At 40.2% G+C, this 57,671-nt stretch carries 51 protein-coding genes (2 of these 51 running past the window's edge); all 51 read right to left on the bottom strand.

Annotated elements, in window-relative coordinates; translation table 11 throughout:
- Positions 1–404: the 5' portion of an outer spore coat protein CotE gene (cotE, locus tag KR50_RS09360; RefSeq protein WP_041057616.1), read on the bottom strand. Its footprint begins 139 nt before the window's first position; only the first 404 of its 543 coding nucleotides appear in the window; it begins with the start codon at positions 402–404; its stop codon lies beyond the left edge, outside the window.
- Positions 405–954: 550 nt separating this feature from the next.
- Complete coding sequence (locus KR50_RS09355; RefSeq protein ID WP_041057613.1) at positions 955–1,305, bottom strand: hypothetical protein; 351 nt, start codon at positions 1,303–1,305, stop codon at positions 955–957.
- 139 nt (positions 1,306–1,444) lie between these two features.
- Entirely contained in the window at positions 1,445–2,965 is a 1,521-nt protein-coding gene (exaC, locus tag KR50_RS09350; protein ID WP_041057610.1) for an acetaldehyde dehydrogenase ExaC, read from the bottom strand.
- 434 nt (positions 2,966–3,399) lie between these two features.
- Positions 3,400–3,831 (bottom strand): RicAFT regulatory complex protein RicA family protein, encoded by a 432-nt coding sequence (locus KR50_RS09345; RefSeq protein WP_041057607.1) that lies wholly within the window; start codon positions 3,829–3,831, stop codon positions 3,400–3,402.
- Positions 3,831–5,375 (bottom strand): tRNA (N6-isopentenyl adenosine(37)-C2)-methylthiotransferase MiaB, encoded by a 1,545-nt coding sequence (miaB, locus tag KR50_RS09340; protein WP_041057605.1) that lies wholly within the window; start codon positions 5,373–5,375, stop codon positions 3,831–3,833. Before miaB ends, KR50_RS09345 begins: the two co-directional genes overlap by 1 nt.
- A gap of 299 nt (positions 5,376–5,674) precedes the next feature.
- A complete protein-coding gene (locus KR50_RS09335) occupies positions 5,675–5,935 on the bottom strand; it encodes a stage V sporulation protein S (protein ID WP_041057602.1) in 261 nt (86 codons plus the stop codon).
- Positions 5,936–6,046: 111 nt separating this feature from the next.
- Positions 6,047–6,841 (bottom strand): TIGR00282 family metallophosphoesterase, encoded by a 795-nt coding sequence (locus tag KR50_RS09330; RefSeq protein ID WP_041057599.1) that lies wholly within the window; start codon positions 6,839–6,841, stop codon positions 6,047–6,049.
- Positions 6,842–6,931: 90 nt separating this feature from the next.
- Complete coding sequence (gene rny / locus KR50_RS09325; RefSeq protein ID WP_041057596.1) at positions 6,932–8,491, bottom strand: ribonuclease Y; 1,560 nt, start codon at positions 8,489–8,491, stop codon at positions 6,932–6,934.
- A 239-nt stretch (positions 8,492–8,730) separates the two neighbouring features.
- On the bottom strand, positions 8,731–9,780 hold the full coding sequence (gene recA, locus KR50_RS09320) for a recombinase RecA (RefSeq protein ID WP_041057593.1): 1,050 nt from the start codon (positions 9,778–9,780) through the stop codon (positions 8,731–8,733).
- Positions 9,781–10,095: 315 nt separating this feature from the next.
- Complete coding sequence (locus KR50_RS09315; protein WP_041057591.1) at positions 10,096–11,352, bottom strand: competence/damage-inducible protein A; 1,257 nt, start codon at positions 11,350–11,352, stop codon at positions 10,096–10,098.
- Between the two features lie 12 nt (positions 11,353–11,364).
- Positions 11,365–11,943 carry a CDP-diacylglycerol--glycerol-3-phosphate 3-phosphatidyltransferase gene (gene pgsA / locus KR50_RS09310; RefSeq protein WP_041057590.1) on the bottom strand — a complete coding sequence of 193 codons (579 nt, stop codon included), beginning with the start codon at positions 11,941–11,943 and terminating at the stop codon, positions 11,365–11,367.
- Positions 11,944–12,046: 103 nt separating this feature from the next.
- Positions 12,047–12,949, bottom strand: a complete 903-nt coding sequence (locus tag KR50_RS09305) for a helix-turn-helix domain-containing protein (protein WP_052476920.1) — start codon at positions 12,947–12,949, stop codon at positions 12,047–12,049.
- A 19-nt stretch (positions 12,950–12,968) separates the two neighbouring features.
- Positions 12,969–13,760 (bottom strand): YmfK family protein, encoded by a 792-nt coding sequence (locus tag KR50_RS09300; protein WP_041057588.1) that lies wholly within the window; start codon positions 13,758–13,760, stop codon positions 12,969–12,971.
- Between the two features lie 318 nt (positions 13,761–14,078).
- On the bottom strand, positions 14,079–14,336 hold the full coding sequence (locus tag KR50_RS09295; protein ID WP_041057585.1) for a DUF3243 domain-containing protein: 258 nt from the start codon (positions 14,334–14,336) through the stop codon (positions 14,079–14,081).
- 107 nt (positions 14,337–14,443) lie between these two features.
- Positions 14,444–15,169, bottom strand: coding sequence for an elongation factor P 5-aminopentanone reductase (gene ymfI, locus KR50_RS09290; protein WP_041057581.1), 726 nt, complete (start codon positions 15,167–15,169; stop codon positions 14,444–14,446).
- The gene (gene yfmH / locus KR50_RS09285) at positions 15,162–16,466 is read right to left on the bottom strand and encodes an EF-P 5-aminopentanol modification-associated protein YfmH (RefSeq protein WP_041057579.1); all 1,305 of its coding nucleotides are present in this window, start codon (positions 16,464–16,466) and stop codon (positions 15,162–15,164) included. The genes ymfI and yfmH overlap by 8 nt, the downstream gene beginning before the upstream one ends.
- Positions 16,467–17,741: an EF-P 5-aminopentanol modification-associated protein YfmF gene (yfmF, locus tag KR50_RS09280; RefSeq protein ID WP_041057576.1), complete on the bottom strand. Its 1,275-nt coding sequence runs from the start codon at positions 17,739–17,741 to the stop codon at positions 16,467–16,469.
- A gap of 318 nt (positions 17,742–18,059) precedes the next feature.
- A complete protein-coding gene (locus KR50_RS09275; protein ID WP_041057574.1) occupies positions 18,060–19,016 on the bottom strand; it encodes an ABC transporter permease in 957 nt (318 codons plus the stop codon).
- Entirely contained in the window at positions 19,016–20,059 is a 1,044-nt protein-coding gene (locus KR50_RS09270) for an ABC transporter permease (protein ID WP_041057572.1), read from the bottom strand. Before KR50_RS09270 ends, KR50_RS09275 begins: the two co-directional genes overlap by 1 nt.
- Positions 20,052–21,587, bottom strand: coding sequence for an ABC transporter ATP-binding protein (locus tag KR50_RS09265; protein ID WP_041057570.1), 1,536 nt, complete (start codon positions 21,585–21,587; stop codon positions 20,052–20,054). The genes KR50_RS09270 and KR50_RS09265 overlap by 8 nt, the downstream gene beginning before the upstream one ends.
- A 214-nt stretch (positions 21,588–21,801) precedes the next feature.
- A complete protein-coding gene (locus KR50_RS09260; RefSeq protein WP_041057569.1) occupies positions 21,802–22,887 on the bottom strand; it encodes a BMP family lipoprotein in 1,086 nt (361 codons plus the stop codon).
- A gap of 53 nt (positions 22,888–22,940) precedes the next feature.
- Complete coding sequence (locus tag KR50_RS09255) at positions 22,941–23,666, bottom strand: GntR family transcriptional regulator (protein ID WP_041057568.1); 726 nt, start codon at positions 23,664–23,666, stop codon at positions 22,941–22,943.
- 517 nt (positions 23,667–24,183) lie between these two features.
- A complete protein-coding gene (locus KR50_RS09250) occupies positions 24,184–26,556 on the bottom strand; it encodes an FtsK/SpoIIIE family DNA translocase (RefSeq protein WP_041057567.1) in 2,373 nt (790 codons plus the stop codon).
- Positions 26,557–26,654: 98 nt separating this feature from the next.
- Positions 26,655–28,322 (bottom strand): ribonuclease J, encoded by a 1,668-nt coding sequence (locus tag KR50_RS09245; protein ID WP_041057565.1) that lies wholly within the window; start codon positions 28,320–28,322, stop codon positions 26,655–26,657.
- Between the two features lie 178 nt (positions 28,323–28,500).
- Positions 28,501–29,394 (bottom strand): 4-hydroxy-tetrahydrodipicolinate synthase, encoded by an 894-nt coding sequence (dapA, locus tag KR50_RS09240; protein ID WP_041057564.1) that lies wholly within the window; start codon positions 29,392–29,394, stop codon positions 28,501–28,503.
- Between the two features lie 5 nt (positions 29,395–29,399).
- Entirely contained in the window at positions 29,400–30,620 is a 1,221-nt protein-coding gene (locus KR50_RS09235) for an aspartate kinase (protein ID WP_041057563.1), read from the bottom strand.
- A 41-nt stretch (positions 30,621–30,661) separates the two neighbouring features.
- A complete protein-coding gene (gene asd, locus KR50_RS09230; protein WP_408606148.1) occupies positions 30,662–31,705 on the bottom strand; it encodes an aspartate-semialdehyde dehydrogenase in 1,044 nt (347 codons plus the stop codon).
- 110 nt (positions 31,706–31,815) lie between these two features.
- A complete protein-coding gene (locus tag KR50_RS09225; RefSeq protein WP_041057559.1) occupies positions 31,816–32,409 on the bottom strand; it encodes a dipicolinate synthase subunit B in 594 nt (197 codons plus the stop codon).
- 24 nt (positions 32,410–32,433) lie between these two features.
- Positions 32,434–33,315, bottom strand: a complete 882-nt coding sequence (dpsA, locus tag KR50_RS09220; protein WP_041057558.1) for a dipicolinate synthase subunit DpsA — start codon at positions 33,313–33,315, stop codon at positions 32,434–32,436.
- Positions 33,316–33,329: 14 nt separating this feature from the next.
- Complete coding sequence (locus tag KR50_RS09215; RefSeq protein WP_052476918.1) at positions 33,330–33,626, bottom strand: YlmC/YmxH family sporulation protein; 297 nt, start codon at positions 33,624–33,626, stop codon at positions 33,330–33,332.
- 90 nt (positions 33,627–33,716) lie between these two features.
- Positions 33,717–34,958 (bottom strand): M16 family metallopeptidase, encoded by a 1,242-nt coding sequence (locus KR50_RS09210; protein ID WP_041057557.1) that lies wholly within the window; start codon positions 34,956–34,958, stop codon positions 33,717–33,719.
- A gap of 186 nt (positions 34,959–35,144) precedes the next feature.
- A complete protein-coding gene (gene pnp / locus KR50_RS09205) occupies positions 35,145–37,265 on the bottom strand; it encodes a polyribonucleotide nucleotidyltransferase (RefSeq protein ID WP_041057556.1) in 2,121 nt (706 codons plus the stop codon).
- A 226-nt stretch (positions 37,266–37,491) separates the two neighbouring features.
- Positions 37,492–37,761, bottom strand: coding sequence for a 30S ribosomal protein S15 (rpsO, locus tag KR50_RS09200; RefSeq protein ID WP_041057555.1), 270 nt, complete (start codon positions 37,759–37,761; stop codon positions 37,492–37,494).
- Between the two features lie 133 nt (positions 37,762–37,894).
- The gene (gene ribF, locus KR50_RS09195; RefSeq protein ID WP_041057554.1) at positions 37,895–38,839 is read right to left on the bottom strand and encodes a bifunctional riboflavin kinase/FAD synthetase; all 945 of its coding nucleotides are present in this window, start codon (positions 38,837–38,839) and stop codon (positions 37,895–37,897) included.
- A 16-nt stretch (positions 38,840–38,855) separates the two neighbouring features.
- Positions 38,856–39,773, bottom strand: a complete 918-nt coding sequence (gene truB, locus KR50_RS09190) for a tRNA pseudouridine(55) synthase TruB (protein ID WP_041057553.1) — start codon at positions 39,771–39,773, stop codon at positions 38,856–38,858.
- Positions 39,774–39,892: 119 nt separating this feature from the next.
- Positions 39,893–40,240 carry a 30S ribosome-binding factor RbfA gene (gene rbfA / locus KR50_RS09185; RefSeq protein ID WP_041057552.1) on the bottom strand — a complete coding sequence of 116 codons (348 nt, stop codon included), beginning with the start codon at positions 40,238–40,240 and terminating at the stop codon, positions 39,893–39,895.
- 37 nt (positions 40,241–40,277) lie between these two features.
- The gene (locus KR50_RS09180; RefSeq protein WP_041057551.1) at positions 40,278–40,556 is read right to left on the bottom strand and encodes a DUF503 domain-containing protein; all 279 of its coding nucleotides are present in this window, start codon (positions 40,554–40,556) and stop codon (positions 40,278–40,280) included.
- Complete coding sequence (infB, locus tag KR50_RS09175) at positions 40,556–42,769, bottom strand: translation initiation factor IF-2 (RefSeq protein WP_041057550.1); 2,214 nt, start codon at positions 42,767–42,769, stop codon at positions 40,556–40,558. The genes KR50_RS09180 and infB overlap by 1 nt, the downstream gene beginning before the upstream one ends.
- A 13-nt stretch (positions 42,770–42,782) precedes the next feature.
- Positions 42,783–43,091: a YlxQ family RNA-binding protein gene (locus KR50_RS09170; protein ID WP_041057549.1), complete on the bottom strand. Its 309-nt coding sequence runs from the start codon at positions 43,089–43,091 to the stop codon at positions 42,783–42,785.
- Positions 43,088–43,366 carry an RNase P modulator RnpM gene (rnpM, locus tag KR50_RS09165; RefSeq protein WP_041057548.1) on the bottom strand — a complete coding sequence of 93 codons (279 nt, stop codon included), beginning with the start codon at positions 43,364–43,366 and terminating at the stop codon, positions 43,088–43,090. The genes KR50_RS09170 and rnpM overlap by 4 nt, the downstream gene beginning before the upstream one ends.
- A 17-nt stretch (positions 43,367–43,383) precedes the next feature.
- Positions 43,384–44,508, bottom strand: a complete 1,125-nt coding sequence (nusA, locus tag KR50_RS09160) for a transcription termination factor NusA (RefSeq protein ID WP_041057547.1) — start codon at positions 44,506–44,508, stop codon at positions 43,384–43,386.
- A 41-nt stretch (positions 44,509–44,549) separates the two neighbouring features.
- A complete protein-coding gene (gene rimP / locus KR50_RS09155) occupies positions 44,550–45,020 on the bottom strand; it encodes a ribosome maturation factor RimP (RefSeq protein WP_041057546.1) in 471 nt (156 codons plus the stop codon).
- 136 nt (positions 45,021–45,156) lie between these two features.
- Positions 45,157–49,473: a PolC-type DNA polymerase III gene (locus tag KR50_RS09150; RefSeq protein WP_041057545.1), complete on the bottom strand. Its 4,317-nt coding sequence runs from the start codon at positions 49,471–49,473 to the stop codon at positions 45,157–45,159.
- 65 nt (positions 49,474–49,538) lie between these two features.
- Entirely contained in the window at positions 49,539–51,254 is a 1,716-nt protein-coding gene (locus KR50_RS09145) for a proline--tRNA ligase (RefSeq protein ID WP_041057544.1), read from the bottom strand.
- A 19-nt stretch (positions 51,255–51,273) separates the two neighbouring features.
- Positions 51,274–52,542, bottom strand: coding sequence for an RIP metalloprotease RseP (gene rseP, locus KR50_RS09140; RefSeq protein ID WP_041057543.1), 1,269 nt, complete (start codon positions 52,540–52,542; stop codon positions 51,274–51,276).
- Between the two features lie 82 nt (positions 52,543–52,624).
- Positions 52,625–53,770, bottom strand: a complete 1,146-nt coding sequence (locus tag KR50_RS09135) for a 1-deoxy-D-xylulose-5-phosphate reductoisomerase (RefSeq protein WP_269746069.1) — start codon at positions 53,768–53,770, stop codon at positions 52,625–52,627.
- 14 nt (positions 53,771–53,784) lie between these two features.
- Complete coding sequence (locus tag KR50_RS09130; RefSeq protein WP_041057542.1) at positions 53,785–54,573, bottom strand: phosphatidate cytidylyltransferase; 789 nt, start codon at positions 54,571–54,573, stop codon at positions 53,785–53,787.
- Complete coding sequence (locus KR50_RS09125; RefSeq protein ID WP_041057541.1) at positions 54,574–55,365, bottom strand: isoprenyl transferase; 792 nt, start codon at positions 55,363–55,365, stop codon at positions 54,574–54,576.
- A 226-nt stretch (positions 55,366–55,591) separates the two neighbouring features.
- Positions 55,592–56,149 carry a ribosome recycling factor gene (frr, locus tag KR50_RS09120; RefSeq protein WP_041057540.1) on the bottom strand — a complete coding sequence of 186 codons (558 nt, stop codon included), beginning with the start codon at positions 56,147–56,149 and terminating at the stop codon, positions 55,592–55,594.
- Positions 56,149–56,874, bottom strand: a complete 726-nt coding sequence (pyrH, locus tag KR50_RS09115; protein ID WP_041057539.1) for a UMP kinase — start codon at positions 56,872–56,874, stop codon at positions 56,149–56,151. Before pyrH ends, frr begins: the two co-directional genes overlap by 1 nt.
- A gap of 86 nt (positions 56,875–56,960) precedes the next feature.
- A protein-coding gene (tsf, locus tag KR50_RS09110) for a translation elongation factor Ts (protein ID WP_041057538.1) crosses the window boundary here: on the bottom strand, positions 56,961–57,671 show its 3' portion. 171 nt of this gene lie beyond the right edge of the window; the window shows 711 of its 882 coding nt (coding positions 172–882); its start codon lies off the right edge, out of view; the stop codon is at positions 56,961–56,963.

Here is a 57,671-nt window from a genome sequence, read left to right as displayed (position 1 = left end):
TCAACGACAATTTCTCGTTCAACTTGTACGATGACCTTACTTCCACAGTCCGAGATAGAGGCTTCGAGGCAATTCGGCTGTTGCAGAACCCGTGCGATAATCTCATTATCATCATAATAATCTGAATCCCGATATTTCAGCTTGATCGTATCCCTGTACGTGACGTTCTCAATGACTACTGATGTTTTGGTGTTATCATGATGCGAATACCAGACGTTAACATCAAAACTGCCGTGGACCTCAACCTTTTTTCCCACTTTTTTTGCTTCATATTTATGGTTGATGATCCAACAGCCTAAAATACTTGTTGGACGATGAGGCGGGTGAATGGTGTGATGAGATTGCGTAAACTTTCGGCCCTTGGCCACGACGGACTTTGTAATAATTTCTCTGTACTCCGACATTCATGCGGCCTCCTTTCATTTCCTTTTATCCTATGCTGAAAGTTCAAGGAATGTGCGAAAACCTATAATTTTTCAAATAAACTTGTTTGTTTTTCGTTTGGACAGTAAGGAAAAGGGGTCTAAAAAAAATACTTAAGAACTCAGTTCTAAATTAGATTGTAGTGTAATTACTCAAGCATACTAACGGATAGCGGTCACTCCTTGTTGTCACAAATAGATGATTTAGTCCATATTTTTATTCTTTACTTGAATTATATGCAAGGGATGGCAAAAGGGATTATTTAATTTAGCGCCACAACTATTCATGTTATAAAAGCACCTCTTAAAGGTAATTCCTATACTTTATAAAGCTTATGTAAAGTAACATACCTGCTGCAATATATATTTTAAACCTTTTGAGTTGGCGTCATACCTGCTATATATAGTAGATAATTATATGTAATAAGTACAAAAGATGAGCAGTATTTGTTGATTACCGGTGACAGCAAAAGAAGTAAAATTATTTCTCTTCAAATAAAAAGAGAAGCAGTGAACTGCTTCTCTCGTGGTTTTATTGATTGTATCCCTTGACTGTTTCTTCATCCAAATGGGCATCTGTTGTACCAAGAATTTGCAATGCTTCATTCGTTTCATCGGATGAAACTTTAAATTCAAGAATATGAGTAAAATTTTCAGATGATTGATTCTTTTCATTTTCATTGTTCCTTGACACCATACCAGCATTAGCTGCATTTCCCCCTGCTGATGAAAGATTAAATGCAGGTACAATGAATAATTTATTATTTCCATCATCAGGAATAGAATCCACTCTCGCCTCGCTGATGCTGATTCTTTGAAGTTTCATCAATGCTGTTTCTGCGTCATTTTCACTTTTAAAGTAAGCCTGTAAATGATTTAACATGTCTTCATCTTCCTTCCAGCTTTTATTTCTTTAACAATACCCTTTACAAGCTTTTTAAAACGCTTACTTATTTGATTTACTTCATAATAATCATTATGTTGCAGGCTTGACTATTTTCAGTTTAATCGATTCATCAGGTTTAAAAAAATCCAAGCTTTTTGGGACTGTAGCTTACAAGCATATTTTTCGTCTGCTGGTAATGATTAAGCATCATCTTATGGTTCTCTCTTCCAATACCGGACATTTTATATCCTCCAAAAGCAGCATGAGCTGGATATTGATGGTAGCAGTTTGTCCAAACGCGGCCCGCCTGTATGCCTCTTCCAAATCGATAGGCAGTATTGATATTACGAGTCCATATGCCCGATCCCAGGCCATAAAGAGTGTCATTGGCTATCTCCATTGCTTCTTCTTCTGTTTTGAATGTAGTAACGGATAAGACAGGTCCAAAAATTTCCTCTTGAAAAACCCTCATTTTGTTATTGCCTTTAAAAATTGTCGGCTGAATATAATATCCTTCCGCATTTTCTCCTTCTTGCTTATTTACTTCTCCTCCTACAAGCACTTCTGCACCTTCATCTTTGCCTATTTGTAGATAAGACTTGATTTTTTCCATCTGTTCAGTAGATGCCTGTGCACCCATCATTGAATTAGGGTCTAGAGGGTTTCCTGTATTGATTTGTTTTACACGTTCGATCACTTTTTCCATAAAACGGTCAAAGATATCTTCGTGGATTAAAGCTCTTGATGGGCACGTGCATACTTCTCCTTGATTCAATGCAAACATCAATAGACCTTCCACTGCTTTATCCACAAATTCATCATCTTCATCCAGGATGTCTTTAAAGAAGATATTTGGAGATTTCCCTCCAAGTTCTAAAGTTACTGGAATTAGATTTTCTGATGCGTATTCCATAATCATTTTCCCAGTTGTCGTTTCTCCCGTAAAAGCAATTTTAGCAATCCGTTTGCTTGAAGCAAGCGGTTTTCCTGCCTCTAAACCAAAACCATTTACAACATTCACTACTCCAGGCGGTAAGAGGTCACCGACTAATTCCATTAGTAAGAGAATTGAAGCAGGTGTTTGTTCAGCTGGTTTTAGCACTACACAGTTTCCCGCAGCCAGTGCCGGTGCCAATTTCCAAACTGCCATTAATATCGGAAAATTCCATGGAATAATTTGCCCTACAACGCCAAGCGGCTCATGAAAATGGTATGCAACGGTATCTTCATCAATTTCTCCTATACTTCCTTCTTGAGCACGAATAACACCTGCAAAGTATCGAAAGTGGTCAACAGCCAACGGGATGTCTGCATTTAATGTTTCACGAACAGCCTTACCGTTTTCCCATGTTTCTGCAACAGCAAGCATCTCAAGGTTTTCTTCCATTCTTTCAGCAATTTTATTTAAGATGATTGAACGTTCCGTTACAGATGTCTTCCCCCAGGATTCTTTAGCCTGATGAGCAGCATCCAACGCTTTTTCAATGTCTTCTTCAGTAGATCTGGCTACCTGAGTAAATGCTTTACCGTTTACTGGTGAAGGATTCTCAAAGTATTCACCTTTAACGGGCGCCACCCACTCTCCTCCTATGTAATTATCATATTTCGGCTTAAATTGAACAATGGATCCTTCCGTGTTTGGGTTTGCATACGTCATTCCGTCAGCTCCTATTCTGATTTAAAGTTTATTTTCTTTTTGTAAACGCTTTCAATTTGAGTTAAAAAAATGTACCCTTATACCTTTTTATCAAACTATCAAATCATTGTCAATTTTCAGAAACTTTAAAGCAGTCTATTATTCTATTTTTTACAAAGTTATTTCTCACTGCTATCTTCTGTAACCCGATGACCACAGTCGGTATTCAACACATTTTTCATCAACAAGCTGAGTTTAAAGGTTCAGGCAGTCGTGATACCTTCCCCAATGACTATTTCCGGTAAGAAAGGATGATGAGTAATTCTCTCTAAATCAAAAAATGGCCTCATGAAAGTGTATGTATCTTCATGGGCCATTTTTATTTATATGATAACAACTTTGTCACAGCTTCTTAATTTTTGAGCTACATTAAAATTTAGCGATCTTCTAAGAGATTATGAACAGCTGCTGCCGCCCTTACGAACCTGTGCACCCGTTTCACCTTTTAAGATATCTCCGCCTGTTTGACGGATAATTTCGTCGGTAACTGAATTGGAGACGGTATTTGCTACTATTTGTAAAAGCTCATTTACTTCAATTTGAGACTGCTTGAATTCTTGTACAATTGGTATTTCATCTATTTCAGTTTCAATTTTTTCAATTTTAGCTTCAATCATTTTTAAGGCTTCGTGCTTGCCATAATGTTGAAAGTTCACTGCTTGTTTTTGAAGACTTTTCAAGCTGGCAATTTTTTCTCTTATTTTTTGATTTTCCTGGATTTGTGCTTCTGCACGTTTGAAGAAATCAACTTCTTCAGTAGCTGTAATCATTTTTGCAAGATCTTTCGCTTTTGCAATAATTTCTTTTTTTGAGTAATGTTGTTCCATTATACATTCACCTCAGCCGGCTTAACCACTTCTACCATTTCACCATTCAGGCTCCAGGTTTTGGCATCCGTTATTTTTACTTTTACTAATTGACCAACAACTTCTTTAGGAGCAACAAAGTTCACAAGTTTACTTGTTCGTGTATACCCTGAAAGCACATCGGGATTTTTTCTGCTTTCCCCTTCAACAAGAACTTCCATAACCTGACCCTCAAGTTTTTTGAGTGCTGCATTGGACATGTCATTTACGAGATTATTTAATCGCTGAAGTCGCTCTTTTTTTACCTCCATTGGAACATTGTCTTCCATTTTAGCAGCGGGTGTGCCATCTCTTGGAGAATAAATATATGTGAAGGCTGTTTCAAAACCAACTTCTTTATACAATGTGAGGGTTTCCTCAAACTGTTCTTCCGTTTCATTTGGAAAGCCTACAATGATATCAGTCGTTAGAACAGCATTGGGAATCGCTTCACGAATTTTGCCCACAAGGTTGATAAAATGCTCCCGGGTGTATTTTCTGGCCATTAGCTTTAAGATCTGGGAAGAACCGTGCTGAACCGGCAAATGAATATGTTCAACCAAATTGCCGCCCTTTGCCAATACTTCGATCAGATAATCATCAAAATCACGAGGGTGGCTTGTTGTAAACCGGATCCTTGGAATATCAATTTTTCTTAGTTCATCCATCAGCTGACCAAGACCATACGTCATATCACCGAAATCTTTTCCGTAAGCATTTACGTTTTGACCGAGCAGTGTAATTTCCTGATACCCCTGTGAGGCCAAATGACGCACTTCCTGAATGATTTCTTCCGGACGTCTGCTGCGCTCTTTCCCGCGAGTGTAAGGTACGATACAGTATGTGCAAAATTTATCACAGCCGTACATAATGTTAACCCAGCCTTTAATGGCCCCTTTGCGTACACGTGGAAGGTTCTCGATCACATCCCCTTCTTTAGACCAGACTTCAACAACCATTTCTTTACTCATATATGCTTCATTTAAGATGTTTGGCAGGCGATGAATATTATGTGTCCCGAAAATGATATCTATATGCTGATGTGTTTTCAAAATTTTATTAACAACTGACTCTTCCTGAGACATACACCCGCACACACCGATGATTAAGTCTGGACGTTCGAGTTTCAGCGGTTTTAAATGTCCAATTTCACCGAAAACCTTATTTTCAGCATTTTCCCTGATGGCACATGTGTTCAGTAAGATTACATCTGCATCAGCAGTTGAATCGGTAAGTTCGTAGCCTAATTGCTCAAAAATACCTGCCATAACTTCTGTATCATGTTCGTTCATCTGACAACCATATGTTCGGATATAAAATTTGCGTCCTTTTCCCATTCCCTGGAATTCAGGATCGATTTTAAAATCTTTATGATAACTTACTTCTTCTTTTCCTCGTTTTTTTGCATCCTTTAATGATGGCGGGCTGTAGACTGTTTGAAAATACTGACTATAGTCTTTTTCTTGCTTGCCCTTGGCAGGTGTCACGGAGGCCTGTTGCCCTGCAAGACGCTGCTCTTCGTTCATGAGAAAATCCCCTTTCTATCAAAACACAAAACATCACTTATTTTTCTTTTAAGCATTTTCTTCTACTAAAGTGATGAAAATGCTGCTAATTACACGTCCCTATAGTATAAAGGGTCTTCTCCTCATATACAATAGAGACGTTGCTATTGTCGAAATTTCGTCTTTTTCTTATCTGTTTTATAACAAAAAAAAAGAGAAAGAAGCTTTTGAGGGCTTCTTTCTCCTTTTAATCGATCACGCATTCTTACTTTACATAAAAAAACCTGTAATGACCTTTCAGGCAGTTAAGCTTTTTTCATTCACCTTGGTTCAACAATTAATTTCATGGCAGTACGGTCTTCCCCATCAATTTTAATGTCTGTAAAAGCAGGAATGCAAATTAAATCTACACCTCCAGGGGCAACAAACCCTCTGGCAATAGCGACTGCTTTAACTGCTTGATTCAGTGCACCTGCTCCAATTGCTTGTACCTCCACCATACCCTGTTCACGCAGCACACCAGCCAGTGCTCCTGCTACAGAGTTTGGATTCGACCGTGATGACACCTTCAGGACGTCCATTGTGTACCTCCTCATTAACATCAACTACCACACCATGGATGTGATGATTTCCATTAACTATATTCACAAAGAGGCATCACTATGCTTTTTGATCAAGTACTTCTGTGATTCTTATACAAAAGGACGATCTTCATTGATCAAGATACGATCTATCGAAAGAGCTTTTCCCGTTTTCCGATCCATATGAATTAAGCAGCCGCTAAGTAGTGTTCGGCCTGTTTTAGGAACTTCAAATCTAGTTGGAAGAGTGGTTAAAAACCGTTTAAGGACCGCTTCCCGTTCCATTCCTAATACGGCATCATAAGGACCTGTCATGCCAACGTCTGATAGATAGGCAGTACCGCCAGGAAGTACGCGATTATCTGCCGTTTGAACATGTGTATGTGTTCCTACCACTGCAGAAACCTTACCATCTAAATACCAGCCCATTGCTTGTTTCTCGCTTGTAGCTTCAGCATGAAAATCTACGAAAATATAAGGAGTGTGACGCCTTGCCTCCTCCACCAGTTTTTTCACAACAGGAAATGGGTCATCTACAGGATTCATAAAGGTACGTCCTAAAAGATTTATTACAGCGATTTCATTGCTGCCTGCTGAAATCATCTGCATGCCTTTACCCGGTGCTCCTTTTGGGTAATTAGCCGGTCTGATTAGATTGCTTGTCTGATCTATGAATTGAAATATCTCGCGATTATCCCACGTATGATTGCCCATGGTAATAGCATCCCCGCCAGCGGCTTCTAATTGCCGGTATATTTTCTCGGTTATTCCTCTTCCCGATGCTGCATTTTCTCCATTTATAACGGTACAATCCGGCTGGTATTTTTCTTTAATTTGCGGTAAATATTCTTCCACCATTTCCCGTCCTGGTGAACCTACCACATCGCCTATAAACAATAATTTCATTTACATTCCTCTTCCTGCCAATTTTTTAAATTTCAACTGTTAGGTTAAACAAATAGAAAGGCAATGTGAGTGATTCACATTGCCTTTAAGCTATTTTGCATATTCTACTGCTCGTGTCTCACGAATTACTGTCACTTTAATATGGCCTGGATAGTTTAACTCTTCTTCGATCCGCTTTCGTATATCTCGAGCGAGTCGATGTGCAGTCAAATCATCAATTTGTTCAGGTTTAACCATAATTCGAATTTCACGCCCAGCCTGAATCGCGAAGGATTTCTCCACCCCATCATAAGACTCTGAAATTTCCTCCAGACGCTCAAGGCGTCTAATATAATTTTCAAGCGTTTCACTTCGGGCTCCTGGCCTTGCAGCAGACAAAGCATCAGCAGCTGCGACAAGTACAGCAATAACAGATGTTGCTTCATGATCTCCGTGATGAGATGCAATACTATTGATCACAACCGGATGTTCTTTGTATTTTGTTGCCAATTCAACACCGATTTCAACATGACTTCCTTCTACCTCATGGTCAATTGCTTTACCAATATCGTGCAGAAGACCGGCACGTCTGGCCAATGTTTCATCTTCTCCAAGTTCGGCCGCTAACAACCCTGATAGATAAGCGACTTCCGTTGAATGTTTTAATACATTTTGACCGTAGCTTGTACGATAACGAAGTCTGCCTAAAATTTTAATTAAATCTGGATGCAAACCATGAGCACCTACATCAAATGTAGTTTGTTCCCCAATTTCCCGGATATGCTCATCCACTTCTCTTCTTGCTTTGTCAACCATTTCCTCAATTCTGGCAGGATGAATTCGTCCGTCCTGTACCAGCTTTTCCAACGCTATTCTTGCTGTTTCCCGTCTAATAGGGTCAAAGCCTGAAAGAATAACTGCTTCTGGTGTGTCATCAATAATTAAATCAATACCCGTTAATGTTTCGAGTGTCCGAATATTTCTTCCTTCTCTCCCGATGATTCGACCTTTCATCTCATCATTCGGCAAATTCACGACAGAAACGGTTGTCTCTGCAACATGATCAGCTGCACAGCGCTGAATGGCTAGTGAAAGAAGTTCCCGGGCCTTTTTCTCTGATTCTTCCTTGGCACGGTTTTCCTGTTCTTTAACCATGATTGCAATGTCTTGAGATAATTCTTTTTCCACCTGATCAAGAATTATGCTCTTCGCCTCTTCGCGGGTTAAGCTCGAGATTCGCTCAAGTTCACGTTCCTGCTTTTGAACCATCTCGTCCACTTTGCTTTCCATCTCTTCAATATGTTGTTGTCGTTCATGCAAGGATTGATCCTTGCGCTCGAGTAATGATTCGCGTTTATTGAGCGAATCGTCTTTACGGTCGAGATTTTCTTCTCGCTGCATTAAACGATTTTCTTGCTTTTGCAATTCGTTTCTTCGCTCACGAAGTTCTGCTTCAATCTCTGAACGAAGCTTATGATTTTCATCTTTCGCTTCAAGCAGTGCTTCTTTTTTTAATGCTTCTGCTTCACGTTTACCATTTTCAATAATTTGTTCTACAGAGCCTTTAGCACCACCGATTTTCGCATCCATCATGAATTTGTGAATCAAATAACCAACAATCACACCGACGATAATGCTAAGCAAAATGGAGATGATAGTAGATTCTTCCATCGTGTTCACCTCCCCTTGCTATTCAAATGTTTCAGATCCTGCCTTTTGTCGGCTAGTATAAAGTACTATACAAGGCCAGGCAATTTACTTATCAATCGAAAAATTTGTAAGATATACAATGTTAATTTTAAGTCTGTGAAAATTCCTTGTCAAGGGGATGAGCCAATTATAAAGTTCTGGTAGAAGATAATTAGTAAAAAAAGACAAAGAGAAAGCTCTCTTTGTCTTTGGTTCCCGCTTTATTCTGAATCTTCGAGCAGGTTAAAATCTTCTTCTTTTTCCGTTGGAGGAGCATTGCGATCTACATCCATCCCGTGATGCTCACGGATTTTCATCATGATTTCCTGGCGCAGTTCAGGGTTCTCTTTAAGAAATTGCTTTGAATTCTCACGGCCCTGTCCAAGTCGGTCTCCATTATATGAATACCAGGAACCGCTTTTTTGAACAATCTCAACATCTGAACCAAGATCGATGATTTCTCCTTCACGGGAAATCCCTTCTCCGTACATGATATCAACTTCAGCAATTCTAAATGGTGGAGCTACTTTATTTTTAACAATCTTAATACGTGTTTTATTGCCGACCATTTCATTTCCCTGCTTCAGTGTTTCCGCTCTCCGTACATCAAGGCGAATCGAAGAATAGAATTTTAAAGCACGTCCTCCAGGTGTAGTCTCAGGGCTGCCAAACATTACCCCTACTTTTTCACGGATTTGGTTAATAAAGATGGCGATTGTATTTGATTTGCTGATCGCACCTGAGAGCTTACGAAGCGCTTGAGACATTAGACGTGCCTGCAAACCGACATGAGAATCTCCCATTTCACCCTCAATTTCAGCTTTTGGCACTAGAGCCGCGACCGAATCAACTACTACGATTTCAACTGCTCCGCTGCGCACAAGTGCTTCTGCAATTTCAAGAGCCTGTTCTCCGGTATCCGGCTGCGATAAAAGCAGCTCATCTATATTAACTCCAAGCTTACTGGCATATACAGGATCAAGCGCATGCTCAGCATCAATGAAAGCAGCCTGTCCGCCTTTAGACTGGACTTCTGCAATCGCATGAAGGGCAACAGTCGTCTTACCTGAACTTTCAGGACCGTAGATCTCAATCACCCTGCCGCGGGGATAGCCGCCTACACCAAGTGCCGCATCTAATGCAATGGATCCGCTGGATATAGTGGATAAATTTCTGTCTGTTTTTTCACCCAGCTTCATTATAGATCCTTTACCGAACTGTTTTTCTATTTGTTTTAAAGCCATATCGAGGGCTGCCTGACGATCACTCACAAAAATTCCTCCTTTTATCTAAGATGTCTTTCACTTTTGAATGACATCTCATAACCTAACTCTACTATACTCTTTTTGTTTCCATATAACAAGCAAAAAGCGAACATTTATTCGCTTTTTTTAGAGAGGAATTTAAAGAGTTTTTAATAATTTTCTAAGAGCTGTTTTCTTTTTTTGCAATGAAATTACACAATACTTTGCTACTTTAAGATTTTTTGAAATTATATTAAATGGCTGCTGGAAAGGAATGAATAAACAGTCCACCAAAGATGCTGAAGTTAACTAACGTTAAAATAAAATTAAAAAACATCATCCTCACTCCACTATCTTGTCAGAATGTTGTTCAAGGAGCTGAATGAGATGAAATAAACCATGTTTCACCGCTTTTAAGCGGATATAATTTCTTTCTCCCTGAAGTTTTATATGAAGTGCTATGGGTGGATTAGATTGAAAAGCGATCCCAATCCAGACAGTCCCCAAAGGTTGTCCTTCCAGAGATTCTGGGCCTGCTGATCCGGTAAAAGAAATACCGATGTCTGAACCCAGTCGATTTTTCACTCCTTCAGCCAACTCGATGGCACACCTTTTACTAACTGCCCCTTCTTCGGCAAGCGTCTTATCGGAAACTCCAGCTAAGTTCATTTTCGCTTCGTTTGTATAGCAAACCAGCCCTCCTTTTAGAACGGAACTCGCTCCCGGCTGACTTCCTATTTGAGAAGCAAACAATCCAGCAGTCAGACTTTCTGCAGAGGCTATTGTCAGCTGTGAAGATGATAAAAGCTCGAATGTTTTCTGCAGCAATGTCTCGTCGTTTTTACCATACATGTATTTTCCAACGATCGAATTGATATCAGCTTCTGTTACATCTAGCATTTTTTGAGCAGTTTTAACTTCTGAATGCTTAGCAGAAATCCTCAATGTAACTTCCCCATCAGAAGCAAGAGGAGCAATCGTAGGGTTTATTTGCTTGTGGATAAGATGTTCTATTCTATCTTCAAGCTCAGCTTCACCTATTCCGAAATATCTTAATACACGGGATATGACGGGCTCTCCTTTTCTAAGCTTTAACAACCTTGGGATAACAGAAGTTTGAAGCATCGGCTTCATTTCACGCGGAGGCCCCGGCAATAAGACAAGAATGGTCCCTTGAGAATTAAGAATCATTCCAGGCGCCATGCCGTGGTGATTGACTAACACATCACTGCCTTCAACTATAAGTGCCTGTTTTTGATTATTTGCCGTCATAGCTTTATTTGCATTTTTAAAATACTGTTCAATAAAGTGAAGGGACTCGTCGTGCATCACAAGCTTCTTCCCCAGGAATTGAGCAACCGTTTCTTTCGTTAAATCATCTTTTGTTGGACCTAGTCCGCCGGTTAAAATAATTAGCTCAGCACGATCTTGCGCTGCTGAAATCTCCGCTAGAAGGCGTGATTGATTGTCCCCGACCACACTATGTCTGTAAACATCTATACCCGCTTCTGCAAGCTTTTGCGATATAAACTGAGCGTTTGTATTTGCAATTTGACCGAGTAGTAATTCTGAGCCCACAGCAATTATTTCAGCATTCATTCCTTCTTCTCCCTACTTTGAATGCCGAAAAGCATCCCAGTTTTTAACGAAGTAGTCAATACCTGACCAAACAGTAAAAATCGCAGCAATATATAAAGAGATTATATCAAATGGTATATTTACAAGTTCAAAAATAATATTATGCAAAAGAAGCAATGAGACGGCAATGATCTGCATCCACATTTTTATCTTCCCTAGCATTGCAGCAGCATGAACCTCGCCGCTTCCTGCAAGTACAAGCCTTAATCCGGTTATTGCAAACTCCCGGCTGATGATGATAATGACAATCCATGAAGGTGCGAGCTGTAATTCCACAAGTATAACTAAAGCAGCGGACACTAACAGCTTGTCTGCCAATGGATCTAAAAACTTTCCAAGATTCGTTACCATATTATATTTGCGGGCATAATAACCGTCAACCCAATCAGTTGATGCTGCGAAGATAAAGATCAACCCTCCGATAAAATGATGAACAGGAATATCAGCGCCTAGCAAATACAAAGTTCCCCACCCAAAATCAACAAGCATAATAATCATGAATAGCGGAATTAATAAAATTCTTGAAATCGTAATTTTATTAGGTATGTTCATATATTTTTCCTCCTAAAACAAAATGATACAATTATTAGCAAAAAAATAGCCATCAATACTGATGACCATTTTCTTTGTTCTTACAATAAAAGTGATTCGATTTCTACTCTTCATCTTCTACTTCAAAAATCATATTTTGAGGATTTACATCAGTGGAGAGTCCGAATTCAACAGGTTCGCCGTTAATCGTTACTTCTGTCCCTGCAGTGCTGCCTATTCTGATGCGAAACCAGTCATATTCAGAAGCATCAAACGACAATTCTCCATCCTGATTCGTCAGCTGCTTGCTTATCAATTCATTACTATTTTCATCTGTAATACCTACCCAGGCTGTAGAAGAGTTAACAGTTACATTAATTTCTTCAGCACCTTTAAGCTGAAAAGTCGTGTCAGAACCAGCTGTGCCAGTGTTCTCTATCGTAAGCTCATCAGAATTCTCTGTGGATTCTTCTGTATCTTCTTCAATTGCTTCCTCTGATTCAGACTCATCATCTGCTTCACCGGAAGTGTCTTCTTCTTCCTCTTCTTCTACTGCAGGAGATACACCTTCCTGCTGCTCCATTCCGACACTTTCTTCTGTACCATTATTTTCAGACTGGTCATTATTTTCAGAAAGTAATGTAACCGCAACGAAATAAACGACTGCTAAAATCCCAATTATAAAAATCACTGTTATAAATGTGGGAAGAAAACTAAACATTCTGGATGAACCTGATGTCCCTTTTCTGGTCTGTGATCTGGATAAATGAGAAGGAATCTGATCCTCATGATTTGAGGGGATATCATTGGCATATTCCTCGAAAAGCTTATCTGGATTCAAACCTACTGCTTCAGCATATTGTTTTATAAATGCCCGAACATAAAAAGAGCCCGGCATCATCGTATAGTTGCCATCCTCAATCCCCTGTAAATATTTTTGTTGAATTTTTGTTAACGATTGCACTTCTTCAAGGCTCAAGCCTTTTTCTTCACGGGCTAGCTTTAATCGATTTCCTAATTCTGTCAATGTTTACACCTACCAATACTTAAAAATCAAAATCGCCAAAGTCTGATCCCCCGAACATATTATTCTTAGGAACCATTTCATATGTAATTTCTTCATCCGGATCATGCCGAAGTTCGATTATATAATCAAAATCATCCAGAGAATACTCTGTGTTTTCTACAAATACATCTGGATGCTCTATCACTTTAATAGCAGGCATCCGCATGATTTCCCGAACTAGCTGCCAATGTTTTTCACTGGCTCGCCTAGTGGAAACGACACCATCTATAATAAACAAATTGTTTTCATTGTACTCTTCCTGAATCAGTTGATTTCGAATCGTCTGTTTCAGTAATGTAGAGGAAACGAAAAGCCATTTTTTATTAGCACATACACTTGCAGCTACAATAGATTCAGTTTTTCCTACTCTGGGCATTCCTCTTATTCCAATTAATTTATGGCCTTCCTGTTTATAAAGTTCAGCCATAAAATCCACAAGTAGACCAAGTTCATCCCGTATAAAACGAAACGTCTTTTTATCGTCTGCATCACGTTGAATATAACGGCCATGTCTGACTGCCAAGCGATCCCGAAGTTTCGGCTCGCGAAGTTTTGTTAATTGAATGGTATCCATTGTACTGATAATGGATTCAAGCCTTGCAATTTGCTCGTCACTTCGAGCTAAAAGAAGCATACCACGTCTTCCTTCATCCACGCCATTGATCGTAATAATATTAATTTCAAGCATACCTAGAAGGGAAGAAATATCACCAAGCAAACCTGGTCTGTTTTTTTGAATTTCGTATTCTAAATACCATTCCTTTTTTTGCACGTGTTCATCCCCTTCTAAAAAACGACCTATTTCGATCATTGCAATATAGTATTAATAATAAAGCATTTTACTGCAATAGAAAAGAGAAACAAAAAGATCTATATAAAAAAGGTTAATAAGGGTATATTACGCAGCTGCAGCTCTACAGCTCATAAACTCTTATTTTTTATTATAAGACGGAGGCGGGTTCAACAGATTTATCAACAAAAAATTCATTATAATCTTTAACTGGAGAAATAGCCGGTCTTATACCACTTAATAATAAAAGAAGAGGCAGGGATAAAAAATATCCCTGCCTCTTTCATTTCAGCTATCGCCTTAGTGTGTTTCGTCGTGGCTGGTTAATCGAACCATTAAATTAGCAATAACGTGTTGCTCCTCTGTATTTGCTACAGACCACAAATCAGCAAGGACACGCTCCTGTTCATTTTTCGGGTCAACGTTTTTCGCTAGGTAGTCACCAATCTGAAATGCAACCTCTGACATCTTATTCTTTTCCATACCGCCCTCTTGAGCATGAACAACCTTGTCGCCCAAAAAAGATTTCCACTGCTGCCAATTTTCAAGAACAGACATAATGTTACCTCCTTTTTTTATCATCTTCAAAATATACGGAGACCTAGTAGGATGTATCTCCATACCTTTCTTAGTATGTTAAAAAAAGCAGTGCTTATACATAATGATTAAGCGTACCAGCCGCCATTAATAGACAGCACCTGAGAAGTGATATAGGAGGAATCCTCGCCAAGCAAAAATAAAACAGCTCCGGCAATTTCTTCAGGATTGCCCATTCTCCCGGCAGGAATATTATCGACGATCGCATTTCTGTCTATATCATCATAGTGATGTGTCATAGAAGTTTCCACGGAGCCTGGTGCTACAGCATTAACTCTAATTTTTGATGGAGCAAGCTCTTTACCCAGCGCTTTGACAAATGAGAGCTGTGCTCCTTTAACAGCTGAATACATTACTTCATTGGAAGCGCCGGTTTGACCCCAGATTGAGGAAACAAAAACAATTGCCCCGTTTCTCACTGAGCGCATGGAAGGAAGAAAAGATCTGATAATGCGTGCTGGCTGAAAAACATGGCTGGACCAAAGTTCATTCATAACATCATCAGGAGTTTCTTCAAGCAGTCCCTCATAAGTAGCTCCTCCTGCATGAACAATCGCATTCACTTCCTCTATCGCATTTATAAGGGAGTCTGTGCTTTCTTGAGAGTGAAGGTCAGCGTATATGGGAATGATGTCCGATGAAAATTCCTCACCCAATTTTTCCTTCAATGAAAAAATTGATTCTTTGTTTTTATTATAGTGAGCATAGACGGACCAGCCTTCTTTAATCAATCTTTCTGTAATGGCCGATCCTATTCCTCCGCTTGCCCCAAGAACCAGTGCTTTTTTACTCAACCGCCTCTTTTTCCTTTGGTAAAATATAAAAACTGGTAATATGTTCTGGCTGGGCGAGATCAGACAGGGCAGCTGCTATATCTTCTTTGGTCAGGGTTTCAAGAGTAGGAACTGCATCAAATAAATCCATTTCATTAAACGTATACCGCGTAAATTGATTTGCAATAAATTCTGGAGAATTTAGAGACCGTAGAAATCCGCCTATGTTCTTCTTTTTCACAGAATTAATTTGTTCATCTGTTATTGAAGAATGCTGTGCTTCTTCAATTAGGATCGATTGCACGGTTTGTGAAAGCTTATCTGGATCTCTGGTGTTTCCTCCTAAAAGTGCAAAGCCATAGCCGAGCTCCTGAGAAAAATCAAATGTAAAACTGTCATCAATAAGCCCTTCTTCATACAATTTTGTATAATGTTTAGACGTTCTGCCAAACAAGACATCTAACGCAGTATTTACTGCCAGTTCCCTGCGCAGAAGATCTTTTCCCTGCAAAGTCACGTTTGAAGCTTTCAGTCCAAGCATACACTTAGGTACCTGAACATCCATATTCAACTGGTGATGTTTTTTTGCAACGCTTGCCGGTTCCTCGTCAAAATGCCTCTGAATAGGAGCCTGATTTTTAAAGTCTCTTCTATTTTGTGAAGCCTTCACCTGATCGATGATTTTTTCCGGGTCAACAGAGCCAACGATAAACAGGACCATGTTTGATGGATGATAAAACGTATCATAGCATTGATACAAATGATCTTTTGTAATGTCAGTTATAGAATCGATTGTTCCTGCAATATCCACCCGTACTGGATGAGTATGATACATATTTTGAATGGTTCCAAAATAGAGGCGCCAGTCCGCATTGTCTTCATACATGGTAATTTCCTGGCCGATAATTCCTTTTTCCTTTTCTACAGTTTCTTCCGTAAAATAAGGAGATTGAACGAAATCGATTAATGTTTCCAAGTTTTCGGAAACTTTTGATGTACTTGAAAACAAGTATGCTGTGCGGGTAAAGGAAGTGAAGGCATTAGCAGAAGCGCCGTTCTCACTGAATTTCTGAAAAACGTCCCCATCTTTTTTTTCAAACATTTTATGTTCAAGGAAATGAGCGATTCCATCAGGAACGTTGATAAACTCTTTTTCTCCAAGAGGAACAAATTGGTCATCGATTGAACCGTATTTAGTTGTAAATGTAGCATATGTTTTACTGAACTCGGGCTTAGGAAGAATATAAACAGAAAGGCCGTTTTCCAATTCCTCGAAAAACAATTCCTCCTGCAGCTGATCAAAATTCTTTTTTTTCATTTAAGCTTCCTCCTTTCCCGTTAAAATATATGTGGTATCCATTTGTACTTTTTGAGAAACGGTTACAATATCTTCTTTCGTTACTTTGTCGACTTTTCCGAACCATTCTTCAATTGTAAACTCATTCCCGGAAACATCTCCCTGGTAAAGAACTTCAACAATTCCTCTGGCTGAATCCAGTGTTTCAAGCATCTGGTTTTTCATAACTGCACGCGTCTGGTCCAGCTCTTTTGAAGAAATATCACCATTTTGTATTGCCTTCAGCTGCTCAAGAATAATGTCTGAGGCCCGGTCAATCTTACCAGGATCCACTCCGGACATAATTAAAATTAGCCCTTTATGACTTTCCATTCTGCTTGCAGCGTAATAGGCCAGACTTTCTTTTTCACGAACATTTATAAAAAGCTTAGAGTGTGGGAAACCGCCTAAAATTCCGTTCATCATCACTAATGGAATATAGTCATTTTCTCCGTATACAGTTCCAGTACGAAACCCCATGTTTAATTTACCTTGTTTTATTGATTGCTTCTCAACTACTTTTTTAGGTTCTTCTTTCTGACTGTACCCTGCTTTTTCATCAGCCAATGCGGCTCTCGGCTCAAAAGATAAATATTTTTCACAAAGCTCAGCAATTTCTTCTTCATTTATATCTCCAACTACATAGAAGTCAACAGCATCCTCATTTATCATCTTTTTATAAGCATGATAAAGCTTTTCAGGTGTAATCGAGTCCACCTCTTCAACTGAACCATGCGGGTGTAATGCAAAAGGCTCTCCTTCACACATTTCTTCAATCAAGCGCTGTGAAGCATATCTCATTTTATCATCTCTTGCAGCTTCTAATCGCTGTTTTAATGATCTTTTCTCCTGTTCAACAATTTTCGAATTAAACGCGTCACCTTCAACTAATGGATTAAACAGCATCTCTGCCAAAACATTGAAAGCTTCTTTTGTTAATGGGGAAGAATCTTTAAGAAAGCGCTCATTTGCAATATCGACCGAAAAACTAATGATATGGGATTCTCCCTTTTTACTTACATCTACTTGAGCATTCGCGCCATAAAGGTTATCGAGATAGGTCCGAAAAGATGCCGTCGTTGGCCATTTCTTTGTTCCGCTTTGAAGTATATAAGGTAATAGAGCTCTCGCTGTAACATCACCTTTTTGTAAGGGTGCTCGAAACTTAATGACTAATTGATTTGTTTTAAATTGCTTTGTTTTTATTGTGTGAATCGAAATGCCTTGCTTTTTTACCGTTTTAGGTTCAATTCTCATAATTTCGCTCCTTCTAGCAGATATCCCTCTCTGCCGCCATATCTTAGTATTTATATTCTATGGTAACACTATACATACTAATGAATGCAAGCTACAAGCCGGAGTATTAAAAAAGTTCTTTATGTTATGAAAAGTTAATCTTAATTAACGTGATAAACGGACTAAATATAGAAGAATGTGACAATATTTTAGACTTTAAAATATAAAAACGAGGCTTGGACAAAAGTGTCCCAGCCTCGTTTCTGCAAGTCTTTTCTATAAAAGGACTTTATCTGTTTATGATCTTTGACTCATCAGTGAAATCATGCATCTACAAGCTTATCTTTTCCCTTTAATATAAGAAGTTCCAATTGCTTTTGGTGCATCAGCACGGCCAATAAAGCCAGCGAGAGCAAGAATTGTCAGAACGTACGGTGCGGATAGAAGAATCCAGTTTGGCACATCTGCAAGCAACGGAAAACTCGAACCAATAATGGCCAGACTTTGAGCAAGACCAAAGAATAATGCCGCTCCCATTGCCCCGATCGGATGCCATTTTCCAAATATAACTGCCGCCAGTGCGATAAAACCCTGACCGGTAATTGTCGATCCGCTGAAATCCTGCGTGATCGTCTGTGCGTAGACTCCACCGCCAAGTCCTCCTAGTACACCTGAAATGACTACAGCGATATAACGCATCTTATATACGTTTATCCCCATCGTATCAGCAGCTAAAGGATGCTCACCGACAGAACGCAAACGCAGCCCAAACGGAGTTTTGAATAAAACAAACCACGCAATAAATGCCACAATAATCGCTAAATAAGATGTTACATAGTTATTAAACAGGATCGGTCCAATAACAGGAATATCATAAAGAAGCGGGATTTTTTGATAGTACAGAGGCTCCGGAATCTTATCGGTCTGTCCTGCACCGTACCATGCTTTAACTAAATAAACCCCAAGTCCCAGTGCTAGAAAGTTTATTGCAACTCCGCTTACAACATGGTCAGCACGAAATGAAATAGAGGCTACTGCATGAATAAGTGAAAACAATCCCCCAATCCCCATTGCAACAAGCAAAGCAACCCACGGGGTCGATGCTCCAAGCGCTGAAGCAAAGGTAATATTAAACACCACTGCGGCGAAAGCACCGATAACCATTAATCCCTCTAATCCAATATTTACTACTCCTGAACGCTCTGAAAACACACCGCCAAGCGCAGTAAATATAAGGGGGGCTGATGCAAACAGCATGGATTTTACCAAGATTTCAATTGCAGACAGGATATCCATTATTGAGCCCCTTTCTTAAAGCGCTGCAGCAAGTAAGCAATAATATAGCTTGAAGCAACGAAGAAAATAATAATTGCTATAACAATTTCCACAAGTTCGGTCGGTACACCAGATTCAAGCGGCATGATTAGAGCTCCCTGTTTTAAAATCCCAAAAAGAGCAGCTGCTAAAACGACACCAATCGCAACATTTCCACCCAGCAGGGCGACGGCGATTCCATCAAAGCCTACACCTGAAAAAGCACCATGAATAAATCCATAACCAAATGTTCCAAGACCTTCCATTGCTCCTCCAAGACCTGCAAAAGCACCGGATATAACCATCGAGAGAACAATGTTTCGATTTACATTCATGCCAGCGTATTCAGAGGCATTTTGATTGAATCCAACAGAACGCAATTCGAAGCCGGTCGATGTTTTTTCCAAAATAATAAAATAAATAATAGCTCCAGCAAGTGCGATAAATATTCCATAATGCATCGTGGAAAATTCAGTAAGCGCTTCAAAAAAAGGTGATTTTAGTGAAGCAGATTCCGGTACACGGTCAGTGGTGTTCTGTTCGTCTGAAATAACATAGCGCACAAGGTAATTAACTAAATGAAGCGCGATGTAGTTCATCATGATTGTGACGATAACTTCATGGACCCGAAGACGAGCTTTTAAAATGCCCGGAATAAATGCCCAGAGAGCTCCTGCGATAGCTCCTGCAGCAATCGCCATTGGAAGATGAATGATTTTTGGGAGATCAAAAGCTAAACCAACCCATACCGAAGCAATCCATCCTACAAGAAGCTGACCTTCTACACCTATATTAAATAGGCCGGTTCTGAAAGCAAAGGCTACAGCTAGTCCAGCAAAAATATATGGAGTAATTTGCCGGATTGTTTCACCGATATAAAAGGTTTCGCCTAATGATCCTTTTAAAAGCGCACCATAACCGTCAATCGGGTTGTATCCTGACACAATCATGACAACAGCGCCTATTAACAGACCTAGTGCCACTGAAATCACTGGAATTAGTATCGTTTGGGCACGATTAAACATCCTTCTTTTCACCTGCTTCCTTTTTCTTAGAGCCCGCCATTAATAAGCCCAACTCCTGTTCAGACGTCTTTTTAGGATCGACGGTCGCAATAATATTCCCCTCATAAATCACGGCAATTTTATCGCTGACATTCATAATTTCTTCGAGTTCAAAAGATAAAAGCAAAACTGCTTTGCCTTTGTCTCTTTGATCAATTAAGCGTTGATGAATAAATTCAATTGCTCCTACATCAAGTCCCCTGGTGGGCTGGGCAGCGATCAGTAAGTCAGGGTCTCTATCAATCTCTCTGCCGATAATTGCTTTTTGCTGATTCCCCCCAGATAAGGCTCTTGCCTGTGTATATTCAGACGGAGTTCTCACATCAAATTCTTTAATTAACTTTTTTGCCTGTTTATTTATTTCTTTATTATTCAGCATACTCATTTTAGAATACGGTCGTTGATAGTAGGTCTGCAGAACCATATTGTCTCCTATCGGAAAATCAAGAACCAAACCATGCTTATGTCTATCTTGAGGAATATGACCTACTCCTGCTTCAGTGATTTTTCTTGTTTTCAGGGCTGAAAGTTTCTTGCCATTGAGCTTAATGGACCCTGAAGAAATTTTCCTTAAGCCAGTGATGGCTTCGATTAATTCAGATTGTCCATTGCCGTCTACACCGGCAATCCCAAGAATTTCACCCGACCGCACTGTTAAGTCAAGGTTTCTGACTGCTGCAACTCCCCTTGAATCCTTTACATTTAACCCCGAAATTTCAAGCACTACGTCTTTTGGAACCGCGGTCGTTTTTTCGGTTGTAAAGAGGACTTCTCTTCCTACCATCAAACTTGCAAGTTGCGTAGGGGTAGCACCCTCGACATCTAATGTATCAATTCCAACACCCTTGCGTATGACCGTCACCCTGTCACAAACAGCAATAATTTCTTTTAGCTTATGGGTAATTAAAATGATTGACTTACCTTCTGCAATTAACGTTTTAAAAATTTGTATCAACTCTTTTATTTCCTGCGGGGTTAATACAGCTGTAGGTTCATCAAAAATAAGAATCTCAGCACCCCTGTAAAGCGTTTTTAAAATTTCCGCTCTTTGCTGCATCCCGACCGAAATATCAGCAATTTTTGCTTTCGGGTCTACACTCAATCCATAGCGGTCAGAGATTTCCTGAACCTCTTTTTCAGCTTTTTTCATATCAATGGAAAGACCTTTTTTGGGTTCAGATCCTAAAACGATATTTTCAGTGACAGTAAAAGTGTCTACCAGCATAAAATGCTGATGCACCATGCCAATCCCTAATTCATTTGCTATATTCGGACTTGTTATATTTACTTTCTGACCTTTCACTCTGATTTCACCTTTTTCAGGTTGATACAGACCAAAAAGCACATTCATTAAAGTAGATTTACCCGCTCCATTTTCCCCAAGCAACGCATGTATTTCCCCTTTTTTTAATTGAAGCGTGATATTATCGTTCGCAACAATTCCCGGGAATTCTTTGCGGATGTTCAGCATTTCAATTACATAATCCATCCGTACCCACTCCTTTTATTATCTTCGTGCTCAGTTGTCAGTTGATCGAGGTCCGACCTCCGCGCAGATGACGCTATAAAAATACTAAATGAAAACAAGAATTTGTTTCCGGTTTTCAGTTAGGATTTTTTACGATCACTCGATTTCGCTCGAAAAAAAAAAGGAATTTCAGGCCAAGAAAAAACCGGCCTTCCATTCCTATATTATTTTCACCTTACTCTAGAGTCGATGGCACTTCAATTTCACCATCAAGAATTTGCTGCTGATAACTTTCGATTTCGTCCAGAATTTCCTGTGAAAGATTATCTTGTGTTTCTGCGATGGAAATCCCATCTTCTTCAATACCGTATTCAATGACTTCTCCACCAGGAAACTCTCCGTCCATAGCCTGTTTCGAAACATCCTGAACGGCAATATCTACTCGCTTAACCATCGAAGTCAGCGTTACATTTAATTCTTCGCCATCAGCTTCTAGTGCTCCTTCAGCTGCTTGGTCACGGTCAACCCCGATTACCCAAACTTGACGGTCAGGATCTTGCTGCTTTAGGTTTTTCGCTTCTGTGAATACACCATTTCCAGTTCCACCTGCAGCATGATAAATTACATCAGCTCCGGAACCGTACATAGCCGCAGCCATTTGCTGACCGCGTGAAGCATTGTTAAAATCACCTGCAAATTGAATATCTATTTCTGCGTCCGGATTTACCGCTTCAACACCAGCTTTAAATCCTGCAGCAAATTTATTAATCAGATCAGATTCTACTCCTCCAACAAATCCGATTTTATCAGATTCTGTTGTAAGCCCGGCTGCAACTCCAACCAGAAAAGATCCTTCATGCTCTTTGAAAGTAATGGAAGCAACGTTGTCGCCTTCAGCTACTGAATCTACTATGGCAAAGTTTGTGTCTGTCTGCTGCGCTGCAACTTGTTCAATGGCTTCAGTTAAAAGGAAACCAATTCCAAAAACTAGATCGAAATCATTTCGGGCTGCAGTATTAATATTCGTTACGTAATCAGCGTCATTATTGGATTGGAAATATTTAAAACCGTCTACTCCCTCTTCAAGACCGTTCTCTTCCCCAAAAGCCTGCATACCTTCCCACGCAGACTGGTTAAACGATTTATCATCAATTCCGCCTGTATCTGTAACCATCGATACAGTGAAATCGCTTTCTTCCTCTGTACCACCTGCATTTGAATCAGTAGAAGTATCTTCACTATCGTCTGACCCGCATGCCCCAAGAATTGTACCCGCTGCAAGAACCATTGATAGTGCCAAACCAAATTTACGCTTTTTCACTTACCCTTACCCCCTAAATGAATTTTCGTGTATTAGTAGGAATGCTGTTAGCATTATACACGCTTGCGAACGACATGAAAGTTGAACCTGTCTGCTCTAAAATAATTTAAAGAAAACAGTATGGGTTCATCCTTATCGTCAAAGTGAAGCTGTTTTAAAACGAGAAGTGCTGTTTCAGGCTCACATTCAAGTACCGGAGAAATTTTTTCATGAAAACCAACCGGCTCTATATGAGTGACAGCGTGTGATATAAAATGATTTCCGTTTTCCTCTAATAGAGAAAACATCGAACCATCTTTATGGGTAAAAGATGCAGGCATCAAAGCTGCTGGCACTTTATCCACACAATACACCACCGGATCTCCATTCGCAGTTCTTACACGTTCAATAACAATCATCTCTTCTTCAGCCGTTTTTGAAAAACGGGATCGATCTTCATCTGTCGGACTTTGATTAGTTGAGCTTAAGAAAATTGTACCTGGTTCCATCCCTGCCATTTTGATCATATCCGTTACGCTATATAATTGCTCAATTCCAGAAGTAAAAAGCGGTTTAGCATTAACGAATGTGCCAACTCCATGGCGGCGTATGATTCTATTCTCTTCTTCAAGAATACGAAGTGCTTCTCTTAAAGTAGCACGGCTTATTCCCAGCTGACGAGAAAGTTCAAATTCAGAAGGAAGACGTTCTTTTTCTTTATACACTCCCTTATCGATGTCTTTTTTCAGACGATCAATCACCTGGAGATAAAGGTGCCTATTATCTGTTTTAATTGTCATAAATGGAACCACCACCAAATTCTTTTCAGACATCAGACATCTGATGTATTTCATTCCTACTAATCGAAAATACTATAACACTTTTCGAAATGAAAAGGAATAGGTTCGTAGATTTTTGTCCTTAAATATTTCGATTTAATTACAGAAATATTAACATTACGTCAATAAAGAGTTGAAATTAAGCATTTAAGCCCTTTCATATTCCATTATATTCAATTTAAGCAGTGTTTTAAATTTACATGATTTTCATAATTCAATCTTGTAATCGTTATCAATAGTATAACCTATTTGTTGATAACCTGTAAATAGGTCAGACATCAAATGTCTGTCCTTAGTTAAATTTCGTAGTTTTATGAGCAATACTAGATCCACCCATCCCTATAATTGTATGAAAATAGTAAAATCATTCATATATAAAAAATAAAAAAAGAGAAACAAACTGATTCACTCAGCTTGTTTCTCCTTTTTATAAGTAATAAGTATATAAGGAACCACATGTTAAACATTCCTTATTCTTTTAAACCGGGCCGCTTTCATCAGCATGCTTTGAAACAAGAACAGTTCGGGGCTTGCTGCCTTCATAAGGGCCTACTATCCCTCTTTCTTCCATGGCATCAATTAACCTCGCTGCTCTTGTATAGCCTACTCGAAACCTTCTTTGAAGCATCGATACCGAAGCAGTTTGCATCTCGACTATGAGTGCAACCGCCTCCTCAAATAATTCATCCTCAACTTGATTGACTGGCGTATCAGGTACATCATCCGGTATCATTTCGTCCTGATACTGGGCTTTTTGCTGCTCTATCACAAAATTCACAACGTCCTCTACTTCTTTATCACTCAAAAAAGCTCCTTGTACACGAACAGGCTTATTGGAGCCAATCGGCATGAATAACATATCACCACGGCCGAGGAGTTTTTCTGCACCGCCAGAATCCAGTATTGTACGTGAATCAATTTGAGAAGAAACAGCAAATGCAATTCTGGATGGAATATTGGCTTTAATAACACCTGTAATAACATCAACAGAAGGCCGCTGGGTTGCAATGATCAAATGGATTCCAGCTGCTCGGGCCATTTGCGCCAGTCTTGTAATGGCATCTTCAACATCGTTAGAAGCAACCATCATTAAATCTGCAAGCTCATCAACAATAACGACAATATAAGGCAGCTGTGGCTGCTTTTCTTCGTTATTGTCATTAAATTTACGTACGTATTCATTATAACCCTCTATGTTTCTTGTTCCTGTATGAGAAAACAGGTCATATCTTCTTTCCATCTCGCTTACCACTTTTTTTAGGGCCTGAGAAGCTTTTTTAGGATCTGTTACAACTGGCGCAAGCAAATGCGGAACGCCATTGTACACATTAAGCTCAACCATTTTGGGGTCAATCATCATCAGCTTAACTTCGTGTGGTTTGGTTCGCATTAAAATGGAAATTATAATTCCATTTATGCATACACTTTTACCGCTTCCTGTTGCACCAGCTACAAGAAGATGCGGCATTTTATTCAGTTCAGCTACAACAGCTTCCCCGGTTATATCCCTGCCAAGTCCAATCAGCAGTTTTGCTGAGTCCTTTTCTTTTCCCTGTGCCTCTAATACCTCTCTCAAAGAAACCATGGCTACTTCAGAGTTGGGTACTTCAATCCCAATTGCAGACTTGCCTGGAATAGGCGCTTCAATCCGAATATCCTTCGCTGCTAGTGCTAAAGCAAGATCGTCACCTAAATTAACAATTTTACTTACTTTAACTCCCACATCAGGGTGTACTTCATATTTCGTAACAGCCGGTCCAAGGTGAACCTGTGTAACCTTTGCTCTTACGCCAAAGCTTTGAAACGTTTTTTCAAGCTTGGAAGCGTTTCGCTGAATGGCTTTATATTCATTGCTTTGGTCTGCATGAGGCGGCACCGCAAGCAAATCCATCTTTGGAAGAATATAATCTTTGTTTTCGATTTCAGCGACGCCTGTCGCAGCTTCCGCTAATTTTGCAATATCTATTTCTTCCTCTGCTTGGTCAGATTTATTGTCAGACTTTTCTTTAGATGGTTCAGGCTGTTCAGAAGGAGCCACTTTTTCAGAAAAACTCGAAATTAATGGTTCAAAGGAATCTTCATCTCGCGGAAGAATCTGTTCTTGATCAGCAGGTTCAACTCTATCCTGTTCTTGCTTGTTTGATGCTTTCCCGCTTCTTCTTGCTATTTGTTCCGCTCTTTTCTGTTCCTTTTTTTGTGATCTTTTTTCAGCCAAATCCGTTTGAAGAGACTGCCACATATCTTTAAACCAGTTTATTAGAAACCCCGCTGCCACTTTAATTACAGCACCGAGAGACCGGTTCGACATCATAATCATGCCGGCAATTAATAACGCTATCGAAGCAATTTTTGCACCCGTTGATGCAAACAGGTAATGGAAGACAGCATAAAGCATCGCTCCTGTCATTCCTGCACCGACATTGGTGGTTTCACTCTTGGTTAGTTCTTCATGTGTTTCTTTAAAGGCACTGAAAGATTGCAGTAAACCTTCTTCAGCCAGCTGATCAAAAAATAATACATGAGCAAAAAGAAAAATACTCGCAAGTACCAATAAAATGCCTGTGGTTACTCTGTGAGTAAAATCAGGGACTGTGCGGTAAATCATTAAATAAAAGGATATAGCAATGATCGAAACAGGCAGCAGCAGCTGAAAGTTGCCCAGCAGATACGTCGCAGCAACTGTTAACAATCTGCCGACAGTTCCAAGTTGAAAAATAGTAATTAATGAGAGCGCAATGAGTCCAATTCCGATTAGTTCATAGGCAAGAGGTGTTGTTTTCTTTTTGGTTTTTCGATCCTTTGTTGCTGTCCGTTTTTGTTTAGCGGACGGTTTCGGCTTTGTTGCTGCCATCTAATCACCTGCTGTCTTAAAATTGAAAAAGAAAGCAGACAATGATGCCTGCCTGCTTTACTTTAGATTTGAAGATTTGTTGCATTCTCTTCAGAGTATTAAACTTCCATAATAATTGGCAAGATCATTGGTCTTCTTTTTGTTTTCGTATATAGAAGATGATTCAAAGAATCCCGAATTTCCTGTTTAATGCTCGACCAGTCGAAAGTGCGATTCTCAACATTTTTAACGACAATATTTCGCACAAGAGTAGTTGATTCATCCATTAGTTTTTCAGATTCACGCACATATACAAATCCGCGTGAAATTACTTCAGGACCGGCTGCTATAGATTTAGTTTTACGGTTTAATGTTACAACTACAAGTAAAACGCCATCTTGTGAAAGAAGCCTGCGATCACGCAGTACAATATTACCTACATCGCCTACTCCTTTTCCATCGATCAGCACGTTTCCAGTTTGAACACGGCCGGACATCTTCATTTTTCCACCGGTGTATTCTACGATGTCACCTTTATCTGCAATAAAAATATTTGACCTTGGAACACTCGTTTCTTCAGCAATTCTTGCATGAGTAATAAGATGTCTGTACTCACCTTGAATCGGCACAAAGTATCTGGGCTTCATTAGGTTAATCATCATTTTTAAATCTTCCTGGCTGCCATGTCCGGATACGTGTACATTTTTACTTGCTGTTAGTACATTAGCTCCTGCTCTTGCCAGCTCATTTACTGAGCGATAAAGGAATACTTCCATGCCCGGAGATGGAGTAAACGTAATTAACACCGTATCACCTTCTTGGATATTTACTACTTCGTGCGTTTGATTTGCCATACTTTGCATCACTTTAAATGGTTCATCGTGGGTTCCGGAAAGTATAATGACGATTTCATCATCATTGTACTCGTTAATTTGATTCGGCTCTATGCGAGTTTCTTCATCATAAGTTAGAAACTCCAGGCGTGATGCGACGTTCACTACCTTTTCAACCGCTTCACCAATTACCGCAACTTTTCTTCCCGCTTTTTTTGCTACATCAAAAACCTGCTGAATACGAATCAAGTTTGAAGCATAGCATGTAACAATAATTCTTCCTTTTGCTTTATTAAAGCTTGAAGAAACATGATTTTCAACGACTGCTTCGGAAATTGTATGACCTGGTCTCTCTGCTTCTGTGCTGTCAGATAAAAGAGCAAAAACTCCCTTTTCTCCAAGCTTGGCCATCTTTCCGATGTTCGAAGCGTACCCGCCCTTTGCAGACTGATCAAATTTAAATTCTCCTGTATGAACGATTGCTCCTTCAGATGTATGTATAGCTATACCAAGAGAATCTGGAATGCTGTGTGTTGTTTGAAAAAATGTAACGTTTACTGTATCAAACTTCATATTGCTTTTTTCATGAACAACAAAGAATTTTACTCTTTCTTTAAAGCCGTATTCTTTTAAGCCGGCTTTTGCAAGTGCCACAGTAAGTTTTGATCCGTAAACTGGGGCTTTTACTTTTTCAAGCAGATAGGGCAGAGACCCGATTGCATCATCGTGACCGTGCGTTAAAAATATTGCTTTTACTCTTTCCTTATTTGACTCCAGATAATTAAAATCCGGAATTACGATGTCGATGCCGTACATCTCTTCTTCAGGGAACATAAGTCCCGAATCGATAATGAATAGGTCATCGTCCACTTCAATTACATACATATTTTTACCGATTTCGCCTACTCCACCAAGTGGAATAATTCTTATCTTCTCATTTATTACTTTAGACAATCCCTTTTCCTCCTATATCTGTTTTTCCCGTTCTTTCAACAGTTGTGTTCATTATACTTCATCTTTATCAAACTGTACACGTTAATTGTCAGTGTTTACGTTCCGCTGTCTTTTTAATCCGTGATATGTATAAAAGAAAAACACCTGAGGGAGAATTCTCCACCCTCAGATGATTTGGCTACTTCAATAATTTAACTTGATGATTAAATGTTTCAACTGCTGCTCTTACCATTTCTTTTTCATCTAATGAAAGCGGGATCAAAGGAAGTCTTAAGCCTCCGCAAGCTATGCCTTTATCATCGAGTGCCACTTTTACTGGCGCTGGATTAGGCTGAGCAAACAGCGCACGGATTAGCGGAAGCAGCTGTTGATGAATAGTAGCTGCTTCTTGCGAACGGCCTTCAGTAAAAGCTTTAATCATTGCCTGCATTTCATTACCAGCAATATGGGAAGCTACTGAGACAACACCATGCCCGCCAATTGCAAGAAGTGGAAGGGTCAAGCCGTCGTCTCCGCTGTAAACTAGAAATTCATTACTCGTATTTGATAAGATATCAGTCATTTGATCTAAGTTACCGCTTGCTTCTTTTACCGCTGTGATGTTATCAATCAAGGACAACTTTATGATTGTCTCAGGTAAAATATTGACAGCAGAGCGACCCGGGATATTGTAAATCATAATCGGAACGTCCACAGCATCTGCTACCGCTGCAAAATGCTGATAAAGTCCTTCCTGGCTCGGTTTACTATAATAAGGTGCAACTAACATGAGAGCATCTACTCCGGCCTGAACAGCTTTTATTGACAAGTCAATAGTCCCTTGAGTGTTATTGCTTCCTGTACCTGCAATTACAGGGACTCTCCCATCTGCAATTGCAACTGTGTATTCAAATAAACTGATTTTTTCATCATTTGACAGAGTAGGCGACTCTCCTGTTGTTCCTCCAACCACTAAGGAATCAGAGCCATTTTCAATAAGATAATTAATTAATGCAGCTGTTCGTTCAAAATCAATGGTCCCATCTTGTCCGAAGGGGGTAACCATTGCGGTTGAAACACGTCCGAAATCCATTTTTTTCACTCCTGTAGGCTTTTAATTGGTGCTTTCTTTGAGCTGGTATTAAATATAAACTGCTCATGTAATTTTTTTTGGGCATGATCTGCATACTTTTCGTCTATAAGCACCCAAAATGTCATGTGACTATCTGCAGTTTGAAGAATTCTGATCTTCTCTTTTACGAGTGTCGAGACAATAGTGGAGGTTATTCCAGGTTTCCCTTTCATTCCTTCACCGATTAAAGCGATTTTCGCAACATGGTCAATGACTTCAGGATAAAATCCCTCATTTTCCAAAAGCGTTTTAACATATTGAACGTTTTGGGATTCAATTGTAAAACGGACTTCATGCGGGTGTATTGAAATTAAATCCACACTGATCTCCTGCTGAGCAACCAGCTGAAAGATCTGGTCATATTCGAGAGAGGAAACCCTGATCTGCGCTAAGTTTTTAATGGCAGAGACAGACTGTATATCCCGGCTTATATGGTGAACGGTTTGTTTTCCAACCCATGTGCCGTTTTCCCCAACCAGCGGACCTACCCACATTGGAACTTTATAGCGTTTTGCCCACTCAACCGCATTCGGATGAATTACTTTAGCACCCTGATAGGCGATATGGCTGGCTTCATCATAAGAAATATACTGAAGAGTTGACGGTTCATCCACAACTGTAGGATCACCGCTCATCACTCCTTCAACATCCGTGTAAATATACACTGCTTCTGCTTTAACACTGCATGCCAAGGCAGAAGCAGTCGTGTCGCTTCCGCCCCTGCCCAGTGTAGAAATTCTGCCGCTTTTTGTTATACCCTGAAATCCCGTTACAACAACCACATCTACTTCCTCAAACGCTTTATAAAAAGGGTCGCCGCTCACGCTATTTATTGTAGCATGTCTGAAATTATCGTTGGTAATAATTTGAGCTTCCCTTCCCGTCATAATCTGTGACGGGATCCCTCTTGATGCCAAATCATGCGAAAACACAGCAGCTGATATGACCTCTCCGCATGACAAAAGCAATGACTGCTGTTCTGGTGGAATCACGATATTTTTATTCTCTGAGATCAGCGATAAAAGCGTATCTGTTGAGTAGGGATCTCCCATACGGCCTTGTGCTGAAACGACGACTATCGACTTAAGTCCACGTGCAACGGCCTTTTCAACATGGCTGACGGCTTCAGTTCTTAGAGCTTTAGATGTTAAGGAACTTCCTCCAAACTTCTGAACAACAATATTCAAAGCAGAACTCCTCGCTTTCTTGCAGCGTGAGGAGATTTAAGTTAAACGAGAGTTAGTTTGACTAAACTTTCAGCAATTTGTACGGAATTCCACGCTGCGCCTTTAAGTAAATTATCTGATACGATCCACATGTGAAAGCCGTTGTCTTCATCAAGGTCTTTCCGTATACGTCCAACAAATACTTCAAGTTTTCCAGCTGCACTGCTGGGCATTGGATAAAGCTGTTCGTCAGGAGAATCCTGGAGAACTATGCCTGGTGCCTCTTTTAACAACTCCTGTATTTCTGCTGCAGATTTGCCGCTTTCATTCACTTCGATGTAAACAGATTCTGAATGTCCTGTTTCAACAGGCAGCCGCACACATGTAGCAGAAATTTTCAGGTTTGGCATATGCATGATTTTCTTCGTTTCATTCATCATTTTCATTTCCTCAAATGTGAAGCCGTTATCACTGAAGTCATCAATTTGCGGGATTGCATTGAAGGCGATCGGATAATGACGATTCGCACCTTTAACGGGCAGAATTTTTGCATCTGCTTCTTCACCATTTAGCATAGCTTTTGATTGTTCCTTCATTTCAGTAATAGCATTGATTCCTGCTCCTGAAACAGCCTGATAGGTGGAGACAACCACCTTTTTTAAACCGAGAGCCTGTCGGATTGGTTCTAAAGCAACAACCATCTGAATAGTTGAACAATTCGGGTTAGCAATAATCCCCTTATGAAGAGCCAGGTCAGATTCATTTACTTCAGGGACGACCAGCGGCACTCCCTCTTCCATGCGAAAAGCACTGGTGTTATCAATAACGATTGCGCCATGCTTAACTGCATCGGGTGCAAACTTTTTTGAAACACTTCCCCCTGCAGAGAACAATGCAATATCTACTCCCTTAAATTTGTCGGAAGAAGCTTCCTGTATAATAATTTCCTCACCCTTGAAAATAAGTGACTGACCGGCTGATCGTGCAGAGGATAGTAATGTTAATTTTTTTATGGGAAATTGGCGCTGCTCTAAAATGGCCAGCATTTGTGTGCCAACTGCTCCTGTTGCTCCAACGATTGCTACGTGATATCCCTTCGCTTTCACGATAAATCCCTCCTGCTTACATCCATTGACGCATTAGACAGATAAAGCGTAAATGTGTAATTTTCGTAGAATACATTGTATCACTTTCTGTCTAGTATACTCAATCTCTTTTACTCAGGAGAATTCATTTTTAATACGGGCTGCAACTGTTTGCCTTGTAGGGCAGCCAAAATGGTTTCAGGTATGTCTTCCATATAAGCGACTAATGAATTAGGTTTATTAATTGGATCATCCTGCCCATAGGGAACGAAGTAAATATTTTTAGTTGCCATTAATTTCATGATGTTAACCCCGTTTAATCCCAAGCCATCATTTGTGGAGATTCCAATTACAACAGGCTTACCATTACGCAGTGTTGCTTTAGCAGCCATCAGTACCGGGGAATCAGTCAGCGCATTGGCAAACTTGCTGATTGAATTCCCTGTTATTGGGGCAATCACCATGCAATCCACTGGAATTTTTGGTCCCATGGGTTCTGCATCTACTATCGTTCTAATACTTTTACACTTTGTAACTTCTTCTATTCTTCTGATCCATTCTTCTCCTTCACCAAAACGGGTATTTGTCTGCTGCATAGTAAAGCTGACTACCGGCTGAACCTCAGCGCCAAGGGCAACCAGCTTCTCTATTTGAGGAAATACCTCATGATACGTACAATGTGAGCCTGTGAGACCAAATCCAATTCGCTTTCCTTTAAAGGTCATGATTGTCCTCCTAATGTAAGACTTTTATTTTGAATTGATTCGTTCGATAATAGAGGAAGCTAGTATAAGACCCGCGGTTTTTGGTGCGATAATGCCAGGTAGGCTAGGTGCATCGATGTAACGTAAGCCTAATGATTCTGCTGTTTTAGAGGTTATCGCCTTTGGTCCAGAGGCTAACTCGATGACGAGACATTGATGGGAAACCTGGTTCACTATATCCTCTGAAAAAACGGTATCTGATGGGATTGTGTTAATCCATGCATCCAGCATGCCCATCTTCTTGTGAATATTATCCAGATCGATCGGTTCAATACTCATTTCAATCATCCTTGCTTTTTCAGCACTGCTGGTCGTTCCACCAAGAACATTTGCTCCGAGAGATTTCAAACGGTTCGCTATTGTCATTCCAATTCGTCCAAACCCTGTAACAAGTATTGTAGAGCCATGTATGGTGTGATCAGTATGCTGCAGAAGAAGCCATATAACACCTTCTGCTGTAGGAATGGAGTTGCGAATGGCAATCTGGTCTTCATCCATTAAGTAGACAACAGGTTTTTGAAGTGCTTCTAACCAAGCTGTAGGAATTCCTGAAAACAGCAGGCATGAAGTCTTCAGCCGTTTGAAAGCTTTACTGTCTAATTTGACTGGTTTACTTGAAAACGAAGAGCGGACAGCACCTTCTTCTCCCACACCGCTTACGGGAAAAACAATGGCATCCAGCTCTTCATACGGTAATTCATGACTATCTACTTTGGTAAATCCCGGTTCAGTTAAAGCCAGTTGATCAAAACCGACTACGTACAAATTCGCTCCGCTCAATTGACAATGGTGAGCGATCTCTTTCTGTCTTGCATCTCCACCAACAATAGCTATATTGCAGCCATATAAGCTTGACGTATCTGTCATCCAGCTCACTCATTTCACTGTTCTTCTTTCTGTTCTATTGTATGTAACACCCCTTTCGTCTGTGACGACCCATCCGTTTCTTCCTGATCAATCAAAATCATTTCTTCGCCAATTGTTTTAATGTATCTCCACGGAATGGTCAGTTCTTTTGGCGACTTCGAAAACGCTGTCCATCTGCCTACTGGAACCACAACTGCTTCAACAGCTCCTGTCACCGGATTAAACTCCACATCCGTTTCTCCTAAGATGCCCATTCTTTCTGCACGCTGAATATGGATAATTTCCTTGCCGCTAAGCTCGCTTAATTTCATATTTGTCACACTCCTTTAAAGACATTGTATGAAAAAAAAACCCTAAGATGAGCAATCATCTTAGGGTCATTTTCCTTCAATTTATATAAGTCAGGCGAAAGATTTTGGTTTTATTTCATCGGGTGAAACGAGAGACACAGCAAAATTATCTGTTAAAACGTTTTCTGCAATTTCTTTGACAGAGTCTAACGTGACCCCATCAATCCGTTCAATCACTTCATCCATTGTCCGGTGATAACCAAGCATTAATTCATTTTTACCATTCCTGCTCATTCGTGCATTTGTGCTTTCAAGACCAAGCATTAAGTTACCTTTGAGCTGTTCTTTAGCATAAAGCAATTCCTTAGAAGTCATTCCCTTTCCTTTAAAAGTGGAAAGAGTTGATTGAATCGTTTCATAAAGAGAATCTAACTGGTCAGCACCAGTACCTGCATAAACCGTTAACATTCCACTGTCCTTGTGAGCTGAATGATAGGAAAATACTGAATAGGCCAACCCTTTCTCTTCCCTTACTTCCTGAAACAACCGTGAAGACATGCTTCCTCCAAGGACATTATTCATTACGATCAGGCTGTAGCTGTCTTTATCACCAAGAGGAAGCCCGTTAAATCCAAAGCATAAATGAGCTTGCTCTGTATCTTTTTTCTTCAATAATTGCTGGTCGTGAAAAGTCGGAACTTCAAGATCCTCTTTTGCCGAAGAAAGATTTTTATATTTGCCAAACAATGCTTCGACTTCTTTAATAAATGATTCATCTACATTGCCTGCAATAGAAACGACTACTTGATCCGGAGAATACATCTCATCCACATATCGGTTAAGTTTTTCTCTTGTAAAGGACCGGATCGTTGTCTCCGTTCCGAGAATAGGGTATCCGAGTGGATGCTTTTGATAAACTGCTTCCCCTAATAAATCATGAACAATATCATCGGGTGTATCTTCATACATTTTAATTTCTTCAAGCACGACATTTTTTTCTTTCTCAAGTTCTGCTTCATCAAAAATAGAATTAAAAAACATATCTCCTAATACATTTAATGCGTGTGATACGTGATTGTCCATCACTTTTGCGTAATAGCAAGTATATTCTTTCGAAGTAAATGCATTGACTTGTCCGCCTATACTATCAAATGCCTCCGCTATTTGGCGGGCAGATCGTTCTTTTGTGCCTTTAAAAAGCATATGTTCCAAGAAATGAGAGATTCCGTTATTCTCTTCATTTTCATATCTGGATCCGGCCCCGATCCAAACTCCTACTGCGACTGAGCGAACAGTAGGTATTTTTTCCAAAACAATACGCAGGCCGTTTGGACACGTATGGCGAGTAATCATAAAAACATCTCCTATTGTAAAATACGGTGTTGGGTTAACTTTGTTATTATGTCGAAAAACCTACTTTACATGTTACTATGTTTGGATGGCGATTTCATTGTTTTTATACTCTAATCAATAATAATCTTTTTTCTATAGTGAAAAAACCGATTAAAGATACATCCTTTAATCGGTTTATAAGATCATTTAGTTAGTTTCTTTTGCTTTTTCTTCTTTTTCCCGTTTCTCACGAATAACCGCTTTACGGGAAAGATTGACCCGTCCCTGATTATCAATTTCAGTTACTTTAACTTCTAATTGATCACCAAGAGAGATTACATCTTCTACTTTGTTTGTGCGTTCTTCCTGTAATTCAGAAATATGCACAAGACCATCTTTTCCATTGAAAATTTCGACGAATGCTCCAAATTTCTCAATGCGCTTCACTTTGCCTAGGTAAACTTGTCCGACAACTGCTTCTCTCACCATATTCTCGATAATCTCTTTTGCTTTTGCATTTTTCGAGGAATCGGTAGATGAAATAAACACAGTGCCGTCTTGTTCGATATCAATCTTAACGCCAGTCTCTTCAATGATCTTATTAATATGCTTGCCGCTTGGTCCAATTACATCACGAATTTTATCCGGATTAATGGAAAGCTGAATAATTTTAGGAGCATAGTCAGAAAGCTCGGTTCTTGGTTCCTGGATAGTTGCAACCATCGATTCTAAAATGTGAAGTCTTCCTTCTTTGGCTTGCAGAAGTGCTTCTTCTAAAATCTCACGAGTAAGCCCGTCGATTTTAATGTCCATTTGAAGTGCCGTTACACCTTTTGCTGTTCCTGCAACTTTAAAGTCCATATCTCCGAGATAATCTTCCATTCCCTGAATATCTGTCAGGATTGTATAATCAGCTCCAGATTTAACAAGTCCCATTGCAATTCCTGCTACTGGTGCTTTTAATGGTACCCCGGCGTCCATCATTGCCAACGTACTCGCACAAATACTTGCCTGAGATGTAGAACCGTTTGATTCTAAAACCTCTGATACAAGGCGGATGGTATATGGAAAATCTTTCTCATCCGGAAGAACTTTTTCAAGCGCTCTTTCTCCAAGGGCACCATGTCCAATTTCCCGGCGGCCAGGTCCTCTGATTGGTCCAGTTTCACCAACACTGAATAATGGGAAATTATAATGATGCATGAATCTCTTCGATTCCTCAATACCTAAGCCGTCTATGATCTGCACATCACCAAGTGCACCGAGTGTTGCGATACTAAGTGCCTGGGTCTGACCGCGAGTAAACAAACCTGAACCGTGTGTTCGAGGCAAAACACCAACTTCAGAAGATAGGTCACGAATTTGATCCGGCGTTCTTCCATCGGGACGAATCTTATCCTGTGTGATCTGACGGCGAACTTCTTCTTTAACCATTTTATCTAGTGCTTTTTTTACTTCTTTGACAGTAGCTTCATCAGCTTCTTCATATAAAGACAAGACCTCTTTTTTTACTAAGGTAATCGCTTCATCCCGGGCATGTTTTTCCTGCGTCTGTACTGCGATCGCCATTTTTTCTGAAGCTTCTTTTTCCACACGGGAAACGATTTCTTCATCAAGACTGGCTAATACGATCTCACGCTTTTCTTTGCCTGCTGCTGCAATAATTTCTTCCTGAAATTGAATCAGCCTCTTGATTTCTTCATGGCCGAACATAATTGCTTCTAACATTGTTTCTTCAGGAATTTCATAAGCTCCTGCTTCTACCATGTTAATCGCATCTTTTGTCCCTGCTACAATAAGTTCCATTAAGCTTTCATTTTGCTGCTCTATCGTTGGATTAATGATAAATTCTCCATCAATCAACCCAACCATTACACCCGCAATCGGTCCACCAAAAGGAATATCCGAAACACTAAGCGCCAACGAAGACCCAAACATTGCAGCCATTTCAGATGAGCAATTTTGTTCTACACTCATAACCATGCTCATTATCTGAACATCATTACGAAAACCATCCGGGAAAAGCGGACGGATTGGACGGTCTATTAAACGGCTGGTAAGGACAGCACGTTCACTCGGGCGTCCCTCCCGTTTGATGAATCCTCCAGGAATCTTACCTACTGAATACATCCGCTCTTCATAGTTTACTGTTAAAGGAAAGAAGTCTAATGGTTTAGGTTCTTTAGATCCAACAGCTGTACTTAGAACGACCGTATCACCGTATCTTATAAGTGCTGCTCCACTTGCCTGCTTTGCCAGTTGGCCAACTTCCACTGTTAGTTTCCGGCCAGCCCAGTCCATGGAGAATATTTGTTTTTCTTGTTCCATTTTTTAACCCCTTTCTTATCTTCACATAGAAAATTACCTGTATAAAAGATTTTGCCGACTGCTTCTTTGCTCAAAATCCAACGCCGAGCATAAAGCAGCAAGGACAAAAAACATTACTACTATGTAGAATTTAAACGATCATATGATCTTATTCAAATTTTAACTAATTACCGGTTTTTTTTGCTAATAAAAAAGCGGGACAAGTCCCGCTTTTCTGCATTCATTCTTATCGGCGCAGTCCAAGTTTGTTAATTAGTTCACGGTAACGAGAAACCTCGTTAGTACGTAAATAAGTTAACAGGTTACGACGGCGGCCTACCATTTTTAAAAGTCCACGACGTGAGTGGTGGTCTTTTTTGTGAGTACGAAGATGTTCATTCAGGTTATTGATTTCTTCTGTAAGGATCGCGATTTGTACATCCGCTGAACCTGTGTCTCCTTCATGTGTACGGTACTCTTCAATCAATTCGTTTTTGCGTTCTTGTGTAATAGCCATTTTTGTTGCCTCCTGTAAATTAGTATTAATCCCCAATTACCGAGCAATCGTTGGAGTGATCGAATTGCCAAGCAACGGTTCATGATCATGCCTGTTAATAATACCATAATGGAGTCGTTCCCGCAAGTATGCCTTATGGCGTTTCAAAATAAGCGACAGCAGCTTGTTTGTCTTTTTCGATTTGAGCAACAAGTTCTTCGATTCCATTAAACTTTTGTTCACTTCTAATTCGAATATGCCATTCCACCATTACTTTTTCACCGTAAATACTTTCGTTATAATTAAATAAATGGACTTCCACCGACAGCGCTTTGTGGTCAGGGTCATTAAATGTAGGTTTATACCCTACATTACATACACCTGCGAACCATTGATCATGAACAAATAAGCGCACTGCGTAAACACCCATAGCCGGGATCAGCCCCTGGTGGCTAACTTGTATATTGGCAGTGGGAAACCCGATCTTTCTCCCTCTTTTATCTCCGTGAACGACGATGCCTTCAACTGTATAAAAGTAGCCGAGCAGCTGTTTCGCTTCATCCACTCTGCCTTCATGCAAAGTCTTTCGGATACGGGTAGAACTGATTTTCTTTTCTCCATCTTTCAATTCGCCCACTGTGGTGGAGGTAAATTGATTCCGGGAATGGAAAGGGAGAGTCTCCATCGTTCCGCGACCGAATTTGCCATATGTATAATCAAATCCTGCAGTAATATGGGATACGTTAAGCTCAATCAAGTACTGATCCACAAATTCCTGAGGTTCCAGGCTTGCAAAATTGGATGTAAATCGTACGATGAACGCATAATCGATGTCCATTTGTTCAAAAAGTGCAATCTTTCGATCTAAGGAAGTAAGGTAATCAATTTCTTTTTTTTCTGTACTCAGGACTACGGATGGGTGAGGATCAAATGTCATGACACCGCTTTTAAGCCCGTTCTTGCGTGCGTAATCAATGGATGTTTGTATTACTTTCTTATGACCTAAATGCACGCCGTCAAAAAAGCCTAGAGCAAGTGAAAGCGCAGGAAGATCTCCTTTTTTCAACGAATGAGGGTGATGCAAAGTGATTACTTTCATTGTGTGGATTCCTTTCTCAATCGATCCAAAGCACTTTTATTGGTTTAATCAATCCTTCTTTGGACGGATGAAGATGATAAATGGCGACTGCCCTATCCCTATTATATAAAACGACCGGTTCATTCTGTTTACCACTCCAGTCCGGCGGCGTAGGCATAACAGACCCATTCTTTACTCTTTTTTCAACTGTATCACTAATGAGATATTTCTTCAATTGAGAAAGACCAGTCTCCATGGGGTGTAAAACCTCCCTGACTGCATCCGGATTCAATGCTCGTTCTTCTAGCTGAGCGAGTGTAATACAATCGCCCGAAGTAAACAATGCAGATTTTGTACGCGTCAACTTTGACATATGAGCAGGATAGCCCAGCAGTTCTCCAATCATAACGGCAAGTGTTCGGATGTAGGTTCCCTTCCCGCAGTCTATATCTATAGTGAATGTAATGACCCCGTTATCAAGAAGTATAGAATCCTCATCAAGTGTTATCTTATGAATGTCTACAACTCTCGTGGGCCTTTCCACTTCAACTCCTTGTCTGGCATATTCATATAAACGCTTCCCATTCACTTTAACTGCTGAGTACATTGGCGGTGTTTGCTGGATTTTTCCTGTAAGCTGATTAAGAACTTCTTTTAATTTGTCCTTGCTCAAGTCGTGCGTTATTTTTTTTGAATCCACTATTTCTCCATGCGCATCTTCAGTAGTGGTGGAGGTACCTAAGGACACTTGAGCACGGTAGGATTTACCGGAATCAGTTATATACTCCGCAATTTTGGTTGCTCTCCCTAAGCATATAGGAAGTACTCCATCCACTTCAGGATCGAGGGTGCCTGTGTGACCAACTTTCTTCATACGGAGAATTTTTCTTATCTTAAATACACAATCATGGGAAGTCATCCCGGTCTCTTTCCAAATTGCTACTATACCGTCCATTTTTTCATTCCATCCTCTCACTCATCACCTTAGTTGGGATAAGAAATATAAAAAGAGCAGCAGACATATTGGAAGCGAATAAACGCCTCTCCTTAAAAAGGATAGTCTGCTGCTTCTTATTATTGTTCTCTTTCTTTTAAATCCCTAATCAATGATTCAATTCGATTACCTGTATCGATGGACTCGTCAAATTCGAACAAAAGCTCAGGTGTTTTTCGCAAACGTATACGCTGGCCAATTTCAGACCGTATAAAGCCTTTTGCTTTAGCAAGTCCTCTCAATGTGTTTTCACGCTGTTCCTCATCTCCAAGCACTGTTATATAAACAGTTGCCTGTTGAAGATCACCCGTTACTTCGACATCCGTTACAGTAACGAAACCGATTCTGGGATCTTTAATTTTACGGCCAATGATATCGCCTAGTTCTTTTTTCATTTGTTCACCGACGCGATTCGATCGTAAAGACATTGGTGCATCACCTCTCATTTAAATGGTCGGTATCCATCTACATGAAGTCGATAGCAATCGAGATAGCCTCCCACTCAGGAAAGGACTCCATCAGTTTTAATGCGCGATGTATTTCTCTTTCTGCTGCATCTTTTGAGGAGGCTACTGCAACTAACTCAATGGTTGTTCTTTGCCACACATCTTGATGGTCGACTTCAGCAATAGATATATTGTACTGCCGCTTTACTCTGGAAAGAACCCGCTGTAAAACAGCTCTTTTTTCTTTTAAAGAATGGGAATGATCAATTTTAAATTCGCATTCCGCATAGGCGATCATTATCGTTTAATTTCCTGCATAATGAATGCTTCAAAAATGTCGCCTTCTTTAACATCGTTGAACCCTTTAACGGTAATTCCGCATTCATACCCTTTTGCAACTTCTTTTGCATCATCTTTAAAACGTTTCAGCGTATCAAGATCGCCTTCAAATACAACCACACCATCACGGAGCAAGCGCACACCGCTGTCTCTGGTGATTTTTCCTTCAATAACGTAGCTGCCGGCTATAGTTCCCACTTTCGAAACTTTAAATGTCTGACGGACTTCAGCCTGGCCGATTACTTTTTCTTCAAATTCAGGATCAAGCAATCCTTCCATCGCTGATTCAATCTCTTCGATGACTTTATAGATGATACGATGTAAACGAACATCTACTTGCTCTGCGTCTGCAGCACGTTTTGCATTTGCATCAGGCCGAACATTGAACCCAATAACAATTGCATTTGAAGCAGCAGCAAGCGTTACATCCGATTCTGTAATCGCTCCAACCGCAGTATGGATGATTTTAATATTTACGCCTTCAACGCTGATTTTCAAAAGGGATGCAGCTACAGCTTCTACTGAACCTTGTACATCTCCTTTAACAATTACGTTAAGATCTTTCATTTCTCCCTGTTTCATTTGCTCAAACAGGTTATCAAGACTAACTCTTGTTTTTTCACCGCGCTGTGCCTGAAGTGCTTGTTGAGCCCGTGTTTCTCCAATTGAGCGGGCAGTCTTTTCGTCTTCAAATACAACAAAACGGTCTCCAGCCTGTGGCACATCATTTAACCCTGTAATTTCAACAGGAGTAGATGGGCCCGCTGATTTAACCCGTCGGCCCAGGTCATTAACCATCGCACGAACGCGACCGAATGTGTACCCTACAACAATCGGATCACCTACATTCAATGTTCCATCCTGAACAAGCAGCGTTGCAACTGACCCACGGCCTTTATCAAGCTCGGCTTCAATAACTGTGCCTAAAGCGCGTCGTTTCGGATTTGCTTTATATTCTTCAACTTCACCTACAAGGAGAATCATCTCTAGTAGGTTGTCTATTCCTTCTCCATTTAATGCAGAGACAGGAACAAAAATGGTGTCGCCTCCCCAAGCTTCGGGAACGAGGCCATGTTCAGTTAATTCCTGCATTACACGGTCCGGGTTAGCTGATGGTTTGTCCATTTTGTTAACCGCAATAATAATCGGCACTTCTGCTGCTTTAGCATGGTTGATTGCTTCAACAGTCTGTGGCATTACACCATCGTCTGCTGCAACAACCAGGATAGTAATATCAGTAACTTTAGCTCCTCTAGCCCGCATCGTTGTAAAAGCAGCATGACCAGGTGTATCAAGGAAAGTGATTTTCTTGTCATTCACTTCTACTTGATATGCGCCAATATGCTGAGTAATGCCGCCTGCTTCGCCTTCTGTTACTTTTGTTTTCCGAATGGAATCAAGAAGAGTCGTTTTACCATGGTCAACGTGACCCATAATGGTTACGACAGAAGGACGCTCAATTTGATCTGCTTCGTTCTGTTCTTCATCGAAATATGTTTCAAGATCAGTGGAGTCGATCAAAATTTCTTCTTCCACTTCAACTCCGTAGTCAGCACAAATTAATTCAATGCCGTCTTTATCAAGCTCTTGGTTTACTGTTGCCATCGTTCCAAGCATAAACAGTTTTTTAACTAATTCAGAAGGTTCACGGTGAAGCTTCTTCGCAAGTTCAGCCACTGTTAATGATTCTACGAAAGTAATTTTTTCCGGCAGCTCTTTTTGTTTAACCGGTGCGGGCTGGAAAGGAGTTTTAGATTTTTGATTGCGGTTTTTTCCTCCGCGGTTTCCACCCTGGTTAATTCCCCGCTGGTTAGAATTGCGTCCTCTGCTGCCTTGGCCGCCTTGGTTTTGGCCGCCTCTATTTCCCTGAGCTCCCTGGTTTTGAGAGCCTCTGTTAGGGGTGCTGCCTTGTGCCGCTTTAGCGCCTTGGTTCTGTCCTGAGTTTTGAGGACGGTTTTGAGACTTATTCTCCGGCTTTACTGATTTTGTTTCTTGTTTGGGTGCAGTTGAATTTCCTTTATTATAAGAAGCATCCAATTTCGTGATCGCCTCTCCTTCTAATGTCGCCATATGATTTTTAACTTCAATGTTCATTGTTTTTAATAGATCTATAACTTCTTTACTGGTGACATTTTGTTTTTTTGCATATTCGTATACACGTATTTTACTCATTCGTTCACCCCCGTTAAGATTCATCGAGCAGTGTGATCAGCTTTTTGGCAAAACCGGCATCAAGTACCGCAATTGTTACTCTTGCTTCTTTGCCAATCAAGTGACCAAGCGTATAACGGTCGGTTACCCTTCGCAAAGGGATTCCATAATGCAGGCTCTTATCCGTTACTTTTTTCGCTGTATTATCAGAAGCATCTTCTGCAAGTAAAACAAGCTTTGCTTTGCCGTTCCGAACTTCCTTGATGACGAGTTCTTCTCCTGATATTACTTTTCCTGCCCGAGTTGCAAGACCCAGCAGAGACATCCATTTAGGCTGGCTCATTTCGACTGGTCCGCTTCCACTTGTGCAAGCAGTTCATCATAAATTGAATCATCTACTTTTGCCTGTAAGTGGCTTGCCAAAATATTTTTCTTGCGTGCTTTTAAAATCGCATCCTTATCTTTGGAAAGATAAGCACCACGACCTGATTTTTTCCCTGTTGCATCAATGGAAACATCGCCTTCTTTTGTTCTGACGATTCTTACCATTTCTTTTTTCTCTTTCATTTCATTCGTTGCGATACATTTACGCAATGGAATCTTTCTTTTGGGCTGCATGCTTTTTTTCGCTCCCTTTATTCGATATCATCATCCGAATAAGTAAAGGATTGATCCATTTCTTCTTCGGTAAACAAAGGCTGGTCGTCACGTGGATATATACCCAATTCACGAGCATCTGTTTCACTCTTAATATCGATTTTCCATCCGGTCAGCTTAGCTGCTAACCGCGCATTTTGTCCGCGTTTCCCAATTGCCAGAGACAATTGATAATCGGGTACTACGACAGTTGTGGCCTTATCTTCTTCTTTCACTTGAACATCCACCACTTTAGAAGGGCTTAAAGCATTTGCGACAAAAATCGTAGGATCTTCAGACCACTCGACGATATCAATTTTTTCCCCTTTTAATTCATTGACGATAGCCTGTACGCGGGTTCCTTTTGAACCAACGCATGCGCCAACAGCATCCACTTCCTGATTATCAGAGTGAACGGAAATTTTGGATCGGTCTCCTGCTTCTCGCGACACAGACTTAATTTCTACTGTTCCATCAAATATTTCAGGGACTTCAACTTCAAAAAGTCTCTTCAGCAGACCGGGATGTGTTCTTGAAACGAAAATTTGAGGACCTTTTGTCGTGCGTTCAACTTTAGTAATGTACACTTTTATCCGGTCGTGAGGCTTATAAGATTCATTAGGCATTTGTTCATTCAATGGAAGCAGCGCCTCTATTTTGCCTAAAGCAACATAAATAAAGCGGTGATCCTGACGCTGAACGATCCCGGTCATTATGTCATCTTCGCGGTCTACGAATTCAGTGTAGATAATTCCGCGCTCTGCTTCTCTTACCCGTTGAGTAACAACCTGCTTTGCTGTTTGAGCAGCAATACGGCCAAAATTACGAGGTGTTACCTCAAGTTCAACAATATCCCCAACTTCAAACGCAGGATCTTTTTCGTGCGCATCTTCGAGAGATATTTCCAGTCGTGAATCAAATACCTCATCCACCACTTCTTTTCTGGCGAAAACTCTCATGGACCCATTGTCCAAATTAAGGTCTACACGCACGTTTTGTGCTTGATTGAAATTTCTTTTATACGCCGAAACTAATGCAGCTTCAATCGCATCAATCAGCACTTCACGCTCGATTCCTTTTTCTTTTTCTAGAAATATCAGTGCATCCAATAATTCCGTACTCATTAATTCGTCATCTCCCTTCAAGCCCCATGCACCATGTACAATTAAGAAAAAGAAACAGCCAGCCTGGCTTTAGCCACTTTTTCTGTCGGTATTGTCATCGTTTTTTTTCTTGTTTTAATTGTAACAGCGATTTCAAGTGAGACCCCATCATATGAAGTTAACACACCTTCAATTTCCTTCTTGCCGTCAATTGGTTCATATGTTTTCACAAACACATTCTTGCCGACTGCTTTTTGAAAATCTTTTTCCTTTTTCAATGGCCGTTCTGCTCCAGGAGAAGAGACTTCCAAAAAATAGTTCTGCTGAATCGGATCCAATTCATCTAATTTTTCACTCAGGCGTTCGCTTACTTGCCCACATTCTTCAATATCCACACCATTTTCTTTGTCAATATAGATCCTTAAAAACCAATTCGAACCTTCTTTAACAAACTCTACATCAACTAATTCAAGGTTCATATCATTTAGAATAGGGGTGGTTAATTGTTCTACGAGTTCAATAATTTTACTCATCCGTTTCCTCCATTATTCTTTGAAAAATGTCTGAAACAACACAAAAGAGCGGGCGGCACCCACTCTTTCGACGTCAGAGTTATCAGTAGTATTTCCAACAGTATAATACCATATATTGCTCTATGATGCAAATGGATCAGAATAAGGAAAGCTGGTTCTGATCAGGCAATCCTTCCAGACAACCCTGCGAGTCGAGAAACTCGATTATTGTCTTTGACACCTTGCCTCGCTTTTGCAAATCTTCTTTAGATAAAAATTCTCCATTTTTTCTGGCTTGAACAATATTAATGGCTGCATTTGTTCCGAGTCCAGGAATTGCATTGAAAGGAGGGATAAGTGATTCCCCTTCAATTATAAAATCCTTGGCATCTGATTTGTATAAATCAACTTGTTTAAAGGAAAAGCCTCTTTCACACATTTCGAGGCTGAGTTCCAATACTGTCATCAGATTTTTTTCTTTAGTTGACGCATCGAGTCCTTTTGCATTAATTTCTTCTATTCGCGACTTAATGGTCTGCGATCCAGCCACCATAGCCTCAACATCAAAGTCTTCTGCCCGTACGGTAAAATAAGCAGCGTAATACAGGATTGGATGATGAACTTTAAAATAAGCAATTCTTACAGCCATTAGAACGTAGGCAGCGGCGTGCGCTTTTGGAAACATATATTTTATTTTTTTGCATGAATCAATATACCACTCAGGGACGTTATTCTTTTTCATTTCTTCTTCCCATTCAGGTGTTAATCCTTTTCCTTTTCGAACGAATTCCATAATTTTAAAGGCAAGTGATGGTTCAAGTCCCTGGTAAATAAGGTAAACCATTATATCATCACGACAGCCGATTACATCGGAAAGCTCACAAATGCCATTGTGGATCAGTTCCTGGGCGTTTCCCAGCCACACATCGGTTCCGTGAGAAAGTCCTGATATCTGCACAAGCTCAGAGAAGGTGGTTGGCTTCGTATCCTCAAGCATCTGCCGAACAAAACGTGTCCCAAACTCCGGGATACCATATGTGCCTGTTTTACACATTATCTGCTCTTGCGACACTCCTAATGATTCTGTTCCGCTGAAGATCTTCATAACCTCAGGGTCATCTGTCGGAATTGTTTTAGGATCTATGCCTGATAAATCCTGAAGCATACGGATTACTGTTGGATCATCATGTCCTAAAATATCCAGCTTAAGCAAATTATCATGGATGGAATGGAAATCAAAATGAGTGGTTTTCCACTCTGATGAGCTGTCATTTGCCGGAAACTGAATAGGAGAAAAATCATAGATATCCATATAATCAGGCACGACTATAATTCCTCCAGGATGCTGTCCGGTTGTACGTTTAACTCCAGTACATCCTTGAGCCAGACGCTCAACCTCCGCTCCTCTATAATGCAGATTTCTGTCTCCTGCATATCCTTTTACATAACCAAAAGCTGTTTTATCTGCCACTGTTCCAATGGTCCCGGCCCGATAGACAAAGTCCTCTCCAAAGAGCTCTTTGGTATAATTATGAGCAACCGGCTGATATTCACCGCTGAAGTTTAAATCAATATCAGGTACTTTATCACCTTTAAAACCAAGAAACGTTTCAAACGGAATATCCTGTCCATCTTTAATAAATGGAATATCGCATTCCGGACAATTTTTATCTTCAAGGTCAAACCCTGAGCTGACAGAACCGTCATCAAAGAACTCAGACTTTTTGCAGGACGGACATACATAATGAGGCGGAAGCGGATTGACTTCGGTTATCTCTGTCATGGTCGCGACAAAGGAAGATCCGACTGATCCCCGCGAACCTACCAGGTATCCATCGATGAGAGATTTTTTAACCAGCTTATGCGAAATCAGGTAGATGACAGCGAATCCGTGACCGATGATGCTTTTCAGTTCCTTTTCAAGCCGTGCTTCAACAATCTCCGGAAGATCTTCGCCGTAAATACTATGAGCCATTGAATAGCTCATATCTCTCATTTCTTCCTCAGCACCGTCAATTTTAGGAGTAAATAATTCATCTTGAATCGGTTTAAGATCCTCTATCATATCGGCAATTTTATTAGAGTTTGTTACAACGAGCTCTTTCGCTTTTTCAGGTCCTAAAAACTTAAATTCATCAAGCATTTCATTTGTCGTTCTAAAATGGACATCCGGAAGTTCATGACGATTTAATGGATTTGCTCCTCCCATAGAGGAAATAAGGATTTTTCTGTATACTTTATCGTCAGGATCCAGATAATGAACATTTCCGGTTGCTACAGCAGGAATATTGAGTTTATCCGCCATGGCTACAATTTTTTTCATAATTTCTTCAAGGTTGTCTTCATCTCTTATAAGGTCCAGTTCGATCAAGTGGTTATAACCGGGTTTGGGATGAAGCTCGATGTAATCATAAAATGCAGCCATATCTTCAACTTCTTCTGAAGATTTTTGCATCATCCCTTCGAAAACCTCTCCTTTATCACACCCTGATCCGATTAATAATCCCTCTCGATGCTTTTGTAAAACCGAACGCGGAATTCTTGGCACGCGGTAAAAGTAGTTTAAATGGGAGATGGATACGAGCTTAAATAAATTTTTGAGTCCCGCCTGTGTTGTTGCCAGAAGAGTAACGTGATTGGGTCTGGCACGCTTAAACGCTTCCCCAACTCCCATATAATCATTTAACTGATTATGATTAAAAATTTCTTTTTCCTGTGCTTTTTTTAACATCTTAATTAAAATATACCCGGTTGCTTCAGCATCATAAATCGCTCTATGGTGCTGAGTGAGATCAACTTCGAATTTTTTCGCCAGCGTATTAAGCCGGTGATTTTTCATTTCAGGATGTAAAAACCTCGCCAGCTCAAGTGTATCGATAACAGGGTTTGCAGCTTTTCCAATACCGATTCTACGGTAGCCGACATTTAGAAATCCCATATCAAACGATGCATTATGCGCAACAAGAATATCATTTTGTGCCCACTCATGAAAATCCTTTAATACATCTTCAATTTCCGGGGCGTTTCTTACCATGTCATCTGTAATTCCGGTTAAATTTATTGTCGTTGCAGAAAGCGGATGGTGGGGATTTGCAAATCGTTCAAATTTGTCAATGATTTCACCATCTTTAATTTTCACTGCGGCAAGCTCAATAATTTTATCGTATACAGCAGACAGGCCAGTCGTTTCTACGTCAAATACAATATAACTGGCATCTTCCAAAGCGAGGTCCGCTGTATTGTATGCGATAGGTACACCATCATCCACCAGATTTGCTTCTACTCCATATAAAATCTTTATATCATTTTTTTGTCCGGCTGCATAAGCTTCAGGAAATGATTGTGCAACTGCATGGTCCGTTATAGCAACTGCTTTATGTCCCCATTTTTTTGCCTGTGTAACTAAAGCTGAAACGGAGGATACTGCATCCATCTGACTCATCGGAGTATGCAGATGAAGTTCAACTCTTTTCTCATCCTCTGGAGCAGTATCCTTACGGAGATCAGGCTGAATCTCCATTACGTCTTGAGCGATCATAACAAGATCCCGTACAAATGTGTCATTTTGTATAGACCCTTTTGCCCTAACCCACATGCCTTTTTTTACAGTGTGCATAATTGCCGCATCTTCTTTATCACGAGAAAACATTTTTACTAAAATAGAATCCGTATAGTCAGTTACTTTGAATGTAAGCAGCGATCTTCCGCTTCTCAGTTCTTTCACTTCAGCATCAAAAATTAGCCCCTGTACGGCAATTTTTCTTTCTTCATCCTGAATCGTACGGATCTCTACCGGTTCATCCGGTTTAATAGAGTAACCAATAGATACCGGACCACTTGGTGCATCACTTTGTTTCGAATCTTCCATTTTCTGCATTTCTACAATCGCTTGCTTAGCCCATTCTTCCTCTTCTTTTTTCTTGGATTCAACAAAAGCATCATATTCAGCCGTTGACTGATTTTCACTTACCTCGGTTTGAAGGGTGAGTGAAGGAAATCCCCATTTTGAAAAGGCAGAGCACAGCAATTCGGAGTATTTGTTTTTAATTTGCATGCCTTCGGTCTCATTTGATACTTTTACGAGCAGGCGATTGCCATTAATGACAGGCACCTGATTATTCAGAAGCGATAATAAGGGAGGAGCGATTCCTTGAAGTTCCCTGAGACAGGTGCTCCAATAATCAGTAATTTTTTCTTCAGATAAGTCAGATGAAACGGTCATAATTGTGAAATCCACCTGAGCGATATGCTGGAAAGACTGAGTTAATCTCGTGGTAAATTCGGTCATGACCGCACATGGAACAATCTCAGTAAATAGAAAATGGAAATGCCACTTCTTACTGTTTTTATGAACTGCGAGGCGGTTAATCTCTGCATCTTCAAAGTAATTCATGTACTCATTATCGGTCATATTAAGCTGTGTCAAAAGCAGCCTGAACTTTTCTTTTTTGGTTAAGTCAGTTGATTGATTCATATTTCCCCCTAATCAGACTGAGAGACTGGCACCATCGCGCCAGCCTCTCTCGTCATCTTTCCAACTTAAATATTAGACAGCTGTCGGAAAATATCCTGTAATTTGTCAGTCAATTCTTCTTTTTGTACTTCGTATACTTCACCGGATTTGCGGATTTTCACTTCCACTATTCCTTCTGAAGCTCTTTTCCCTACTGTGATGCGTACAGGCAGGCCGATTAAATCTGAGTCGGTAAACTTAACACCAGCCCGTTCTACACGGTCATCAAGCAAGACTTGATAGCGGTAATCTGTAAGGAGTTTATAAAGCTCATCAGCCACTTGCGACTGGACTTCATCCTTCATGTTAATTGCGATTACATGAAGATCATAAGGAGCGATATTTACAGGCCAGGTTAATCCATTCTCATCATTAAACTGTTCTGCAATAGCTGCAAGTGTTCTTGAGACACCTATTCCATAACACCCCATAATCATTGGCTTGGATCGGCCATTTTCATCAAGAATATTGGCCCCCATAGACTCACTGTAAACTGTGCCAAGCTTAAAGACATGTCCCACCTCAATACCTTTTGCAAATTGAATGCTTCCTTTACCATCTGGAGAAGGATCTCCTTCAAGAATAAAACGCAAATCTTCAAAGAGGCTGACATTGAAATCCCGTTCTAATTTAGCATTTATAAAATGTACCCCTTCTTCATTGGCACCTATAATAAGATCTCCCATAGCTTTCAAAGCATTGTCGGCCAGGATTTTCACATTCTCTGATACTCCTGCAGGTCCTAAAGATCCTGCTTTAGCATTAAGGTATTTTATTGTTTCTTCAGTCGTGGCGAGCTCTATAACACGTGCATCTAATGCTCTTTTAACTTTAATCTCATTTACTTCGTGATCGCCTCTTACTAAAACAAGAACAGGCTCTTCATCTGCAATGAAAAGAATTGATTTAACAATTTCTTCAGCCTGAACATCTAAATAAGCAGCTACATCCGTGATCGTCTTCTGATCAGGTGTCTCAACGCGCTTCATGCTGTTTCCACTATGTTTTTGTTGTTCATATTCCGCTGTTACTGCAGCCATTTCAAGGTTCGCTGCGTATTCTGAAGCATCAGAAAAAGCAATAGTATCTTCCCCTATTTCAGACAAAACCATAAATTCATGATTGTCTTTACCGCCAATGGCGCCTGAATCTGCTTGTACCGCTCTGAAATTCAACCCGCAGCGCCTGAAGATGTTTGAATAAGCTCTCATTAATTCTTCATACGAATGATCCAGACTCTCCTTATTGCTATGGAAAGAATAAGCATCCTTCATTAAAAATTCTCTTCCGCGCAGCAAACCAAACCGTGGACGTTTTTCATCTCTAAATTTCGATTGAATCTGATAAAGCGTTAGAGGAAGTCTTTTATAAGAGTTTACTTCATCTCTCATCAGACTCGTGATAATTTCTTCATGCGTTGCTCCTAAAGCAAAAGCACGGTTGTGACGGTCTGTCATCCTCATCAACTCAGGACCGTATGTTCCCCATCTTCCTGACATTTCCCAGAGTTCTGCCGGCTGCAGGGCAGGCATTAAAATTTCAACGCCGCCCACTGCATCCATTTCTTCTCTTACGATCGCTTCAACTTTTTGAAGCACTTTTTTTCCAAGAGGTAAAAAAGAATAAATACCACTTGCGTTTTGGCGGATAAATCCTGCGCGCAAAAGCAGCTGATGACTTTTAATATCTGCATCCGACGGAACTTCACGGAGCGTTGGAATTAGCGTTTGACTTTGTTTCATTTTTTCACACCTCTATTTTCTACTGTAAAAAGAATCGTTGAATATCATTCCACGTTACGACGATCATTAAGAGCATTAGTAAAGCAAAACCTACAAAGTGAACCATTCCTTCTTTATGACGGTCTATAGGCTTGCCACGCAGTGCTTCTACTCCAAAAAACAACAATCTGCCGCCATCAAGAGCAGGCAGCGGTAAAAGATTCATGATACCTAAATTAATACTTAAAATAGCACCCCAATGCATTAGGTTGTATATGCCTGTTTGGGCGACAATTTCAGTGGATTTATAAATGCCAACCGGCCCCGATAAAGCGTCAATTGTAAATTGACCTGTGATCAGTTTACCTAGTGCATCAAAAATCATAAGCGTGAAAAAGTACGTTTGCTCACCACCGAAGACAACTGCCTGAACCGGTGATGGTGAAGTTTCAATTGGACCATAGACACCTATTCTTCCGATTTCGTCTCCTTCTTCCACTTCAACTGCATCAGGAGTAACCTGGAATGTCTGTGCATCACCATTCCGCAAAATATCCATTGTCACTTCTGTGTTTGGATTTTCTTCGATGATCGCAGTCAAATCTGACCATTCGGAAACTGACTGTCCATTAATCCCTTCAATCCTGTCACCTTCCTGCAAGCCTGCTTCTGCAGCTGCACCGTCTTCAAGCAAAGCGCCAAGCAGCGGTTCCTGAGTAGGAACTCCTTGAAGGAAGCCAATTATCATAAAAACGACAAAAGCAAGAACAAAGTTCATAAGGGGACCGGCAAAAATAGTGATCGCCCTGTTGCCAAGTGATTTTGAATTAAACTGTCTGTTCCACGGAGCAATCTGCGATTCGACTCCATCTTCTACGAAAACAGCATCTTTAGCAATAATAAATGTTTGAAGGGATTCCTCACCTTCTTCATAGCCTTTAATAAAAAGCTCACGTTCAATATCCGCTTCAGCAACTTCTACAACACGAAGGTTAGGATAACGGTCTTTATTATTGACAACCATTTTTTGAACCGTTTCATCCTGATTAAAAAGAAGACCAACACGGAAGCCGGGCTTCAGATCAATCATTTCCGGATCTTCGCCAGCCATTCTGACGTATCCCCCTATAGGCAGCAGACGAATAGTGTACTGCGTTTCATTCCGTTTAAAGGCCAATATTTTAGGACCCATGCCAATTGCGAATTCCCTGCACAATATACCTGCCCGCTTAGCAAAAACAAAATGGCCGAGCTCATGGAAAAATACCAGTGCGCCAAATATAATAATAAATGCGATGACCGTATTCATCGTCACAACCACCTTCTTTTATAATTACTGATTAAAAACCTTAACTTATTGTAGCACGTTCGAAAAAAGCGGGATAGCTTTCCTAACGGTAAAACGAAAAAATTCGTGAACGTGTCTCCTTGTCCGTTTCGAGAATGGCTGCGAGGTTGGGAGAGTGAAGAATTTCATGATTACTCATTGCGTTTTCAATTACTTCTTCAATTTGAAGAAAAGTGATTTTTCCATTTATAAAAAGTGAAACTGCTGCTTCATTCGCTGCATTCATAACAGCTGGCAATGTTCCACCCTTTCGTCCGGCTTCGTAAGCAAGTGCCAGACAACGGTATCTTTCAAAGTCCATTTTTTCAAAATGAAGTTTTCCTGCATCTTCTAGTCTGAGCCTTTGAGCATTCTTCATTTCTAATCTATCCGGATAGGATAAAGCGTATTGAATAGGAACCCTCATGTCTGGTGATCCGAGTTGAGCCATTACAGAACTGTCACGGAACTCCACCATGGAATGAATAATGCTTTCTCTGTGCAGAAGTACATCAATTTTTTCATATGGCAGATCAAACAGCCAGTGCGCTTCGATCACCTCAAGCCCCTTATTCATCATCGTGGCTGAATCAATGGTGATTTTTGCCCCCATCGTCCAGTTAGGATGGTTTAAAGCATCCTTAACAGACACCTCTTTCAGCTGCTCTCTGTTTTTATCCCTGAAGCTGCCGCCTGAAGCCGTGATAATAAGTCGATCAATATTCTTTCTATTTTCGCCCTGAAGAGCTTGAAATATCGCTGAATGCTCACTATCAACCGGAAGCATTATTACATTATGTTCTTTAGCCGCATCCATGACAATCCGACCGGCAGTAACCAGTGTTTCTTTATTGGCTATGGCAATTGTTTTTTTTGCTTCTATTGCTTTTAATGTGGGCTCTAACCCAACACTGCCAAGCACCGCATTAACAAGAATATCAGTCTGCTCGTGAGTAGCTACTTCTATCAGACCTTCCATTCCCCATAAAACTTTAGCAGATAATTCCGTCTGCAGTTTTTCAGCATCCTGTTTATGTTGGACAGATATAAGATCTGGATGAAATTCCTTCACCAGCTGACGCGCCATATCAATATTTCCACCCACAGAAAACGCAGTGAGCTCGAAACTGTCACGATGTTCACGGATGACCTCAATGGTCTGTTTTCCGATTGATCCTGAAGCACCCATTAAACTGATTTTTCTTCTCAAAATGATCCCCCTGACTAAATTAACTGAAGAATATTCATAAGCGGAAGCACAAATAACAGGCTGTCAAATCGATCCAATAAGCCTCCATGCCCAGGCAATATCCTTCCTGAATCTTTAACTCCGTAATGACGTTTTAAAGCTGATTCTACCAGGTCGCCAATTTGTCCCATAGCAGATAAAATGACGGTTGCAAACATTAAATACCACATATTCACTTCCAATGGAGCTAGAAGAACGAAAATCACTGCGACAGCGATGGCAGAAAAAATACCTCCTATAAAACCCTCTACTGTTTTATTAGGGCTTATATCCGGCCACAATTTTCTTTTCCCAATGGCTTTACCTATAAAATAAGCACCTGAATCGGTGGTCCAAATAATTAGCAATGCATATAAAACCCAAAATATATCAGCTTCTCTTGCTACCAGAAAATAATAAAACCCGATTCCCACATACAGCATGGCAAATATAGAGAAAGCAGCATCATCGAATGTGAAACGGTTTTTCTTCATGACAGTGTATATCAGCAACAAGAGCACTGATAATAATGCAGACTCTATTTTCGTGTAGTCAAGCTGGTTTAAAATATCATAATATTCATTGGGAAGAAGAAAAATCCACAATGTTGCCGTTGAAATCACACCCGGAATAGAAAGTATATCGATAGACCTCATCTTTAAAATTTCATAAAGAGCAATCGAGGCAATAACATATGTACCAAGTATAAAAATTAATCCGCCTATCCAAACAATTGGGATAAATAACGCTGCCGCAATTATCCCAGTAATTAATCTTTGCTTCATCTAAGATTCCTCGCTTTTTAATCCACCATATCTTCTTGAACGCTTTTGAAAGCCTTCAATCGCTTCAATTAGATGTACATCACTGAAATCCGGCCACAAAACATCTGTAAACCAAAACTCTGCATAAGCTAGCTGCCAAAGCATAAAGTTACTCAATCGGATTTCCCCACTTGTACGAATCAGAAGATCCGGATCACTCAAATGGCTTGTCATTAAATGCGATGAAAAAATGGCATCATCAATTTCGTGTGAATGCAGTTTTCCTTCTTGTACTTGTTCAGCTAATGATCTAACAGCAGTAAGGATTTCAGATCTGCTGCCATAGTTTAAGGCAAAGTTCAAAACCATTCCGTTATTATGTTCTGTTTCCTTAACTGCTTTTTCAACTGCTTTCAACGTGTGGGCAGGAATTTGTGAGCGTTCCCCCATCATCTGAACCTGAACATTTTCTTCAATTAATTCAGGCAGAAAAGTCCCAAGGAACTCTTCAGGCAGTTTCATTAAATAATCCACCTCTAATTTAGGGCGAATCCAGTTTTCAGTTGAAAATGCATAAAGTGTTAATGCATTAACTCCCATTCTGCTCGCAAGCCGTGTGATGGGACGTACTGCTTTCATGCCTTCATGATGTCCGGCAACCCTTGGCATCGCGCGCTTATTTGCCCATCTCCCATTTCCATCCATGATAATAGCAATATGGTTCGGAATTTGATACTTCATACATTCTATAATGCGATCATCAAGGGTGTCCGGCTCTTTCGTGGACTTCCATAATTTCATTTTATCGAGCATTGTACATCCCCCATACAGTAATTGCATAACTACATGCTTTTCTTATCATATCAAATTTTTCTGCAGAAATGTTCACTCTGCTAAAAAACATGAAACTGATTCCTGTCTATTTTACTATCAGGAATCTTTTAGTGCAAAAATGAAGAAAACCCCCTAGCAAGTAGAGGGTCTTGTTCGTTATCCTACGATAAATCTTCAGAGAATTTTTTAAAAGCTAGAAAAAGACTTATACATCCATAATTTCTTTTTCTTTAGCTTTTGCCAAATCATCTATTTTTTCAATATGATTATTGGTCATATCCTGGACATCTTCATTGTAGCCGCGAAGGTCATCCTCTGTAATATCACCCGTTTTTTCACTTTTCTTAAGGTCATCGTTTGAATCACGGCGAATGTTGCGGATGGCTACCTTAGCATCCTCTGCTTCACGCTTTACCTGTTTGGCAAGATCCCGGCGGCGCTCTTCAGTTAATGCTGGAATCGTAATACGAATCAAAGAACCATCATTGGAAGGATTTAAGCCCAGATCAGACTTTTGAATTGCTTTTTCAATTTCTCCCAACGATGTTTTATCATAAGGAGTGATCTGTAACAGACGTGCTTCAGGTACTGTAATAGAAGCAAGCTGATTCACAGGTGTAGGAGCTCCGTAATAATCTACTGTAATTTTGTCCAGTAAAGATGCACTTGCCCGTCCTGCACGAATGGACGCCAATTCACGTGAGTAAGCTTGAACTGCTTTTTCCATTTTTTCTTTTGTCTGCGAAATTATTTGTGTAGTCATTAGTTTTTCCCCCTAACGATAGTACCGATTGGTTCTCCCAATGCAGCTCGTTTAATATTACCATTCTCCATTATTGAGAATACTATGAGTGGGATATCATTGTCCATACATAAAGATGAAGCGGTTGAATCCATAACGGCCAACCCATCTTTTATAACATCCAGGAAAGTTAATTCTTGATATTTTACAGCTGTTGAATCCAACTTCGGATCTGCTGAATAAACACCATCCACATTATTCTTAGCCATCAGAATCACTTCGGCTTCGATCTCTGCCGCCCGCAAAGCTGCGGTCGTGTCTGTAGAAAAATAAGGATTTCCTGTTCCGGCTGCAAAGATAACAACTCGTTTTTTTTCAAGATGTCGAATGGCTTTTCTTCTAATATACGGCTCTGCTACTTGTCGCATTTCTATGGATGATTGCACACGTGTTTGAACCCCTAAATTTTCAAGACTGTCTTGAAGAGCTAAAGAATTCATGACTGTGGCAAGCATTCCCATATAATCAGCTGAGGCGCGGTCCATTCCCATTTCACTGCCGATTTTGCCTCTCCAAATGTTTCCTCCGCCTACTACAACGGCTACTTCAACGCCAAGATCAGCTAATTCTTTCACTTGTTCAGCAACCGATTTAATAATTGGCGGATGAATGCCGAATCCAGTGTCACCTGCTAAGGCTTCACCGCTTAATTTTAATACCACTCGATTATATCTTGATTTACTCATAGGATCCTCCCTTATGGTTCATTTTCTCCAAAAAATAGGGAACACTAAGTGTCCCCCATTATCAACACCCAAAAATGGTGCCTTTATTATTTTTTCACTTGACTCATTACTTCGTCAGCAAAGTTGTCTTGACGCTTCTCAATACCTTCTCCAACTTCATAACGAACAAAGTCAGTTAAAGTAGCGTTCTTCGTTTCAAGGAACTGACGTACTTTTTGATCAGGGTCTTTAACAAACGGCTGATCTAAGATACAAATTTCCTCAAAATATTTCCCAAGACGTCCTTCAACCATTTTAGCTACGATATTTTCCGGCTTGCCTTCTTCAAGAGCCTGCTTTGTAAGAACTTCACGCTCTTTATCAGCTTCTTCTTGTGATACCTGATCACGTGATACATATTTCGGGTTTAGAGCAGCAGCATGCATTGCTACATCTTTAGCAGCTTGAGCATCGGTTGTGCCTTCAAGAACAGCAAGAACTCCGATTCTTCCACCCATGTGCAGGTACTCGCCAAATGATGCGTTATCATCTTTCGTGCGGATCGCAAAGCGGCGAAGAGTGATCTTTTCCCCGATTTTACCCATTGCACCAGTAATGTGGTCGTTAACTGTTGAGCCATTACCCATTGTTGAAGCCAAAGCATCTTCAAGTGTTTGAGGCTCCGTTGAGAGAAGATGGCTTGCAAGTTCTTTAACCAACACCTGGAATCCTTCGTTTTTAGCAACGAAGTCCGTCTCTGCATTAACTTCTAAAATAACCGCTTTATTGCCTTCGCTCATGATGAAAGTAGAGCCCTC

Source organism: Jeotgalibacillus campisalis, assembly GCF_000829515.1.
Taxonomy (GTDB): domain Bacteria; phylum Bacillota; class Bacilli; order Bacillales; family Jeotgalibacillaceae; genus Jeotgalibacillus; species Jeotgalibacillus campisalis.
Note: the sequence above shows the minus strand (reverse complement) of the source record. Positions and strands in the feature narration are given on the sequence as shown.

Coding starts and splice junctions, on each gene's coding strand:
- KR50_RS09355 (WP_041057613.1), bottom strand. CDS start 1,305: ATGTTAAATCATTTACAGGCTTACTTTAAAAGTGAAAATGACGCAGAA.
- exaC (WP_041057610.1), bottom strand. CDS start 2,965: ATGACGTATGCAAACCCAAACACGGAAGGATCCATTGTTCAATTTAAG.
- KR50_RS09345 (WP_041057607.1), bottom strand. CDS start 3,831: ATGGAACAACATTACTCAAAAAAAGAAATTATTGCAAAAGCGAAAGAT.
- miaB (WP_041057605.1), bottom strand. CDS start 5,375: ATGAACGAAGAGCAGCGTCTTGCAGGGCAACAGGCCTCCGTGACACCT.
- KR50_RS09335 (WP_041057602.1), bottom strand. CDS start 5,935: ATGGACGTCCTGAAGGTGTCATCACGGTCGAATCCAAACTCTGTAGCA.
- KR50_RS09330 (WP_041057599.1), bottom strand. CDS start 6,841: ATGAAATTATTGTTTATAGGCGATGTGGTAGGTTCACCAGGACGGGAA.
- rny (WP_041057596.1), bottom strand. CDS start 8,491: ATGGAAGAATCTACTATCATCTCCATTTTGCTTAGCATTATCGTCGGT.
- KR50_RS09315 (WP_041057591.1), bottom strand. CDS start 11,352: ATGAATGCTGAAATAATTGCTGTGGGCTCAGAATTACTACTCGGTCAA.
- pgsA (WP_041057590.1), bottom strand. CDS start 11,943: ATGAACATACCTAATAAAATTACGATTTCAAGAATTTTATTAATTCCG.
- KR50_RS09295 (WP_041057585.1), bottom strand. CDS start 14,336: ATGTCTGTTCTTGAAAATTGGCAGCAGTGGAAATCTTTTTTGGGCGAC.
- yfmH (WP_041057579.1), bottom strand. CDS start 16,466: ATGAAAAAAAAGAATTTTGATCAGCTGCAGGAGGAATTGTTTTTCGAG.
- yfmF (WP_041057576.1), bottom strand. CDS start 17,741: ATGAGAATTGAACCTAAAACGGTAAAAAAGCAAGGCATTTCGATTCAC.
- KR50_RS09275 (WP_041057574.1), bottom strand. CDS start 19,016: ATGGATATCCTGTCTGCAATTGAAATCTTGGTAAAATCCATGCTGTTT.
- KR50_RS09270 (WP_041057572.1), bottom strand. CDS start 20,059: ATGTTTAATCGTGCCCAAACGATACTAATTCCAGTGATTTCAGTGGCA.
- KR50_RS09265 (WP_041057570.1), bottom strand. CDS start 21,587: ATGGATTATGTAATTGAAATGCTGAACATCCGCAAAGAATTCCCGGGA.
- KR50_RS09255 (WP_041057568.1), bottom strand. CDS start 23,666: ATGACAATTAAAACAGATAATAGGCACCTTTATCTCCAGGTGATTGAT.
- KR50_RS09250 (WP_041057567.1), bottom strand. CDS start 26,556: ATGGCAGCAACAAAGCCGAAACCGTCCGCTAAACAAAAACGGACAGCA.
- dapA (WP_041057564.1), bottom strand. CDS start 29,394: ATGGATTTCGGACGTGTTTCAACCGCAATGGTTACCCCCTTCGGACAA.
- KR50_RS09225 (WP_041057559.1), bottom strand. CDS start 32,409: ATGACCTTTAAAGGAAAGCGAATTGGATTTGGTCTCACAGGCTCACAT.
- dpsA (WP_041057558.1), bottom strand. CDS start 33,315: ATGACAGATACGTCAAGCTTATATGGCTGCAATATAGCTATTGTTGGT.
- KR50_RS09215 (WP_052476918.1), bottom strand. CDS start 33,626: ATGAAATTAAGCGAGCTTAGCGGCAAGGAAATTATCCATATTCAGCGT.
- KR50_RS09210 (WP_041057557.1), bottom strand. CDS start 34,958: ATGATTACTCGCCATACGTGTCCAAACGGCCTGCGTATTGTTTTGGAA.
- pnp (WP_041057556.1), bottom strand. CDS start 37,265: ATGGAACAAGAAAAACAAATATTCTCCATGGACTGGGCTGGCCGGAAA.
- rpsO (WP_041057555.1), bottom strand. CDS start 37,761: ATGGCTATTACACAAGAACGCAAAAACGAATTGATTGAAGAGTACCGT.
- ribF (WP_041057554.1), bottom strand. CDS start 38,839: ATGAAAGTAATCACTTTGCATCACCCTCATTCGTTGAAAAAAGGAGAT.
- truB (WP_041057553.1), bottom strand. CDS start 39,773: ATGGACGGTATAGTAGCAATTTGGAAAGAGACCGGGATGACTTCCCAT.
- rbfA (WP_041057552.1), bottom strand. CDS start 40,240: ATGTCTTTACGATCGAATCGCGTCGGTGAACAAATGAAAAAAGAACTA.
- KR50_RS09180 (WP_041057551.1), bottom strand. CDS start 40,556: ATGATCGCCTATGCGGAATGCGAATTTAAAATTGATCATTCCCATTCT.
- infB (WP_041057550.1), bottom strand. CDS start 42,769: ATGAGTAAAATACGTGTATACGAATATGCAAAAAAACAAAATGTCACC.
- KR50_RS09170 (WP_041057549.1), bottom strand. CDS start 43,091: ATGAGCCAGCCTAAATGGATGTCTCTGCTGGGTCTTGCAACTCGGGCA.
- rnpM (WP_041057548.1), bottom strand. CDS start 43,366: ATGCAGCCCAAAAGAAAGATTCCATTGCGTAAATGTATCGCAACGAAT.
- nusA (WP_041057547.1), bottom strand. CDS start 44,508: ATGAGTACGGAATTATTGGATGCACTGATATTTCTAGAAAAAGAAAAA.
- rimP (WP_041057546.1), bottom strand. CDS start 45,020: ATGAGTAAAATTATTGAACTCGTAGAACAATTAACCACCCCTATTCTA.
- KR50_RS09150 (WP_041057545.1), bottom strand. CDS start 49,473: ATGAATCAATCAACTGACTTAACCAAAAAAGAAAAGTTCAGGCTGCTT.
- KR50_RS09145 (WP_041057544.1), bottom strand. CDS start 51,254: ATGAAACAAAGTCAAACGCTAATTCCAACGCTCCGTGAAGTTCCGTCG.
- rseP (WP_041057543.1), bottom strand. CDS start 52,542: ATGAATACGGTCATCGCATTTATTATTATATTTGGCGCACTGGTATTT.
- KR50_RS09130 (WP_041057542.1), bottom strand. CDS start 54,573: ATGAAGCAAAGATTAATTACTGGGATAATTGCGGCAGCGTTATTTATC.
- KR50_RS09125 (WP_041057541.1), bottom strand. CDS start 55,365: ATGCTCGATAAAATGAAATTATGGAAGTCCACGAAAGAGCCGGACACC.
- frr (WP_041057540.1), bottom strand. CDS start 56,149: ATGACTACACAAATAATTTCGCAGACAAAAGAAAAAATGGAAAAAGCA.
- pyrH (WP_041057539.1), bottom strand. CDS start 56,874: ATGAGTAAATCAAGATATAATCGAGTGGTATTAAAATTAAGCGGTGAA.